The 57,671-nt window shown below is 38.6% G+C and carries 56 protein-coding genes, 2 tRNA genes and 1 pseudogene (2 of these 59 cut by a window edge); 13 read left to right on the plus strand and 46 right to left on the minus strand.

The genetic code is table 11. From position 1 onward, the window contains the following. On the minus strand, positions 1–177 hold the 5' end (the start) of the coding sequence (locus tag NZ900_00635; GenBank protein ID MCS7232602.1) for a S41 family peptidase. 1,014 nt of this gene lie to the left of the window's left edge; only the first 177 of its 1,191 coding nucleotides appear in the window; the start codon lies at positions 175–177; its stop codon lies off the left edge, out of view. After that, positions 174–1,907, minus strand: a complete 1,734-nt coding sequence (locus tag NZ900_00640) for a WecB/TagA/CpsF family glycosyltransferase (protein MCS7232603.1) — start codon at positions 1,905–1,907, stop codon at positions 174–176. The genes NZ900_00635 and NZ900_00640 overlap by 4 nt, the downstream gene beginning before the upstream one ends. Before the next feature lie 82 nt (positions 1,908–1,989). On the opposite strand from NZ900_00640, the gene NZ900_00645 reads away from it, so the two are divergent. Then, positions 1,990–2,754, plus strand: coding sequence for a DUF2993 domain-containing protein (locus NZ900_00645; protein MCS7232604.1), 765 nt, complete (start codon positions 1,990–1,992; stop codon positions 2,752–2,754). Here the strand turns inward: NZ900_00645 and serS are convergent. The 5 genes from serS to ribD are packed head-to-tail and all read right to left on the minus strand — an operon-like array spanning position 2,704 to position 7,436. Further along, positions 2,704–3,987: a serine--tRNA ligase gene (gene serS / locus NZ900_00650; GenBank protein MCS7232605.1), complete on the minus strand. Its 1,284-nt coding sequence runs from the start codon at positions 3,985–3,987 to the stop codon at positions 2,704–2,706. The two genes, NZ900_00645 and serS, sit on opposite strands and share 51 nt — an antisense overlap. Then, positions 3,980–4,453, minus strand: coding sequence for a 6,7-dimethyl-8-ribityllumazine synthase (ribE, locus tag NZ900_00655; GenBank protein MCS7232606.1), 474 nt, complete (start codon positions 4,451–4,453; stop codon positions 3,980–3,982). Before ribE ends, serS begins: the two co-directional genes overlap by 8 nt. A gap of 5 nt (positions 4,454–4,458) precedes the next feature. Continuing rightward, positions 4,459–5,697 carry a bifunctional 3,4-dihydroxy-2-butanone-4-phosphate synthase/GTP cyclohydrolase II gene (locus NZ900_00660; GenBank protein ID MCS7232607.1) on the minus strand — a complete coding sequence of 413 codons (1,239 nt, stop codon included), beginning with the start codon at positions 5,695–5,697 and terminating at the stop codon, positions 4,459–4,461. A gap of 17 nt (positions 5,698–5,714) precedes the next feature. After that, positions 5,715–6,344, minus strand: coding sequence for a riboflavin synthase (locus NZ900_00665; GenBank protein ID MCS7232608.1), 630 nt, complete (start codon positions 6,342–6,344; stop codon positions 5,715–5,717). A gap of 18 nt (positions 6,345–6,362) precedes the next feature. Continuing rightward, the gene (gene ribD / locus NZ900_00670; GenBank protein MCS7232609.1) at positions 6,363–7,436 is read right to left on the minus strand and encodes a bifunctional diaminohydroxyphosphoribosylaminopyrimidine deaminase/5-amino-6-(5-phosphoribosylamino)uracil reductase RibD; all 1,074 of its coding nucleotides are present in this window, start codon (positions 7,434–7,436) and stop codon (positions 6,363–6,365) included. A gap of 96 nt (positions 7,437–7,532) precedes the next feature. Here ribD and NZ900_00675 point away from each other — a divergent pair, with 96 nt between their 5' ends. Genes NZ900_00675 through NZ900_00685 form a run of 3 tightly spaced genes read left to right on the plus strand, consistent with a single transcriptional unit; the run spans position 7,533 to position 10,744 of the window. After that, entirely contained in the window at positions 7,533–8,357 is an 825-nt protein-coding gene (locus NZ900_00675) for an HDOD domain-containing protein (protein MCS7232610.1), read from the plus strand. Between the two features lie 5 nt (positions 8,358–8,362). Beyond that, entirely contained in the window at positions 8,363–9,910 is a 1,548-nt protein-coding gene (locus NZ900_00680; protein ID MCS7232611.1) for an ATP-binding protein, read from the plus strand. Positions 9,911–9,916: 6 nt separating this feature from the next. Next, positions 9,917–10,744, plus strand: a complete 828-nt coding sequence (locus tag NZ900_00685) for a response regulator (protein ID MCS7232612.1) — start codon at positions 9,917–9,919, stop codon at positions 10,742–10,744. On the opposite strand, the gene NZ900_00690 is transcribed toward NZ900_00685, so the two are convergent. From NZ900_00690 to phoU, 3 genes are read right to left on the minus strand one after another with little or no spacing between them, the layout of a single operon-like run. Continuing rightward, positions 10,737–11,372, minus strand: a complete 636-nt coding sequence (locus tag NZ900_00690; GenBank protein MCS7232613.1) for a CBS domain-containing protein — start codon at positions 11,370–11,372, stop codon at positions 10,737–10,739. The genes NZ900_00685 and NZ900_00690 overlap by 8 nt on opposite strands. Positions 11,373–11,378: 6 nt before the next feature. Beyond that, positions 11,379–12,905, minus strand: coding sequence for a DUF4139 domain-containing protein (locus NZ900_00695; GenBank protein ID MCS7232614.1), 1,527 nt, complete (start codon positions 12,903–12,905; stop codon positions 11,379–11,381). Next, positions 12,902–13,576, minus strand: coding sequence for a phosphate signaling complex protein PhoU (phoU, locus tag NZ900_00700; GenBank protein MCS7232615.1), 675 nt, complete (start codon positions 13,574–13,576; stop codon positions 12,902–12,904). Before phoU ends, NZ900_00695 begins: the two co-directional genes overlap by 4 nt. Positions 13,577–13,655: 79 nt before the next feature. On the opposite strand from phoU, the gene NZ900_00705 reads away from it, so the two are divergent. Further along, positions 13,656–13,745 (plus strand) — tRNA-Leu (locus tag NZ900_00705). A gap of 8 nt (positions 13,746–13,753) precedes the next feature. Here NZ900_00705 and NZ900_00710 read toward each other — a convergent pair. From NZ900_00710 to NZ900_00820, 23 genes and pseudogenes are all read right to left on the minus strand, one after another. Further along, positions 13,754–14,986: a phenylacetate--CoA ligase gene (locus NZ900_00710; GenBank protein MCS7232616.1), complete on the minus strand. Its 1,233-nt coding sequence runs from the start codon at positions 14,984–14,986 to the stop codon at positions 13,754–13,756. A 222-nt stretch (positions 14,987–15,208) separates the two neighbouring features. Continuing rightward, the gene (gene panC / locus NZ900_00715) at positions 15,209–16,081 is read right to left on the minus strand and encodes a pantoate--beta-alanine ligase (protein ID MCS7232617.1); all 873 of its coding nucleotides are present in this window, start codon (positions 16,079–16,081) and stop codon (positions 15,209–15,211) included. Positions 16,082–16,159: 78 nt separating this feature from the next. Continuing rightward, the gene (locus NZ900_00720) at positions 16,160–16,576 is read right to left on the minus strand and encodes a HEPN domain-containing protein (protein ID MCS7232618.1); all 417 of its coding nucleotides are present in this window, start codon (positions 16,574–16,576) and stop codon (positions 16,160–16,162) included. A 295-nt stretch (positions 16,577–16,871) separates the two neighbouring features. Beyond that, positions 16,872–17,219 carry a hypothetical protein gene (locus NZ900_00725; GenBank protein MCS7232619.1) on the minus strand — a complete coding sequence of 116 codons (348 nt, stop codon included), beginning with the start codon at positions 17,217–17,219 and terminating at the stop codon, positions 16,872–16,874. A gap of 60 nt (positions 17,220–17,279) precedes the next feature. Next, positions 17,280–18,395 (minus strand): annotated as a pseudogene (locus NZ900_00730) (FAD-binding protein). Next, complete coding sequence (locus NZ900_00735) at positions 18,392–19,585, minus strand: HD-GYP domain-containing protein (GenBank protein MCS7232620.1); 1,194 nt, start codon at positions 19,583–19,585, stop codon at positions 18,392–18,394. The pseudogene NZ900_00730 and the gene NZ900_00735 overlap by 4 nt, the downstream one beginning before the upstream one ends. A gap of 39 nt (positions 19,586–19,624) precedes the next feature. Continuing rightward, positions 19,625–20,614: an HD domain-containing protein gene (locus NZ900_00740; GenBank protein ID MCS7232621.1), complete on the minus strand. Its 990-nt coding sequence runs from the start codon at positions 20,612–20,614 to the stop codon at positions 19,625–19,627. Further along, positions 20,595–21,464, minus strand: coding sequence for a hypothetical protein (locus tag NZ900_00745; protein MCS7232622.1), 870 nt, complete (start codon positions 21,462–21,464; stop codon positions 20,595–20,597). The genes NZ900_00740 and NZ900_00745 overlap by 20 nt, the downstream gene beginning before the upstream one ends. Next, complete coding sequence (dcd, locus tag NZ900_00750; GenBank protein ID MCS7232623.1) at positions 21,465–22,055, minus strand: dCTP deaminase; 591 nt, start codon at positions 22,053–22,055, stop codon at positions 21,465–21,467. Further along, positions 22,033–22,779 carry a hypothetical protein gene (locus tag NZ900_00755; GenBank protein MCS7232624.1) on the minus strand — a complete coding sequence of 249 codons (747 nt, stop codon included), beginning with the start codon at positions 22,777–22,779 and terminating at the stop codon, positions 22,033–22,035. The genes dcd and NZ900_00755 overlap by 23 nt, the downstream gene beginning before the upstream one ends. An 82-nt stretch (positions 22,780–22,861) precedes the next feature. After that, a tRNA-Ala gene (locus tag NZ900_00760) sits at positions 22,862–22,936 on the minus strand. Between the two features lie 222 nt (positions 22,937–23,158). Further along, the gene (locus tag NZ900_00765) at positions 23,159–23,797 is read right to left on the minus strand and encodes an endonuclease III (GenBank protein ID MCS7232625.1); all 639 of its coding nucleotides are present in this window, start codon (positions 23,795–23,797) and stop codon (positions 23,159–23,161) included. Continuing rightward, the gene (locus tag NZ900_00770; GenBank protein ID MCS7232626.1) at positions 23,794–25,044 is read right to left on the minus strand and encodes a hypothetical protein; all 1,251 of its coding nucleotides are present in this window, start codon (positions 25,042–25,044) and stop codon (positions 23,794–23,796) included. The genes NZ900_00765 and NZ900_00770 overlap by 4 nt, the downstream gene beginning before the upstream one ends. Positions 25,045–25,390: 346 nt before the next feature. Beyond that, positions 25,391–25,939, minus strand: a complete 549-nt coding sequence (locus tag NZ900_00775; protein ID MCS7232627.1) for a 2-oxoacid:acceptor oxidoreductase family protein — start codon at positions 25,937–25,939, stop codon at positions 25,391–25,393. Continuing rightward, on the minus strand, positions 25,936–26,766 hold the full coding sequence (locus tag NZ900_00780; protein MCS7232628.1) for a 2-oxoacid:ferredoxin oxidoreductase subunit beta: 831 nt from the start codon (positions 26,764–26,766) through the stop codon (positions 25,936–25,938). The genes NZ900_00775 and NZ900_00780 overlap by 4 nt, the downstream gene beginning before the upstream one ends. A gap of 1 nt (position 26,767) precedes the next feature. Further along, a complete protein-coding gene (locus NZ900_00785) occupies positions 26,768–27,901 on the minus strand; it encodes a 2-oxoacid:acceptor oxidoreductase subunit alpha (GenBank protein ID MCS7232629.1) in 1,134 nt (377 codons plus the stop codon). Further along, positions 27,894–28,103 (minus strand): 4Fe-4S binding protein, encoded by a 210-nt coding sequence (locus NZ900_00790; GenBank protein MCS7232630.1) that lies wholly within the window; start codon positions 28,101–28,103, stop codon positions 27,894–27,896. The genes NZ900_00785 and NZ900_00790 overlap by 8 nt, the downstream gene beginning before the upstream one ends. Before the next feature lie 155 nt (positions 28,104–28,258). Further along, a complete protein-coding gene (locus NZ900_00795) occupies positions 28,259–29,542 on the minus strand; it encodes a DUF4340 domain-containing protein (protein ID MCS7232631.1) in 1,284 nt (427 codons plus the stop codon). Then, positions 29,542–30,852, minus strand: a complete 1,311-nt coding sequence (locus tag NZ900_00800) for a Gldg family protein (protein MCS7232632.1) — start codon at positions 30,850–30,852, stop codon at positions 29,542–29,544. Before NZ900_00800 ends, NZ900_00795 begins: the two co-directional genes overlap by 1 nt. Continuing rightward, entirely contained in the window at positions 30,852–31,613 is a 762-nt protein-coding gene (locus NZ900_00805; protein MCS7232633.1) for an ABC transporter permease, read from the minus strand. Before NZ900_00805 ends, NZ900_00800 begins: the two co-directional genes overlap by 1 nt. Beyond that, positions 31,610–32,542 (minus strand): ABC transporter ATP-binding protein, encoded by a 933-nt coding sequence (locus tag NZ900_00810; protein ID MCS7232634.1) that lies wholly within the window; start codon positions 32,540–32,542, stop codon positions 31,610–31,612. The genes NZ900_00805 and NZ900_00810 overlap by 4 nt, the downstream gene beginning before the upstream one ends. An 11-nt stretch (positions 32,543–32,553) precedes the next feature. Next, a complete protein-coding gene (locus tag NZ900_00815; GenBank protein ID MCS7232635.1) occupies positions 32,554–33,021 on the minus strand; it encodes an adenosine-specific kinase in 468 nt (155 codons plus the stop codon). A 42-nt stretch (positions 33,022–33,063) separates the two neighbouring features. Then, positions 33,064–34,161 carry an isocitrate/isopropylmalate dehydrogenase family protein gene (locus NZ900_00820; GenBank protein MCS7232636.1) on the minus strand — a complete coding sequence of 366 codons (1,098 nt, stop codon included), beginning with the start codon at positions 34,159–34,161 and terminating at the stop codon, positions 33,064–33,066. Between the two features lie 86 nt (positions 34,162–34,247). On the opposite strand from NZ900_00820, the gene rpmB reads away from it, so the two are divergent. Then, complete coding sequence (rpmB, locus tag NZ900_00825) at positions 34,248–34,439, plus strand: 50S ribosomal protein L28 (GenBank protein ID MCS7232637.1); 192 nt, start codon at positions 34,248–34,250, stop codon at positions 34,437–34,439. Here rpmB and NZ900_00830 read toward each other — a convergent pair. The 11 genes from NZ900_00830 to raiA are packed head-to-tail and all read right to left on the minus strand — an operon-like array spanning position 34,432 to position 48,422. After that, positions 34,432–35,634: a DUF401 family protein gene (locus NZ900_00830; GenBank protein MCS7232638.1), complete on the minus strand. Its 1,203-nt coding sequence runs from the start codon at positions 35,632–35,634 to the stop codon at positions 34,432–34,434. The two genes, rpmB and NZ900_00830, sit on opposite strands and share 8 nt — an antisense overlap. A gap of 19 nt (positions 35,635–35,653) precedes the next feature. Continuing rightward, on the minus strand, positions 35,654–37,237 hold the full coding sequence (gene topA, locus NZ900_00835; protein MCS7232639.1) for a type I DNA topoisomerase: 1,584 nt from the start codon (positions 37,235–37,237) through the stop codon (positions 35,654–35,656). Next, positions 37,188–38,393 (minus strand): nickel-dependent lactate racemase, encoded by a 1,206-nt coding sequence (gene larA / locus NZ900_00840; protein MCS7232640.1) that lies wholly within the window; start codon positions 38,391–38,393, stop codon positions 37,188–37,190. The genes topA and larA overlap by 50 nt, the downstream gene beginning before the upstream one ends. Next, on the minus strand, positions 38,362–38,670 hold the full coding sequence (locus NZ900_00845; GenBank protein ID MCS7232641.1) for a septum formation initiator family protein: 309 nt from the start codon (positions 38,668–38,670) through the stop codon (positions 38,362–38,364). The genes larA and NZ900_00845 overlap by 32 nt, the downstream gene beginning before the upstream one ends. Positions 38,671–38,678: 8 nt before the next feature. Next, the gene (gene argS, locus NZ900_00850) at positions 38,679–40,361 is read right to left on the minus strand and encodes an arginine--tRNA ligase (protein MCS7232642.1); all 1,683 of its coding nucleotides are present in this window, start codon (positions 40,359–40,361) and stop codon (positions 38,679–38,681) included. 4 nt (positions 40,362–40,365) lie between these two features. Next, positions 40,366–42,021: a DUF3857 domain-containing protein gene (locus NZ900_00855; protein MCS7232643.1), complete on the minus strand. Its 1,656-nt coding sequence runs from the start codon at positions 42,019–42,021 to the stop codon at positions 40,366–40,368. A 5-nt stretch (positions 42,022–42,026) separates the two neighbouring features. Further along, the gene (gene secA, locus NZ900_00860; protein MCS7232644.1) at positions 42,027–44,585 is read right to left on the minus strand and encodes a preprotein translocase subunit SecA; all 2,559 of its coding nucleotides are present in this window, start codon (positions 44,583–44,585) and stop codon (positions 42,027–42,029) included. Further along, entirely contained in the window at positions 44,586–45,224 is a 639-nt protein-coding gene (gene cobC, locus NZ900_00865; protein ID MCS7232645.1) for an alpha-ribazole phosphatase, read from the minus strand. Then, positions 45,221–46,804 (minus strand): phosphoglycerate dehydrogenase, encoded by a 1,584-nt coding sequence (gene serA, locus NZ900_00870; protein ID MCS7232646.1) that lies wholly within the window; start codon positions 46,802–46,804, stop codon positions 45,221–45,223. The genes cobC and serA overlap by 4 nt, the downstream gene beginning before the upstream one ends. Then, positions 46,797–47,882: an alanine--glyoxylate aminotransferase family protein gene (locus NZ900_00875; protein ID MCS7232647.1), complete on the minus strand. Its 1,086-nt coding sequence runs from the start codon at positions 47,880–47,882 to the stop codon at positions 46,797–46,799. The genes serA and NZ900_00875 overlap by 8 nt, the downstream gene beginning before the upstream one ends. Positions 47,883–47,894: 12 nt before the next feature. After that, on the minus strand, positions 47,895–48,422 hold the full coding sequence (gene raiA, locus NZ900_00880) for a ribosome-associated translation inhibitor RaiA (GenBank protein MCS7232648.1): 528 nt from the start codon (positions 48,420–48,422) through the stop codon (positions 47,895–47,897). A gap of 148 nt (positions 48,423–48,570) precedes the next feature. Here raiA and NZ900_00885 point away from each other — a divergent pair, with 148 nt between their 5' ends. The 7 genes from NZ900_00885 to NZ900_00915 all read left to right on the plus strand — a co-directional run bounded on the left by NZ900_00885 (position 48,571) and on the right by NZ900_00915 (position 56,097). Continuing rightward, the gene (locus tag NZ900_00885; GenBank protein ID MCS7232649.1) at positions 48,571–48,852 is read left to right on the plus strand and encodes a lysine exporter LysO family protein; all 282 of its coding nucleotides are present in this window, start codon (positions 48,571–48,573) and stop codon (positions 48,850–48,852) included. Next, positions 48,842–49,459 (plus strand): lysine exporter LysO family protein, encoded by a 618-nt coding sequence (locus NZ900_00890; protein MCS7232650.1) that lies wholly within the window; start codon positions 48,842–48,844, stop codon positions 49,457–49,459. Before NZ900_00885 ends, NZ900_00890 begins: the two co-directional genes overlap by 11 nt. A gap of 102 nt (positions 49,460–49,561) precedes the next feature. Continuing rightward, positions 49,562–50,221, plus strand: coding sequence for a TetR/AcrR family transcriptional regulator (locus NZ900_00895; protein MCS7232651.1), 660 nt, complete (start codon positions 49,562–49,564; stop codon positions 50,219–50,221). Then, the gene (locus tag NZ900_00900; GenBank protein ID MCS7232652.1) at positions 50,202–51,542 is read left to right on the plus strand and encodes a TolC family protein; all 1,341 of its coding nucleotides are present in this window, start codon (positions 50,202–50,204) and stop codon (positions 51,540–51,542) included. The genes NZ900_00895 and NZ900_00900 overlap by 20 nt, the downstream gene beginning before the upstream one ends. Next, entirely contained in the window at positions 51,532–52,698 is a 1,167-nt protein-coding gene (locus tag NZ900_00905; GenBank protein MCS7232653.1) for an efflux RND transporter periplasmic adaptor subunit, read from the plus strand. Before NZ900_00900 ends, NZ900_00905 begins: the two co-directional genes overlap by 11 nt. Beyond that, the gene (locus NZ900_00910; protein ID MCS7232654.1) at positions 52,695–55,826 is read left to right on the plus strand and encodes an efflux RND transporter permease subunit; all 3,132 of its coding nucleotides are present in this window, start codon (positions 52,695–52,697) and stop codon (positions 55,824–55,826) included. The genes NZ900_00905 and NZ900_00910 overlap by 4 nt, the downstream gene beginning before the upstream one ends. Then, the gene (locus tag NZ900_00915; protein MCS7232655.1) at positions 55,798–56,097 is read left to right on the plus strand and encodes a hypothetical protein; all 300 of its coding nucleotides are present in this window, start codon (positions 55,798–55,800) and stop codon (positions 56,095–56,097) included. The genes NZ900_00910 and NZ900_00915 overlap by 29 nt, the downstream gene beginning before the upstream one ends. Before the next feature lie 5 nt (positions 56,098–56,102). Here NZ900_00915 and NZ900_00920 read toward each other — a convergent pair whose 3' ends face one another. Together NZ900_00920 and NZ900_00925 are read right to left on the minus strand one after the other, a co-directional pair. Next, positions 56,103–56,864, minus strand: a complete 762-nt coding sequence (locus tag NZ900_00920) for an IclR family transcriptional regulator (GenBank protein ID MCS7232656.1) — start codon at positions 56,862–56,864, stop codon at positions 56,103–56,105. Further along, on the minus strand, positions 56,845–57,671 hold the 3' portion of the coding sequence (locus NZ900_00925) for a tripartite tricarboxylate transporter permease (protein ID MCS7232657.1). Its footprint extends 697 nt past the window's final position; 827 of the gene's 1,524 nt are visible here — the last part of the coding sequence; its start codon lies beyond the right edge, outside the window — the gene reads right to left on this strand; it ends in the stop codon at positions 56,845–56,847. The genes NZ900_00920 and NZ900_00925 overlap by 20 nt, the downstream gene beginning before the upstream one ends.

Raw genomic sequence — 57,671 nt, forward strand, 5'->3', positions numbered from 1 at the left:
TCTTATTATATTCCAGAGCTGAATCAAATTCCCCATAAGATCAGTAGGTATAGCATTCTGAGGAAGGGGAACAGAAGGCGTAACAGAACTTGAAGGACTCTCCTGCCCAAAAGCAAAAGAGCTAGACAAAATAGAAAGAAATACTAAAAAGAAAACTACTTTAACCCTAAATTTCACCTTTTTTCACTCCCTTTCAAAAAATTTAATATTAAAAACCAAGCAAGCTTATAGAGCTTTATTATCTTCTTCCACCTCCAAGGTTCCTTAAAAGCCCTATAAAGCCATTCCAATCCCATCTTCCTAAACAGATACGGAGCCCTCTTAATATCACCAGCCCAAACATCAAAGCTTCCACCAACCCCCATCATTACTGGAACTCCAAGCTCATCCCTATTTCTGTGCATCCACTTTTCTTGTTTAGGAACACCCATTGCAACGAAAAGATAATCTGGCTTAGCCTCTTTTATCTTAGCTATTACCTCCTTTTCCTCATGCTCATTGAAGTAACCGTGATAAACACCCACTATGTTTATACCAGGAAAAGCAAGTTCTATATTCTTAGCAGCCCTCTCAGCCACCCCCTCCTTAGCTCCCAAGAGAAAAACCCTTCTTCCATAAAAAGCCGCTCTCTCAAGCATAGCATTCATAAGCTCTATACCAGGTAGTCTTCTTTTCACAGGCTGTCCGATTAGCCTGGATAGAATAACTATACCAACCCCATCAGGAACTACTACATCCGCTTGATCAAGAACCTTTTTATAATCGCTATCTTCAAGAGCTGTAACAATAGCCGGACTATCAGGAGTAACTATTATATGACTAAGACCATCTCTTAAGAAAGCCTCTATCCTACCTAAGGCATAGTCAAGGGATATATCATCAACCCTAACCCCTAATATATTTCTTTTCATCCCCATCTCAAAAGAAGAGGTACCTACCAACATCATCAATCTTATATATACCTTAACAAACAAAAACGCTCCTAGAAGAACAGCTAAAACTATATAGGTTTTCGGATATTTAAATACAAGAACAGCTCCTATAGCAAAATAAAGGCTTAAAAGATTTATCAAAGCAGCGATTTCTCTCTCCCCAAGACCAAAAGATAGAAGGTAACTATACAAACCACTATTCTTAGAGAAGTTTGAGGAAAGCGGATGAACATAACCTGATATAACAGCATAGGAAATATTTATAATGGGAACACCTAAAACAAACATAGGAACAAGTAAGGTTAAAAGAGCAGTTCTTTTCAAGACACCAAGAATAGCCACAGATGCTAAAAGGAAACCTATCATTGTGGAAAGCTCTTCACCAAGTTGATCGTCTCCTTTAATCCAAAATAAAGCAAGACAAAATAAAAATACAAATACTGATAAAGCAACAGCATCCCACAACTCTTGATCTTGAATATACGCTACAACACTAAAAACAAAGGAAGCTATAGAAGAAACCCCTAAAGCAGCACCCTTTACCTCATCAAGCACTACCAAGGAGTTTGAAACCACAATAAACCATAATATCGTTAGAGGGAGAGATAGAAAGCTTAAGTAACGATAACCTCCGCTTGGAGAACTTAAAAAGTGAATACAAACCCCGCTATTTGCTAAATATAAAGCTATCCCACAAAGCAAAAGAAGCCTTAATCCCCTCAAAGCAGGATATGCCTTTAAGGAAAACTCTACCAAAAAAACAAGAATAGAAGAAAGCAAAACTACAGAAAGATCAGGAAATTGCATGACAAAAAGCAGAGAAGAAGAAGCAAAAAGAAGTATAGAAAAAAGAATTCTTAAAAAGTCAATTTTTTTTCTTTCACTTAAAGCTAAGGGATTTCTCCCGAATTTTGGTAGAACGACAAAAAGAAAAGATAAACTTGCAATGAAAAGAGCAACAAAAGTATATTTCATTCTTACCCCCCCTTGCATTAATTCAAACCTTATTATAAGCTAATTATACTCACAGAGTCAAACCCTTAAGAGGTGATACAAAATGACATTAAAGAAATTTTTTCTTTTGTGTTCTGTAGCTTATATGCTTGTGATCTCGAATCCTACTTTCTCTCAAGAAAATCCAAGTGAAGCATTCAAATGTGCTTTAGAAAAACTATTCTCCCCTAAAAAAATAGAATTTTGTGCAGAAAATTGTTCTCAAAATTTTTTCAAAAAGATATATATAAAAGCTGAGGAAGCAATAACATCTGAGTTACCTTTAGAAATGGTAGAAATCGAAGCGGAAGATGTAGAGTTTAACTCCCCTGAGGAATGGAAGGAAGGAAATATAAAAATTTTAAGCGTGAAAAACATCAAGCTAATCATGTTAGTAACGGAAGAAAATCTAAACAAATTCCTTAGCGAAAAAATTAGGAAAAACAATATAGATGGACTTAGAAAGGCTAATGTAAAAATTAAACGGGACTTCCTTTATCTTGCTGCTTCATATCAAATAGATGGGCTACCCTTAAGAATCCTAGTCGAGCTGAAAAGCAAATTAGGTATAGAAGAAAGTAAAATTGTATTAAAGGATTATAAACTTTATTTAAGTGGGCTAGCTGCAGGTGATGATTTCACCTACCACCTTTTAAGCAAAATCAATCCTGTATTCGACTTAAAAAAACTTCCATTTCCAGTTGAACATGCTCAAATAGAACAATCTGATGGGAAAATAATTATCAGAACAACAGAACTACCGCATAAACCAACTTCCTTAAGCTTTACTTGGAGAGATAACTCTAATCCCACCCATATAAGGAACTAAAGCTTCGGGTATTATAACACTACCATCCTCTTGCTGGTAGTTTTCTAATATAGCAGCCAAGGTTCGTCCCACAGCTACACCGGAACCATTAAGTGTATGGACATAACGTGGCTTTTCTCGAGCGGAAGGTTTATATCTTATATTAGCCCTTCTTGCTTGAAAATCCTCACAGTTACTACAAGATGAAATCTCTCTATACTTACCCTGCCCAGGCATCCAAACCTCTATATCATAAGTTTTAGCGGAAGTAAAACCCATATCTCCTGTACAAAGTAAGACCACTCTATAGGGCAAACCTAATCTCTTTAGTACCTCTTCAGCATCATTAACCATCTTTTCAAGCTCATCATAAGATTTTTCCGGCTCAGAAAATTTAACAAGCTCCACTTTATTAAACTGATGCTGTCTAATAATACCCCTTATATCTTTACCATAAGATCCTGCCTCTCTTCTAAAGCAGGCAGTATATGCCGTAACATATATCGGTAAGCTTCCGGGAGGAAGAATCTCATCCATAAATAAATTAGTTAAAGGAACTTCCGCTGTAGGAATGAGGTAAAGGTCGTCATCCTTACACTTATAAAGCTCTTGTTCAAATTTAGGAAGCTGACCAGTCCCAAACATAGCTTTAGGATTAACCAAAAAGGGAGGAAATATTTCTATATACCCATGTTCTAAAGTATGAAGATCAAGCATAAAGTTTATTAACGCTCTTTCAAGCCTAGCACCAAGCCCTTTAAGAACTGTAAATCTTGATTCTGCAAGCTTTGTTCCTCTTTCAAAATCAAGAATATCTAGCTTTTCCCCTATTTCCCAGTGAGGTTTAGGCTCAAAATGGAAATTCCGTGGCTCTCCCCATCTTCTAACCTCAATATTTCCTTCCTCTCCCGAACCAACAGGAACGCTCTCATGAGGTATATTAGGAATAAGAACAAGCATATTTTTTATTTCTTCTTCAAGGGATAAAGCCTTTTTCTCAAGCTCTTTTATCTTGTCCGCCACTTCTTTCATCTGAGAAATAAGAGATGTTGGATCCTCACCCCTTGCTTTCATAACCGCTACCTCTTTAGAAACTTCGTTTCTCTTTTCTTTCAAAACCTGCGTTTCAGACAGAACAGCTCTCCACTCCTCATCCTTTTTTAAAAGCTCATCAATTGGGAAGGAGTACCCTCTATTCTTTAATGCAAGCCTTACCCTATCAGGATCCTTTCTAATCAACCTAAGATCAAGCATTTCCCTTCATCCCCTTTAAAAGGTTAACCATCTCTATAAGAGAAAGAGCTGCTTCCCACCCTTTATTGCCGGCCTTAGTACCAGCCCTCTCTATGGCCTGTTCTATATTATCAGTAGTCAATACTCCAAAAGACACAGGCACTTCACAACTTAGCATTACTTGAGCTATGCCCTTGGCACACTCCGAAGCCACATAGTTAAAATGTGGGGTATCCCCTCTTATTATGGCTCCCAAGCAAATCACTCCATCATATTTTCTACTTTTTGCCATTTTCAGCGCAGCAAGAGGAATCTCAAAAGAGCCAGGAACCCAAGCTATTTCAATATTATCCTCTGAAACACCATGCCTTAGTAGAGCATCTAATGCTCCTTCAAGAAGCCTTCTTGTAATAAAATCATTAAATCTTGAAACAACAATTCCTATCTTTATACCTTCCCCTAAAAGTTGCCCTTCGTACACTTTCAAAGGCATCACCCCTTATATCTAAGACATATTAAGTGACCTAATTTCTCTGCTTTAGCCTTAAGATAACCTTCATTATAAGCATTCGGCTCAATCTCTATAGGAACCCTCTCCACTACTTTCAACCCATACCCTTCTAGACCAACTATCTTCCTTGGGTTGTTCGTTATAAGCCTTATAGTAGAAAGTCCAAGATCCGCAAGTATTTGGGCTCCTATACCGTAATCCCTTAAGTCAGGGGAAAAGCCCAAAGCTATATTAGCATCAACAGTATCAAGTCCTCTCTCTTCCTGAAGCTTATATGCCTTAAGTTTATTTATTAATCCTATTCCTCTACCCTCTTGTCGCATGTAAAGCAAAACTCCTCTCCCCTCTTGCTCTATTATCTGCATAGCCCTATGAAGCTGATCCCCACAATCACATCTCAATGAGTTAAAGACATCACCAGTTAAACACTCAGAGTGAACCCTAACTAAAACATTTTCTCTACCAGCAACATCTCCTTTAACCAAAACCAAGTGAATAAGATGATCATCATCCTTATCCAAAATAGACCTATAAGCCAAAGCCTTAAAGTGTCCCCATCTAGTAGGAAGATCAACCCCATCCACAATTCTCTTAACCAACTTTTCCCTTTTAAAGCGATAAGCTATCAAGTCTTTTATAGTTATTATCTTTAAACCATGTTCCTTAGCAAATCTAAAAAGCTCAGGCAAGCGAGCCATCGTTCCATCATCGTTCATTATTTCACATATAACTCCAGCAGGATATAGTCCAGCTAATCTCGCTAGATCAACAGAGGCTTCAGTATGTCCAGCTCGCTTTAAAACTCCTCCTTCACGAGCCATGAGAAGAAACAGATGCCCTGGTCTCCTTAAGTCCTCAGGTTTAGTTTTAGGGTCAAGAATCGTCTTAACAGTTACAGCTCTATCGTAAGCTGAAATTCCAGTAGTAGTACCATATTTTGCATCCACAGTGACGGTAAAAGCAGTTTCATGGGGATCTGTATTTTCAGAAACCATAAGGGGTATTTTCAGCTCTTCAAGGCGTTCCTTTATTATAGGCATACATATCAATCCTCTCCCATATTTTGCCATAAAGTTTATAGCTTCTGGGGTAACCTTTTCAGCAGCTATCACCAAATCTCCCTCATTTTCCCTGTCCTCATCATCAACAACTATTATCATTTTTCCTTGTTTTATATCTTCTATAGCTTCTTCTATAGTGTTAAACTTGAACTCCTCCATCCTAAACACCTCTCGCTTTAAAGGAATCCGTACTTTTTCAAAAGATCCAAAGTAACTCCCTTTTCTTCTTCACCCTTCAACATCTTACGAATATATTTTCCAATAATATCAAATTCTATATTGAGAAGATCTCCCACCTTCCGTAAACTAAGAGTGGTAACCTTAAGAGTATGAGGTATTAACACAACTGAAAAAGAAGATCCCTTAACCCCAGCTATAGTTAAACTCACTCCATCAATAGCAATAGAGCCTTTAGAAACCACATACTCTGTATACTCTTCCGGGATAGATATCCACATCCTTCGGGAACCGCTCTCGGGAATAACCTCAATAACTTTACCCATACAGTCCACATGCCCTAACACAAAATGCCCCTCTAATCTATCTCCTATCCTTAAGGGCCTTTCTAAGTTAACCTCATCCCCGATCCTTAAGAGGGATAAGTTACTTCTTTCCAAAGTTTCTCTCATAACCTCAACGTTAAAAAGGTTCTTTCTTGAAAAAACAACAGTCAAACATACACCATTAACAGCAATACTTGAACCTACTTCCATTTGAGGAAGCTCAGAAGCTATAGCAAGCCTCCAAACGCCCTTTTTTTCTATTTCAACTACTTTTCCAGTAGCTTCTATAAGCCCAGTAAACATTTCTTTCCAGAGATTTTATTATATCATATATCCCTCAAGGAGAATATCTTCCCCAACCTTTCTTAAGGTAAACTCGTTAATTTTTATTGAGGAATCTAAGGAACTAACTTCAAGCTCATCAAAAGGACCTATACCTTTACCAATTATTTTGGGAGCGATAAAATAAAGAAGCTTATCCACCAATCCCTCTCTTAAGAAAGAAGAAAAGATTTTCCTGCCCCCTTCAACCATAACGCTCGCTATACCAAGTTCTCCAAGCTTCTTTAAGACATCCCTTAATTCGATAATTCCGTTTTCTGAAGAAACTTTATAAAGCTCTACACCAACAGCCTCAAGCTCTTTAACTTTCTCTCTTGAAGCAACCTCTGAGTAGAATATGATTTTCCTCCCAGGAGAAGTCAGAATTTTTGCGTGAGATGGAACTCTCAAATAAGTATCCAGGACCACTCTCACCGGGTTTCTCCCCTTAACCAACCTTACAGTAAGCTCAGGATCGTCTCTTAAAACCGTTTCCACCCCTACCAAAACAGCATCATATAGGGATCTAAATTTATGAACTAACCTCCTTGAACTTAAGGAGGTTATCCATTTCGATTCCCCTAAGGCATTAGCTATCTTACCATCAAGGCTCACTGCAATCTTCAAAATCACAAAAGGGATTCCCTTGGTTATCCATTTAAAAAAGGCTTCGTTAAGCCTCCTTGCTTCTCTTTCAAGTACCCCAGTTACTACTTCTATGCCTGCCTTTTTAAGAAGATCCACCCCTTTCCCTGAAACGAGAGGATTAGGGTCAAGAGTGGCAATAACAACTCTTCTTATCCCCGCTTCTATTATTCTCGGAGCACAAGGAGGAGTTTTACCAAAGTGAACACATGGCTCTAGATTAACATATAATGTAGCCCCTTTAGCTTCTCCTTTAGCGTTATCTAAAGCAACCACTTCAGCGTGAGGTCCACCATAATACTCGTGATAACCTGTAGCTACTACCTTTCCATCTTTAACCAAAACTGCTCCTACCATAGGATTAGGGCTAACTCTTCCAGCACCCTTCAAAGCCAGCTTCAGAGCTTTTTTCATAAAATATTCATCCAACTTTCTACACCCCCAACTAATAAGTATACTATCATTATGTTATAATTATATGTTAAGATGAAGGGGTTAGAATTAAAAGATAGGATTTTATCAAAATTGAGAGACCTTCCAACCTTGCCTGAGGTAGCAGCTAAAGTTATGGAAATAGCTAATAATCCTCGATCCTCAGCAGCAGATATGGCAAAGGTCATCTCTCAAGATCAAGCTCTTACTGCTAAAATTCTTAAGCTCGTTAACTCAGCGTACTATGGCTTCCCGAGAAAGATATCTACCATAACACAAGCCATAGTTATACTAGGTTTTAGAACCGTAAGGGATCTTGTATTAAACATTTCTATATCTGATATGTTCAACTCGAAAAACGTTGGAGGACTTAATGCAGAAAGCTTATGGCTACATAATTTAGGGGTAGCCATAACAGCTAAGATCTTAGCTAAAAGGATAGGTTACGATCCTCCAGAAGAGGCCTTTACATGCGGTCTTCTTCATGATTTAGGAAAGCTTGTCTTTATAAAGCTCTTCCCTCAAGAATATGAAAAGGTTGCTACCATAGCAAGAGATGGAGATAAATGGATAAGGGACGTAGAGGAAGCCATCTTTGAGATAGACCACTCTGTTGTTGGCAAATGGGTAGCAGATTACTGGAAATTTCCCCACCAACTCGTTCAAGCTATACAGATGCACCACCAACCTAACCTTGACAACGAATACCCTGAGCTAACCTCTATAATTCACGGTGCGGACATATTAACAAGAATTAAAAAGATAGGAAGCGGAGGAGATAATCAGATTCCATCCTTTAGAAAGGAGGCTTGGATGATTCTAAAACTTAAACCACAAGATCTAAATGACATATATAATGAAATAGAAAAAGATATTGAAGGAGCCCTAGCCTTCTTACATGTCTTAAGAGGAAAATAATGAGCATGGAAGATTTTGAGAGAAAGATTAAAGATCTGAGAGAAGCTTATGAAGAAGTAATAAGGCTCTACAGGATTACCGAAGAAGTAGGGCTTGCTCCATCTATAGAAGCTATAAAGAATCTGTTCTTAAACTACGTGACCAAACTCGCACCTTCCATAAACGAAAAGTATCTAATCTTAGGTAGTGAAATACCAGAAAAAATTTCAGAAAAGTGGAAAATCTGGGAAGAAGAAGGATTAATAGAATGGGTCAAAAATCGAGGAAAAACAACAATAATACCTGAGGATAATTTAACTTACGTATTAACCCCTCTTGTCGTTAGAAATAAGATCATAGGAATGTCATTAGTATCTACATCAGTATGTCCCGAAGGTTTTAACCAGCAGGTTTTAAACCTACTTGACACCATAGCACATCAGTGTGCCGTAGGAATAGAGAATATTCGACTTCATAAAGAGATTGACGACATTAGAAAGTTTCTCCAAGAGCTATTTGATCAACTTCCCCATGGAATTTTAGTGCTCGAAATAAACGGGAAGATTAAAAGCGCAAATAGAAAGCTACTTGAACTAATCGAGCTAAAAGACAAAGAACCTCGTGATGTATTAGGAAAGCGAGTGGAAGAAGTCCTGCCAGACATATTATCTTTAAAGATAAGAGAAGTGCTTACGGAAACCGTGATCAAGGTTAGGGTATCAGAAGAGGAAGTTAGCTATATAGAAAACGACAGAGAGATCACGCTGGGTATAAGCTCCACATTATTTAGACAAAATGAAGATCAAGGAATCATTCTTATAGTAAGAGACCTTTCAGAAAGCAAAGAGCTAGAAAAATTAAGGAGATTAGATAAGCTTAAAAGTGAATTTATCTCTTCGGTTAGTCATGAACTTAAAACGCCCCTTACAGCTATCAAAGGTTTTATCGAATTACTACTTGACAACCCTGAAAGCATTCCCTCAGAAACAGCTAAGGCATATCTATCTTTTATGAATGAGGAGGTTAACAACCTAACACGATTGATAAATGACCTTCTCGACTTTTCGAGACTTGAAACTAGCAAGTTATATCTTGAACTTGAAGAATTTGATATAAACGAACTAATAGAAAGAGCAGTCTCCATGTTTGAAAGAGATCTAAAGGAAAAGGAGCTGTTTATTTATAAGGAGCTAAACGGGGATCTCCCCTTAGTAAAAGGAGACAAAGGGAAGCTTCTTCAAGTACTCATAAATTTGATAGACAACGCTATAAAATATATAGGAAATGGGAAAAGAATATGGATAAGAGCAAACGCTGATGATGGAAAAGGCATAACTATATGTGTGGAAGATGAAGGAATAGGCATTCCTCCGGAAAGTCTGCCCTATATCTTCGATAAATTCTATAGAGTAGAAAGCGACTATACTCACAAAATAAGAGGACTTGGATTAGGCCTTTCTATAGCCAAACAAATTATAGAGGCCCATAAAGGTAAGATATGGGCTGAAAGCAAACCTGATAAGGGATCCAAGTTTTTCTTCTATCTACCAATTATAGAGAAGGAGGAAAGCTAATTTGCTATGGGGACAGCAAAAGAAAAAATAATAGTTGCTGAAGATGATAGCAAAATTCAGATGGTTATTAAGGGAGCTCTTGAGAAGGAAGGATATGAAATACTTCTTGCCAAGGACGGACTTGAAGCCATAAAGCTACTTCAGGAGAATCCAGATGTTGTAAGCATTGTAACTGATATAGCCATGCCACGAATGACAGGCTTAGAATTGGTAGAGGAAATAAGGAAAAACGGTCCTAACCCGGATATCCCGATACTTATGCTCAGCGCACATCATACTAAGGAAAACATACTAAAGGCAACAGAATTAGGAATAAATGACTTTTTAATAAAACCCTTCTCTATTAAAGATCTTGTAATAAGACTAAATAGAATGTTAGGGAAGGAAACCCCTACGCTTCCTCCCAAAAGGGAGGAAACCGCACCTCCCCCAGAGAAAACCTCCAATAATAATTTCAAGAAGAAGATTCTTGTAGTTGATGACTCTACAATAATTCTAAAAATTATAGAAAGCACTTTAACAAATGCTGGTTTCCACGTAATAACGAGTGATAATGGGAAGCAAGCTCTTCTTAAAGCAAAAACGGAAAAACCTGATCTTATTCTTACAGACATAATGATGCCTGAAATGGATGGTCTAACACTATGCGAAGAAATAAGAAAAGACCCTTACACCCAAAGAATACCTATAATTATAGTATCTGCTAAAGGACAAAAGAAAGACGTACTCGAAGCCTTAAAAAGAGGAGCTAACGGATACATAGTAAAACCTTTCAGTTCGAAAGACCTCATTCTTCGCGTAAAAAACATCCTTGGATTGAGCCAGACTACTTAAAGTCGCAGATAGATATTTCAACACCCTTAAGAGCATCTAAAAATCTGGTTTCATCAATTTCATCAACTCTTACCATGACTCTTGCTTTTCCCTCATGAGGTGATGGATAAGTTGCAAGCGCTATTATGTTCCCCCCATATCTTGCTATAAGCTGAGTTAGCTGGGCTAATGTGCCTTTCTTATCAGGAACTTCGAAAACGAATCTACGCCCATCCCTTCCCGCACCAAGAAGCTTAAGAAGCACCTTGAAGATATCTGTTTCTGTAACTATCCCTACGAGCTCACCGTTGCGCATAACAGGTAGAGCTCCTACTTTCTTATCTACCATTATCTTAGCAGCTTCCTCAATAGGAACATCCTCAGATACAGTTATAACGTTACGAGACATTATATCCCTAACTGCAAGCTTACTTAAAAGATAATTCAACTCCCAAATATCAAGACTCGTAGCCTTAGAGGGAGACGCATAAAGAAGATCCTTCTCTGTGACTATACCTATAAGCTTACCCCCATCGACCACAGGAAGCCTCCTTATCCCCTTATCTCTCATCAACTTAAGCGCATCCTGAAAGGATACATCCGGGCTTACAATTATAGGATTAGGAGTCATAACATCCTTAACAAGCAACTTTATTCACCTCCACGATAACTCTATGTCCTCCTCCTGGGGATAAATTATCCTGTAAGAAAAGATAATCTTCCTTTCTTCTCCAGCATCAAGCTTGAGCCTCCATTTAAGGTGTCCGGTTTCAGTCTTCTCTTTCTCTTTAGGTTCTACTTTCAAAAGTTCAACCTTTATCCTAGAATCCATAGAAATGGGGAAAACCTCCTCTAAAAGAAGATCGATTCCCTCTTTAGTTAGGTTTTTGATCTTTAGCTCATAGGCATACTCCCTAACACTCGATTTGTCAATTATCCCCTTTGCAGTTTCTCCAAGCTTTGTTGTCTTTCTTTCAACTTCCACTCTCTCATCACTACCAAAACAAATTTCATATACTCCATCACGACTCATACCTTCTATTTCACTTCCACCTATAAAAGTCTCCCCCACGAAAAGTTCCGTTTGTCCAGGTAAAAAATCAAATGGAGAAGAAAGCTTAAGAGAAATCATTCTATATACAGAGGTATCTAAATAAGATCTACAAAGGTAAAAGCTCTCACGAATGGGTATACTACCTCTCCAAATCAAAACTCTCTTTCTTTCCCCCGTGGATGGAACAGAGATAACCTGATTTATGCTAACTTTTACACCCAGCTCCTCTTCTTTAAAGGCAACTTTTTCCTCCTGCGGTAAAGCTGCCGTAGGAGCCATCATTTTCATCATTGCGGGCTTTTTCACAGATTCTTTTTTAACTATATCAACAATAAGATTTTGCTCTTTCGGTGGAACCAGAGAAAGCCCCTCTCTAATCGAAGATAAGGTTACTTCAGATTCTGTCCAATCTTTCCCAGTTCTCTGCCAAATATTAGCATAAACCTCAATATCAACTTTTTTATCAGCAGGCTTTAAAGCAAACCTATAGGATGGAGCCCATCCAGCTTGAGAAGAATAATAGGAATAAGTTAATTTACCCCCTCTATCATTACCGCTTAATTTCAAAAAAGCGACAATTCTTCTTCTTGAATCAGGGGTATCTATATCCTTCAGTTTCTCCTTAAGAAGATTTATCTTAAGATCGATCTCTTTAACCTTTTTATCTATTCCCTCTACTTCATTTAAATACCGCGTAGTTCTGTCTTCAATCAAGCTCATCCAAGCGTGAGCGTCACTTGGACTATCCATCTGTACTTTGCTCAACATAATCTTAAGAAGTTCAAAAGATAACTCAGCACCTTTTCTTTTACTTAAGGCTTTCCCCTTCTCTTCCTCGAGCTCTCTTATCTTATCCTTTATCTCTTTTATAGCAGGAACCTCATCATCAGAAAGATATATATTTGTGAAGGAAAGAGAATCCACTGAAAAACCCTCTGGAATCACCTTAAAGCTTTCGAGAGAAACGTTATAAGGGATTTCAATTTTAAGCTCTGAGACCTTAGGTGGCACATTCATCTCTTCCTTTATAATCGCTCCTTGAGGGTAGATCTCTATCTTCATAGAAGCAAGAGAGATATTGGTAAAAACCCACAAAGACAGGACTAGAACTAGAAGCGCCCTAATCACCTTATATCACTGCTCCTCACAAGCTCACCAGTTATCATATATATGACCTTCTCTGCAAGATTAGTAGTATGATCACCTACCCTCTCAAGATGCCTTGCCACAAACATTAACTGAACACCTTGCTTCAGAGTCCTGCCAGGATTTTCAAGCATCAAGAAAAACAACTCACTTACTATCTGCCTTTCCAAATCGTCAAGAAAGTTATCCATCTTGCAAACCTCATAAGCCTTTCCCATGTCTCTCTTTAAGAAAGCATCTATAGCCATATCAAGCATCTTTTGTGCATGCTCTGCCATTCTTGGAAGATCAATAAGAGGCTTTATAAAAGGCTCCTTACCTATAGCTAAGACTATGCGTGCTATGTTAACCGCTAAATCTCCAACCCTTTCTAAATCCACTATCATCTTCATAATTGTCGTTATAGTCCTAAGATCCCTTGCTAAAGGATGCCTTCTTGCAATAACCTCAACACAAGTCTTATCCAACTCTATCGTAAGATCGTCCAAAAGATCATCCCTATTTATCACTTCTTTTGCTAAATCCAAATCCTGATGAACAAGTGCCCTCATAGCTTGATCTAAAGCCTCCTTAGACAGAGAGGCGAGCCTAAGCATCTTCTCTTCTAGGTCTCTTAAATCTTCCTCTAAGCTTGCTCTTATATTAAAAGCCAACTTTTTCACCTCCCAATACCATTTTATACTACCCCTTTTTCTTTGAAAAGAGCTATGGTATAATTTAAAAACGAAAGGTGCCGAGATGGCGGAATAGGAAGACGCGCCGGACTCAAAATCCGGTGGGGTTTAAAGCCCCATGCGGGTTCAACTCCCGCTCTCGGCACCATTAATTTTTTAAGCACTAACTATCCTCTTTGCCTTCCCAGCCGTCCTCTCAATACTTCCGGGAGGAAGTATAACTAAATCTACACTTATACCAAGTTTATCTTTTAGAGCCTTAGAGACTCTTGCTGTAAGCTCATTTATATCACCTTTAAAGCCGTTAGCAAATTCACATCTTACCTCAAGCCTTTTAAGATGTTTTCTTTCACCAACCACAAGCTGGTAGTTTAAACTAAGCTCACTAAAGCTTCCCAAAACAGACTCTACTTGCTTTGGAAACACATTAACACCACGAATTATAAGCATATCATCGCTTCTTCCCTTTATCCTATCTATCCTATAGCCATGAACACCACAAGGACAATCCCCATTTACAAGCCTAGTTACATCCCTGGTTCTATATCTTATCATCGGTGTTGCTTCCCTGTTCAAAGTGGTCAGAACAAGCTCCCCCTCTTTACCAAACGGTAGAGGCTTTAAAGTTTCGGGGTCTATTATCTCAACAATAAAGTATTCATCATTTATATGAAGACCGTTCTTATAGGGGCACTCCATAGCCACACCAGGTCCCCATATCTCACTCAACCCATATATATCTAAAGCTTTCATTCCCAAGCCCTTTTCTATTTGAGACCTCATCTCCTCACTCCAAGGCTCGGCTCCTAATATTCCTAAGCGAAGTTTAAGCTCACTAGGAGATATCCCCTTTTCGATCAAAACTTCAGCAAGATAAAGAGCATAACTAGGAGTACAAGCCAAAACCGTAGTTCCAAGATCCCTCATTAGTTCTATTTGCCTTTCAGTGTTACCACCAGATACAGGAATTACACAGCAACCAAGCTTCTCAGCTCCATAATGAAGCCCCAAACCACCGGTAAAAAGCCCATAACCATAAGCAACCTGAACTGTGTCATTCTCCGTCACCCCAGCAATTTTAAGACACCAAGCAACAAGATTAGCCCATTTTTCAATGTCCCCTTTAGTATAACTAACCACTGTAGGCTTCCCTGTAGTCCCTGAAGAGCAGTGAACTCTAACTACATCTTTCAAATCCGAAGCGGTAGCACCCCAAGGATATCCCTTTCTAAGATCATCCTTAATCATAAACGGCAAATACTGAATATCCTCAAAGCTTCTCACATCTTCAGGCTTAATACCAATCTCATCCATCCTTTCCCTATACCAAGGATATCTCTCATAAGCTCTTCTCAAGCTCCCCCTTAAAGCTAGTAACCTCTTATCCATCACTACACCTCCCTAAAAATAAGGATAAAAATAAAGGCCGGAGGCTCCATTTTAAAATGGAGCCTCCGGCCTTACTCAGCCAAAACCCTGGCTTTACCCCACAGGGCTCAAACCGGAGACCCTAAACATCTAAAGTAGAAGACAAACAGATAAACAACATAATGTTGCCTCATCTTGATTCTAAAGTATATCATTCCAACAAAACCTAGTCAATAAGTTCATTTAAGATAACAATTCTCCATCCTTACCCAATACAGCATTATCAACTATTCGCGCCAAACCTACATAAGCGGCTAATGCGAGAAGGGTAGGTCCCTTAATTTCCCTGACCTCTTCCAAAGTTTCGGGATCTACAAATTCAACGTAATCAACCCTTGTATAGGGGTGAGATTGTATAAGATTTATAAGGTTCTTTTTAATCTCCAGCGTATCCTTAATCCCAGAAGATATCAACTCCTTAGCCTTAATTATAGCTCTATAAAGAGACAGAGCTGACTCCCTTTCCTCGGGAGAAAGATAAACATTCCGAGAGCTCATGGCCAAACCATCAGGCTCTCTAACAGTTGGATGCCCTACGATCTCGATATCAAGGTTAAGATCCTTAACCATTCTCTTAATCACTGCAAACTGCTGATAATCCTTAAGCCCAAAGATACTAACATGCGGCTTAACTATGTTAAAGAGCTTTAAAACAACCGTAGTTATACCTCGGAAAAGCCAAGGTCTAGAAATGCCACACAGAGGCTTCGATAGTTTTTCAACCTCCACATAAGTTTGAAACCCTTGAGGATACATCTCACCAGAGGAAGGAACAAATAAAACATCGACACCCGCATCCTCTGCCATCTTCCTATCCCTCTCCAAATCACGAGGATACCTATGATAACCCTCTTTCATATCAAACTGAAGAGGATTAACAAATATGCTTACTACTACCCTATCACCCAATCTCCTACCCATTCTCATTAAAGAGAGATGTCCCTCATGGAAATATCCCATCGTGGGAATGAGAATGATTCGCTTCCCATCCCTCCGAAAACTTTCGGAAAGAGAAGACATCTCTTGGACCGATTGAACCAGTCTTAAGCTACCCATCTTCAACCACTTCCCTTTATAAAGTATCTTCTTTTAGCTTTTTCTTAATTTTAAAATAAAGGAAGATGTCCTTCAAGATCATTTTAGAAACTTTCTTGCCTTTTCTATTATTTTTAGGGCTATTTCTTCCGCATCTTTAGAATCACGAGCTGTAAAAGCCTCCTCTGGAGTAAGTTCTGGAAGCCCATTGGGATATCTCGTGGGGATGTAAAACCTATCAAGATATGTAGCTTCTTCTAAAAGATACCTAAACTCAGAATATAAATTCTCATTAATTTCCTTAAGATGCTCAATTAGCTTTCTTACAGAATGTCCCCATGGATCAAGACCATGAAGGTAAAACAAGGATTTTAAGGCTTTTTCCGCAGATTGCTGGAAGAAAAAACAAGCATGAGCATGCTTCCCCTCTCTCCTAAGCAAAGAGGCCGCCTCAAGATCGCTTTCCGCTGTTTTAATCCACCTTAAAGCCTCCTTTTTAGCCTTTTCCTCGCTCATATATTATCTTTCCCTCTTCTAAAATCTTTTTAAAAAACGTTCTCTCCTTAATCTCCTCCCACTCTAAAGGGGTATAAATTAGCAGGTCAAGCTCCTCTTGAAAAATCTCATATAGTTCCAAAAAATCTCGATGCCTTCTAAAAAAGGTTTCTTCCGTTTCACAAACTATTAGAAGATCTATATCGCTTTTCCTGCTCTGGGTACCCCGAGCGTAAGAGCCAAACAAAATAACCTTATAAACGTTACTTTTGGATTCAAAATAACTTCTTAAAATTTCCTCAATACTACTTATATCTTAGCACCCCTCTTTAAATCTAAGCGAAACACCCTCTCTTTCCTTTCTAAAAATTATATGTTTAAACCAGGAATCCGATAAAAAAGGATAATCTATTCTATAGTGAGCTCCTCGAGACTCTTTTCTTTCCAAGGAAGCTTTAAAGAGAAGCTCTGAAAGCTCAAGCATGCCTTTAAGCTTTAACCACTTATCTAATCTAGCCGGTTTCTTACCTCTAATTATCTCCCTAAGATCATGAATTTCATTAACTCCCTTAGACAAAGTCTCCCCACTTCTTATTATACCTCCGTATTCCCATACTATACTACTTAATTTCTTTTCTTCATATGTAAGAGAATCGCTTCCCATTTTAGGAAAATTAAGATAGTCTAATTCTAGCTTGACAAAGTCAACGTCCATAGCATGCAAAGCAGCCTCCCTACCAGCTATAGGACCGAAAACAGCACACTCTGTTAAAGCCATCCCCCCTACACGATTCGCTCCATGAGTACCTCCTGCACACTCTCCACATGCGAATAAACCAGGAACCCCAGTGAAACATTTATCATTTATTTTAACTCCACCCATAGTAAAGTGAGCAACAGGTTTAACTTCAAGTCCCTCCCTGCCATGTTTCTTAAGAATTTTAAAGAGAAGCGGATTTAGATCATCTATAACTTCATCGCTTAAAGCGGAAAGATCTAAAAATACCTTTCCCTGAAGAAATATCTCTCGAGAAAGGATGTCTCTGGTTTCAAGCTCAGCCTTGGGATATTTATTCAAAAAATATTCTCCCCTTTCGTTTTTAAGTTTAGCACCGTGAGCAAAAAGCGAGGCATATATTCCTATCCATGCTGGTTTAACAAGCCAATAAGGATAAAACTGAACAAATTCTAGATCCATAAGATCCGCACCAGCATCTAAAGCATAGATCAGGCTTTCTCCCGTAGTATCAATAGAATTATCACTATAAGCATAAATCTTAGCGAATCCACCGGTAGCCAATATGGTAGCCTTAGCCTTGACCAGAAAAAGCTTTCCATCTTTTAAGAAAAGGCCACCTCCAACCCCTCCATCTCCCCTTACAAAACCTATAAAATAAAAGCCTTCCTTCAAGGAAATATCATTAGATAAAAGATGTCTTCTTAATGGAATGGTTAACTCGCTACTTTTCCATTTCAAGATTTTGTAATACCTAGACCCATTCTCATTGAGTTTTCCTCCAAACAGAGGAACTCCATACTCTTGAAGTCTCTTTATAGCAAAAGAGCTCTCATCAACAACCCTTTCAAGTAAGTTAAGCTCGTTAAGTTTTCCACCAGCTTCCCATATCTCTGACAAAAATGATCTTCTCTCGCTTTCTTTGCCTTCGAAAACAAGAAACATCGTTTGAGATATAGCTGATGAACCAGAAAGCCCAGCCCTACCTTTTGTAAAAAGCGAGACAGAGACCCCTGTCTTTTTAGCTTCAATAGCAGCAAGAACACCAGCTAATCCACCGCCTATAACAAGGACATCACTTTCAAATGTAACCTCAATATTCATCGCCTCACCCCCCTTAAAAGGGAGAGCATTTCTTTATAGTTTTCCTTCAATACCTTAAAAACGCTTTTATCAATAGGCATTTCCCCCATAATTTTAATAGCTTCTTCAGGAGACAAAGCAGAGCGATAGGGCCTTTCACTTATAAGAGCATCAAAAATATCAGCCACAGCTATTATCCTTGATAAAAGAGGTATTTCCTCCCCTTTTAAACCATCAGGATAACCATTACCATCGACTCTCTCATGATGATGCCTTACAACTTTAGCTATTACTTCAGCTCCTTTTATGTCGGAAAGAATAGAGAAAGCTATTTCAGGGTGTTTTTTCACCACTTCAAATTCCTCGGGAGAAAGCTTTCCTCTCTTATTCAGAATCTCATCAGAAATTCCGATTTTACCTATATCATGAAGAAGCGATGCTTCTTCTAAAAGCTCCTTTTCCTTCCTACTTAAACCTAAACGATCAGCTAAATAAAGAGAGATAAAAGCTACATTTTTTGAATGATCCCGAGTATAGGGATCTTTTTCTTCCATGATAAAAGATATCTTCTCAAGCAACTTAATCTTGGTCAACCTCTCACTATGGGAAGCCACCATTAGCATGAATATTAGCGCTATAAGAATACTAAAAGAAAAAGAAAAAAGAATTTGAGACGGTTTTAGAAATGGTATCAAAGATTTAAACTTAACTTCTGAAATTTTCACATCCCCCCTAAGATCAGGAACAAAATACTTATCTATTCCTAAGCTTTGAATCAATTTAGGTAAATCTATTTCAACCTTAACTAGCCAGTCTTCAATAACTCTCTTAACTTTTGAATCCCAAACGTTAAAGTAGATGATGATATTATTATCTATAGCTCTCATATAATAAAGACCTTCCGAAGCTATATCCTTAGGCCTCTTCACAACTTCAGCCCTTTTAACATAAGAGAAATCCTTCTCCACATAACTAAGGTTCTCTCTTATAAACTCCTCATCAGATAAGACAAAGGCATTGTAAAAATCATCCCATTGAAAGTAACCTGTAGAAATGGAACGCATGAAACCATCCAGAAAAACATCTATAACCTGGGAGCTTCTTCTAAGTTCAGAGACAAATTTCAACCTTTGAATATTCTGAAAATAAACTAAATTAACGGAAATGGTTACTATAAAAATTAATATAATCCACCACCTAAGCTCTTTCAAAATAGAGATTTTTATCTTGATCTCCTCCCCTAAAATTCCTCATAGCATTCTCTTTCTAATAACATCGTTTATGAAAACATCCAGAATCTTAGGATCAAATAACTTTTCAGAAAGCTTTTCCAATCTTGAAACAGCTTCCTCTACCGTTGGGAGAAAACCAAGCCTGCCCGAAAGTAAAGCATCAAAATAATTACACAACCCTATTATGCGAGCTTGCCCTATTATCTCTCCCCTCTCTAAACCTTGAGGATAACCACTCCCATCAAAGCTTTCATGATGCTGGTAAACAGCATGAGAAATGCTAATGGCTAAGTTTCTCATATTTCTTAAAAGACCGTAACCCAACAAAGGATGCATAGCTATAGTAAAGTCAATCTCACCCTTACTTAGAAAGGAGTTTAAGAAAAAATCCTCAACACTGAGAAAAAGCTTCCCTATATCGTGAAAAAGAGCAGCTGTTCCTATATCCCATATCCTTTTGACTTTGTAACCTAAGCTAAAGGCTGTAAACATCGATAAAACCGCTACATTAAGCCAATGTTCCCAAAGCATACCTCCATCCTCATAACTAAAACTTCCCAGACTTATAAGCTTTCTTTCTCCTTTAAAGATCTCCCTTAAAAGCGCTAAGGTTATCTTCCTACCTAATTCAATAAAGAAAGCGATCTTAGATCTTTCCCACTGAACAGCCTTATCGAATCTCTTCAATATTAACTCACTATCTTCCCAACTAACAATTCCAAAAGAAGCTTTCCTAAACACGCTTAAGTTTTTTCTTAATCCTGTGTAAATTTCCCTAACCTTATTCAAAAAGGGGTTCTCGAGAAGATCGCCTGACTTTTCGTAAATTTCCCTCTCGTCTTCGCTTTCAAAAACTGCAACATGAGATATACTAAATCTCTTAATACTATCTATATGCTTCTTCTCGAGAGAAACCCCCCTCTTTAAAAGAGAATATCCCTCAGGGGTATATATACTTCTTCCAAGAAGCTCTCCCCCCTTAAGCTCATCAACTCTGACTATTTTCAAGTATCTTTAACACCTCTTTCATTGCATCATCTACAGAATAAGCAAGTTTAACAAAGTTAAAATTATCAAAATAAAACTTTATCCTCCTTTCCTCCATCCCACTTTGAGGAATACCAATGGTGAACCTCTCAAGAAAGACAGAATATGCAAAAGAAAGGCCCCCAGAGGAAATAACTATAGAAGAGCACTCGTATAAAAATGCGAGATCCTTTAAAGACTTATAAAGTTTAATATTAGAAGGAAGAGAGGTCTTCGAAAAAATGGAGTAGTCAGAATTAAGGGGACCAAAGATAATATGAACATTTATGTTTTCCTTAATAGGGTTTTCCTGAATAAGATGAAGAAACTGTCTTGTAAATTTCCTCGGATCTGCCCCACCAAACGTAACGAGAATATCTCTTCCTCTAGGGGGAAGCCCCTTCAAACGTCTTATTTCTAAAGGGGGGTAAACATAATCCCAACCAGTTAAAACCTCTTTAGCTTTAAAGCTCATATAACTAGAGAAGATAAAATCAGGATAAACTAGGACATCAACTTCAAAATTATTCATAGTACCATCGTTATCAAAGAGAACAACGAATTTCCTATCTTTGAGAGAGCCTAAGATTTCCAATACCTCCTCTTTACTAGGAAGATCTATGACAACCCCGGAAGATTCTGCAAGTTTGGTATTAAAGGCCGTTTTTATACCTTCCCTCCATAAATCTCTTGCTATATATATAGACCTATATACGTGACCAAGACCTTTCTCTTTAGACCCCTTACAAAATAAGGTAATCAAAGGACTCCTATAATCTTTAAGCTTTAAAGCTATCAAAGAAACAAGGTTAGTTCTTTCCTCAAACCCCACCTATAATTTATCCTTTCCTTCTTTCATCTTTTTAAGTATCTCCCACTCTGGATCCTTCCACAGAAAACCAATCTCTGGAAGAAGAGAACCTATATATTTACTTGAAGCTTTAGAATAATCCTTAACCTCCCTATCCTTGACCTCGTGGAAAACAAGTTGAGCAATTCTTGTACCAGGATAAAGATAGAGAGGAGCTATCCCAAGGTTAGCAAGCTCAAGGGTTATTACTCCCCTGTAGCCAGGGGAAACAACAGTAGCTGTTGCTACCACAAGGCCAAGCCTTCCCCATGAAGACCTCCCTTCAACATAAGCCATATATTTTTCACTTAAAGCCACATATTCAAGGGTGCTTGATAGAGCAAAATCTCCCGGATGAAGAACAAATGCCTGCCCCGGCTCTAAAAATATTCTTTCTCCAACCATGGGAAGAAAAGGAGCATCCCCACTTAATGGATCGAATGCTCCCATGACTCTCTTCCTGAAGAGAATAAAATCAAGGCCAAGCCTTACATCTAGGCTCCCCTTACCGATCTGAACAGCAGGATCCAAAAGAGGTATGATCTTTATTTCACCACTTTCTATCGCCCTCAATATCTCCTGAGAAGGTATCACTCCCATGCTTAAACTTATACCACTCCTTTCTAAACGCTCTCAGCTTTAAAGCAGTCATAAGAAGTTCACTAATATTTCTCCTATCTGTTCCCTCTTTAATTAAAATCCAACCAGCGTTAAAAAGCTCAGGAAGAGAGCAATCTATAGGAGGAAGAGAGTCTTTGAGCTGATTGATTGCAAAGCTTATATTCTCCATCACAGGGTTATCTATATCTTTATAGAACTTCAATCTAGACTCCCCTTTAGGAAACAAAACCTCTCCTAAAGCAAACTTATAAGCTTCTCCATATCTTTTTATAGCCATCTTATCAGAGGAAGGAATGTCCAATCCAATCCATCTCAAATATAAACCATAAAGATATGGATAAAGAAGAGGCTCCTCCAGGAAAAACTCCGGAAGCAGAAGGAGAAAGAAGTCTTTCATAGGATAATAAGTGGGAAACCAACCATCATAAGTGGAAACTATAGGTTTGATACCGCTTTCCTCTTCCAGGTAGGCCTTTAGAGCCCAGGGTATATCCATCCGAGAACTTCTTAAGAGGTATCTAAAAAGACGTTCAAGAAAAAGTAAATCTTTCTCATTAGGTTTAAGAGAAAGTCTCCCTTTCAGGAATTCCAAAACCTTTAAAACCTGAGGAGATATAGAAGGAAGACTCTCAAAGCTTTCTATTTCAAGCCTGAGGCGCTCTATTCTATAAGACATTATTTCTATCATCTTGTATTTATTATAACATAAAAAAATAAAAGGGAGAAAACTCTTCTTGAGCTTCTCCCTTGCTATCAACTGGTGGAGCTGACGGGAGTCGAACCCGTGACCTCTTCCATGCCAAGGAAGCGCGCTCCCACTGCGCTACAGCCCCAAGCTATGGGATATTATAAAAGCACAACCTGAAATTGTCAAGGAACCAAAAATAGAAAAATACAGGAACACCTTAACCTCATTTATGGCATTTCAAAAGGCTAAAACAGGTATATGCATTCTACCTACCCTCAAGGAAGCAAAAGTCAAACTAAAGGCATAATTACGATTAAAGCAATCTAAATCTTACCACTATGGGGATCCTTTGCTAGTAATAATAAAGTCAAGTTAACTTTTTACATGCGTCTTTAAGAGGACAAGCATGACAATTAGGCTTACTAGGTCTGCAGTAAGTTCTCCCTATGAGTATCAACAGTTTATGAGCTATTAATCTGTCTTCGGGCGGGAAAACCTCCATTAGTTTCAGTCTAATAATTTCATAGCTATCTTTTTGATTTACTAAACCAAATCTTTTTACAACCCTTTCAATATGCCTATCAATCGCAAATGTTTCATTATATCCAATGTGAAGAAGTATAACATCTGCAGTTTTAGGACCTATCCCATAAATGCTCATTAAAGACTTTCTAGGGTCTTCTTCCTCAAGAACCTTTCTTATATCCCCATTCCAAAAATTTATAACTTTATTAGCAAGATTTAAAATATATCTGGACTTGCTCTTCTTTAAACCTGATAAGGATATAACCGACTCTAAAACTTCCGATTCAAGAGAGAGAATACCATGAGGAGTGACCCTGCCACCAAGCTCCTCTTTTAAACAAATAAAAGCTTTAATAGCATTCACATCAGAGGTATTCTGAGAGAGAATTGTAGCAACTGCCACCTCAAAAGGATCAGAGGAAATAGAACTAGAGAAAACCCCTTTAAGATTAAGTCCCTTGAGAATATCTCTCAAATTCATGACTTATCACATAAACCCTTAACTGGAGCCATTATTTTCATACCATTAGATAAGGTCAAAACAATCCTTAAAACGCCCAAGTCCAGAGATTTTGAGTCTTCCCAATGACACCACAAATTGTAAACCTTACGGCCATAGACTTTAAGATAAAGAGAACCATCATACGCGCTTAAAAGCCTTCCATTTTCATCAGTGACTGCTATAACAGGACAACCATCTCCAAGATAAGTATTCCAACTAGCTAAAGAATTGGTAGTGGAATAAAGTTCTATACCAGTTATAATACCGTTTCCCTCAAGTACAAGCTTTAGATGAAGGTCTGGTTTAGAATCTCCCTTTATCTCCTCAGAAACTGAAACATAATCCTCTGATCCAATTCCTGAAATAGCACATTCCCTTACAGTAATTGGATATTTATAAATTTCTTCTTTCTTAACAGGAAAATCTACCTTCCTTCCGTCAGAAAGCCAGAGAAAAACTTTATATGAATATTCTTCGCGCGTCATTACTCCAGAATCACAAACATAAAGATTAAGAGTATCTTCCCCTTTGACTGGAATGTTTATACTTCCTGAAGGAAGGTTCAGAAACTTACCTGACTTATCTAAAACAGCTATAGCTGGTATCCCATCACCAGGGATTGTATTCCAAGAGGTAATGTTGTTTTTACCATACCCTCTTACTTCAATAGCTTTTATAGCAACTCCAACCCCTTCAACCTCTATCAAAAATCTCCCATCTCTAAAACCATCAGGGCCAATCTCTTCAGAAAAATTAACATGATCATAATCAGAAATGCCATAAAATAAAGCATCCTTAATCCTAAAGAAGCTTTTCTCAGGCAAAGCTGGTTTCAGTTCCCAGCTATAAAACTCAGCAGCTGATGAATACTCACCAATCGACTTAGCAAAAAAGCCTATATATTTAAATAGTTCTTCCTTAAGGTTAAGCTTACCAAGAAATTCCCAATCTCCATCTAAATCAGCTTTAAAATAAAAACTGATTTCATTCTTGCTTTTCCTAACTTTCAAAAGACCTTCTTTAGACTTAAACGGAACTTCAAAAGCATATCCTAAGCTACACTTTTTGGGAAGGCTTCCCGCAAGAACAAGTTTATCCCTATCGTGTGGACCAAACAAAAGATGATAAGTTTTAGACTCACCGCCATCCCAAAGAATTAGGCCGAAAGAGGAACCAGGATACCTTTTCTTAGCTTTAAAATGAGAGGTAAATTCCCAATCTCCCAAAGGAACCTCTTTAACTAAAAGTGGGGCTCCCTTTTTTGTCTCTCCTTTTCTATAACAAAGGCTAATATCCTGATAAGGATTCGAATAAAGAAATAAATGATAAGAAGTATAAAAGAAATAAAGGTCATTACCTTCAGGGTCACTCCAGAACCATCCCTGAGCCTGTGAGTGAATACAACTAAGAAAAGTAAAAACTATACAAAAAACAGTTAGAAGAATTTTTATAACACTCATTTTCTTCCGTAATCAAATTATAACATAGAATAAAAAGGGACATCCCCTCCCTTGAGGATGTCCCCTTTAGGCAAAGCCTAACAATGAACATATAAATTAATTATGCTCTTTTCTAAGCTACCATCTTACCTAATTCATATCCTATATTAAAAGCTTTAAGGTTTTTATCCTCTGTACCTTGGGGAACTCTAGCAAGTATAGCCTTTTCAAAGGATTCCTTCTTGACTATATTTTCTATTAAAGCACATAATACTCCTAATGCAATTATATTAGCAAAAAGAGGAGTTCCAAAGCTATCCACGCTCGTTTTCACTATCGGAAGATGCAAAAGCTTTCCCTTAACCTGAGGAAGCTTTCTAACAAAAAAATCGTCCACTATAAGTATACCGCCCTCTTTAAGATCAGTACCATGCTTATCCGCAGACTCTTGAGTCAAAGCTATAACTATATCAGGAGAGGCAACTTTGGGATAATCTATCTCCACATCACTTATTACCACCTCAGATTTACTTGCACCACCTCTTGCTTCCGGACCATAAGACTGAGTCTGAACTGCATTCTTTCCCTCATAAACAGCCACTGCCTCTCCAAGGATTACCCCAGCAAGGACTATACCTTGTCCCCCCGCCCCTGAAAATCTAACCTCAAAGCGCCCTATCATTCTTCAGTCCCCTCCTCCTGAGCCACCTTGCACAGATCCTGATAGAGCTGGGTGTATTCTATCATCTCCTTATCCGCAAACTCCCCGATAACTATTTTGCCTTCAAGCTCTTGAGGAGACATCTCCTTAGCCTTAGATATAGGAAAACTATTATTTTTTAGCCATTCCATCATCTCAACTGGTCCTCTAAGTCTATTCCTTCTCCCAAACTGAGTAGGACAAACCGATACAATTTCAACGAAGGAAAAGCCCTTCTTTTCCAAAGCCCTCTTTATAAACTTTTCTGTCTGAGGAACGTGAAATACCGTAGCCCTGGCTACATAAACCGCTCCAGCTGCAATAGCAAGATTACATAAATCAAACTGGCGTTCAATAAAACCATAAGGCGCTGTGGATCCCTTAGCCCCATGGGGAGTAGTTGGTGAAGCTTGCCCACCTGTCATTCCATATATGTAGTTATTTAAGACTATCGCAGTCATATCTAGATTTCTTCTTGCCGCATGAATAAAGTGATTTCCTCCTATGGCAGCACAATCTCCGTCACCCATGACAGCTACAACCTTTAACTTAGGATTAGCAAGTTTAATTCCAGTAGCAAAAGCCAAAGCTCTTCCGTGAGTAGTATGAAGGGTGTTGGCATTGATATATCCAGGAATCCTTGAAGAACAACCTATTCCTGAAACTACCATGACCTCTTCAGGATTATATCCCATAGAATCGAAAGCCCTGACTAAAGCATGAAGGGCAATACCATGGCCGCAACCAGCACAAAATATATGTGGGAAAAGCCCCAACCTTAAAAACCGAGCGATATTTCCGCGGGGCATCTTAGACAACCTCCTTTATCTTTTCTAATATTTGGCCTGGGGTTATCATCTCGGTATCAAGTCTAAGTAAACTGTATACTTCACATTTGCCACGAATAGCCCTCTCAACCTCCCTAACCATAAGCCCAGGATTCATCTCGGGAACTATAATCGCTTTAACCTTAGAAGCTGCTTCCCTTAAAGGTTCGTCCGGAAAAGGCCAAAGCATGACTGGTCTAAACAAACCTACCTTATATCCTAATTTCCGAGCCTCTCTTATGGCTCCCATGGCAGACCTAGCTACACAACCGAAAGCCACAACAAGAACATCTGCATCATCAGTAGCAAAGGTAGAAAACTTTACAAGAAGATCTTTCCCTTTTTCAAACTTCCTTAACAACCTTAAATTCAAGGCTTCTATTACCTTAGGATCATTAGTGGGAAGCCCATATTCATCATGAACAAGCCCAGTAACATGGAAACAGTATCCTTCCCCATATGCTGCCATAGGAGGAATATCATCTTCAGGATCCGCTCTATAAGGACGATAATCTAAAAAAGAGGTTGACGGTTTTTTCCTATTAACTATTTTTACCTCGTATTCTTCAGGTATCTCCATTTTTTCCCTCATATGCCCCACAATCTCATCGGTTAATAAAATCACAGGACTTCTAAAGCGTTCAGCAAGATTAACAGCTTCAATTGTCAAATCAAAACATTCTTTAACAGTTGAAGGAGAAAGAACTATTAAAGGAAAGCCACCGTGAGATCCCCACCTTGCCTGCATGAAATCTCCCTGGAAAGGTTTCGTAGGGGTACCTGTGGATGGACCTCCTCTTTGAACATCGACTACAACAACAGGCACCTCAGCCATTATTGCAAAACCTATATTCTCCTGCTTGAGAGAAAAACCAGGTCCACTTGTAGCAGTCATGCTTTTCAATCCAGCTAAAGAAGCACCTATAGCAGCAGCCATACTTCCTATCTCGTCTTCCATCTGTATGAAGATTCCACCTACTTTCGGAAGCTCAGCAGAAAGTATTTCCGCGATCTCAGATGAAGGAGTTATAGGGTAACCGGCATAAAACCTAACACCAGCCATTATAGCTCCCATTGCAACTGCACGATTCCCTTGCCAAAATACAATTTTACCCAACCCTCTCCGCCTCCTCAACTATTATAGCCAAATCAGGACAATAATACTCACATCTTCTACAGCCTATACAATTTTCCTGAAACTTTACCTCTGCCTTTAGTCTATCCCCCATAATAAGCACGTTCTTAGGACAAAAAGCTACACACAAACCACATCCCTTACACCACTTCTCATTTATCCTAACCACAAATTGCCCAGCCACTCCCTCTGCCCCCCTCTTGAAGCAATATATGTTGCTTCTGTATTTTAGATTATATACTTTCACTATAAAACAATCAATCCTAATAGGCAAAAATAAAGAGAGGAAACCCAATATATTGGGTTTCCTCTCTTTAAAATTCTCAGATGCAAAAATGTTTACTTCTTAGCAAGATTTGGAAGAAGCTCTTCCAAAAGCTTACCTAGCTTATAAACTATAGGATAATCTAAATCCTTAGCCCAACCACTATCAATACCCTCATAGTATTCCACTTTAACTTCCTTAAGAGCATCTTTCGCAATCACTTTAAGAACCGGCTTTACGTCAGGTGGAAGCTCTCCATTATAAACAATCTTTTCAGCTTCTATATCGCAAAGCTCCCTTGCTATGCTATCTGCATTTTCGGTACCAGTCCACTTTCCACCCTCTTCCTTTATCGAAACTTTATTGCCATTTGGATACTCTATCTCTATAAAGTTAAGAGAATAATAGCTACCCCTCAGAGGTCTTTTATCAAGCAAATCATTTATAGAGGTTACCCTCAAAGTCTTAGGAATATGCTTCCCAAATTTATATACACTTACACCACCCTTAAGCATTCCCCAAAGGGTCCTTTCATCCTTAGACCAGGAGTAAAGGACTTCATATTCTTTACCCTTCTCAGTTTTAAGTTTAACTATAAGTTGGGGAGAGTCTAACCCATATTCTTTCAGATCCTTAGGGTTATCTATTATCTCCTCAGCTTTTCCCTCAACTACATCCCAAAGTACATCAGTAACCTTATCCTGACTTATAGGAACATTTACAGGAGATGTAATATTCCAAAGGCTTTGCTCACCCCTTTTGAAGGAAAACTCTCTAGCAGGCCTAAGATAAGACAAAGAAAATTCCTGAATAGCTATGGTATTCTCAGGAATAAGGTCTTTTTTGCGGAGAGAGTAAAGACTTTGATCAATTTGTTTAAAAACGTAGGAGCCAATAAGATAAATAGCCTTGTCCCCTTCAACCATTAAATACCTTTCAGCAGTGATTGGATTTTCCTTCCCTAATAAAAAGGTCACCTTTTCTCCCTTTTTATTTTCAACCTTAAACACTACCTCAGGTTTATCAAGACCATAATCTTTAGGATCACCAGAATCAGCTACTTTTTCTTTAGTAGCATCCTTAATGGAAGAAAACATCAGACTGATCGTAAAGTCGTCTGCCAATGTATTAACAGGAGAAGTTATCTCCCATGAATCTTTTCCCGTTCTTACCACCCTTGCATTTAGATTCTTTGAGTCAACTTTAAGCTCAAAGGCTACTACCTCCTCCTCAGGCCAGGGAATAAACTTAGACTCTTCCCTTTTTCTCCTTTCTGATGGAACATCTATAACAAATATGTAAAATAAAAGAGAAGCAAGGATTATCGAAAGAATAAAAGTACTCCTTCTCATCTTCATCACAATCTCCTCCTTATGATCCAAGCCATTCCTCCCAGAAGAAACAGAACTCCAGGAACTATGACAAGTGAAAGCCATAAACTAAGGTTACCAAGCCATGAGGGAATCATGAAGGCGGTGTACTTACCCTTCATGATAGGTATGTCAACAAGCTTAATCTCCTTAGCAAGATAAAACGTAAATCTCTGTGCTAGATCTCCATTACCAGATATTCTAAAATTAGCGTTTCTCAAGAAGTCACTATCCCCAATTACTATAGCTTCTCCCTCCCTCTGAGTATCTCTAACTAGATAAGCTAAGGTTAAAGGCCCCTTTATATCTTTCCCCTCATCAAACTCAACAACAGTTGTATCAGGTTTAATATCCATCTCAAGCCAACTTGAAGCGCCGGCCTCGAACAATTTATCCTCGCTAAGCCTGCCTTTTTCCTTACTTAAAGCAGTAGCAAGCGGGAAAAAGGTAGCCAAATTAAAATCTGAAAGAACCTTAGTATAGGGATAATTGACAATTACTGGAGTTAAAGCATTTGCTCCAAAAGCCTTAGCCAAAGGATCAATAATTACTCCATCATGGACAAAAACCTCAAAGTTTTCCAAACACCATGTTTTCCATATCTTTGGAGAATCATACTCTAAAGCTACGAGGATTCTCCCCCCACTTCTAAAGTATTCGGTAAGAGCATTAAGCTCCACCCCCAAAGGTTCCCTTTGAGGGCCAATTAAAATTACACATAAGGCATCAGGAGGAACTTTAGTAGTTGAGAGCAAGTTAAGAGCCTTTGGTGTAAATCCTTTCCCCTTAAGAGCATCCCTTAGAGCAGTTATGCCTTGGTCAGAAGCATCATCAAGAGAAGGCTCTCCATGCCCAGTAACAAAGTAAACAACCCTCTCTCCTATCATCTGAACTTTTATTATGGCATTAGTGATGTTCTCCTCATCAAAATAATCTACCTTAACTTGCCTGTCACCTTGAACCACTACAGCTTGGCCATAGAAATCTATACCGTACTTCTTAGCCTCAAGGGGTTGCTTGCTAGCATCTATTATAGAGTAAACTATTTTAGGGCAATAATACTTATAGGTATCAAGAAGAGTCTTAAATCTATCTACATCATCTCTCGCAGGAAAAGCATAAATTTCTATTTTATCTTTAACTTGACGAAGAACCTCTAAGGTCTTTTCATCTAACGTATTTTCTCTCCACATAGTTAAATCCCATCTATGATAGTGCTTATCAACAATATAATTTATTGCAACTAAAATACAAACCAAAAGTATGAAATTTATTATTAGAGTTCTTTTCTCTGTCATTACTTCCACCTCCTTGAGGCAAGAGAAATAACAGAAAGATAAAGAAAGAGCACTATCAAACTAACAAAGAAAACTATATTCCTCAGATCGATAACTCCCTCCGAGAAAGCTCTTACCCTATTGAATAGAGCAAGCCTCCAAAGTATACCACCTAAAACAGGATAAGTTGTTCCAACATTTGAAGCGGCCCAGTTGATAAACCACAACAAAATAAGAAGTGCAAAAGCAAGCATTGAAGCCGTGGCTTGCCTCCTAGTCAAAGATGCAGCAAATATACCTGCTGAAAAGAAAGCAGCACCTGCAAGAAGCATACCTATATAACCGGAAACTATCAAACCTATATCGAGTTCCCCAGCTCTGCTTAGAGTAAAAGGTATATAAAGGAAGATAACCAAAGCAATACCATAGATGAAGTAAGAGGCAAGGAACTTCCCCATAACTATCTGAAACTCAGTTATAGGAGAAGTCAGAAGTAGCTCAAAGGTCCCAGCGGCTTCCTCCTCTGGAAAGCTCCTCATAGTTAAAACGGGAACAAGAAAAATCAACAGAAACAGTATATTCTGAAAGAGTGGATAAAGAATAAACTTCGTAGAGTTAAGACCATATCCTCCCCACCTACTTACCTGAAGCATATAGTAAGCAAGGACGTTTATATAGAAGTAGCCCACTACAAGAAGAAAAGCCCCCACTACTGTATATGCCAATGGAGAAAGAAGATAAATCTTCAGGTCTTTTCTAAATATAGAAAGTATCATCTTCATGCCCTTCCCGCCTCCTCTTCAGTAACAAGCTGCAAGAACACTTCTTCTAATGTCATGCTGACCGGCTTCAATTCAAGTAAACCGGCACCAAGTCCAACAACAACTCTAGCTATATCCTCTCTAAGGTCAAGGCTTTGAGGATACTCAATAAGAATAGTATCATCTCTAGAAGGAACAACGCTTATTACGCTTGGAAGTTTAGAAAGCTCTTGAGAAACTTTATCCCTATAGCGAGCAACTTTAACCTCAACCTTTTTAGATGGTCTTAGACGAGCTTCCAGCCCTTCAAGAGTGTCCTCAGCAGCGATTCTTCCATTACTTATTATTATCACCCTGTCGCATGTAGCTGTTACCTCAGGCAATATATGAGTAGAAAGTATTACCGTGTGTCTCCCCTTCAAAGACTTAATTAAAGATCTAATCTCAACTATCTGAACAGCATCAAGTCCACTTGTAGGCTCATCAAGTATGAGCAAATCTGGATCTGATATCAGTGCCTGAGCTAACGCAACCCTTTGCCTATATCCGCGAGAAAGGTTTCCTATAAGCCTACCATAAACTTCCTTAAGGCCACAGTATTCTATAACCTCAGAGAGCCTTTCCTTCCTTCTATTTCTTGGAACATCTTTTATCTCCATCACAAACTTAAGATACTCCTTAACAGTAAGCTCCCTATATATAGGTGGGCTTTCAGGTAAATATCCTATTCTTCTTTTAACTTCAAGAGGATTTTCAGTTACATCATAACCAGCCACCTTAACTTTCCCTACGGAAGGAGGAAGATAACCGGTGATTATCCTCATGGTTGTCGTCTTCCCCGCTCCGTTCGGACCAAGAAAACCTAAAATCTCCCCCTCCCTTACAGTGAAATTTACATCGCGTAAAACCCATCTTCCGTGAAATTCCTTACCAAGATCTTGAACATCCACCAAGGCTTAGATCACCCCCTCTTATACTTCGTCACCTCTCTTAAGAATTTCTTCCTTTTCTTTATATCCTCTTCCTCCTCCACGCCCTTGCTTGGGAATCCATCAATAACACCAATTATACCCCTTCCCTGCTCCGTCTGAGCGACTATAATCTCAAGAGGGTTAGCAGTTGCAGTGAATATCCTACAAACTTCCTGGCAATTTTTAATAGCATTAAGCACATTGATAGGATAACCATCCTTAATCATTATAACGAAGGCATGACCTGCACTTAATTTTCTAGCATTCTCCACTGCAACTTTAATAAGCTCCTCATTATTCCCTTCGTATCTTATAAGACATGGCCCAGAAGCCTCACAAAAGGCTATACCAAATTTAAGATAAGGGGAACTAGTTATTAATATCTCATATAAATCTTCAACTGTTTTAATGAAATGACTGTGCCCAACTATTATATTACACCCTTCAGGTATTTCCATTCTAACAACCTCAAAATTAATCAAAAGACCCACCCCCTTTTTTCAAAGCCTATTAGCGATTTCCTCTGCCATCCTTAAGGTGGAAACCGCTTTCTTCTCATCCTCACCCTTATCCCTTAATATATCATAGGTAACATATCTGCCCTCCTCAAGAACAGATATAATCGCCTTCTCAAGCTTTAAAGCATAATCATTAAGATCAAGATACTCAAGCAACATCTTTGCTGTCATAAGCATAGCTGTAGGGTTTATCTTATACTGTCCAGCATACTTAGGCGCAGAACCATGTGTTGGCTCAAATAGAGCATATCTATCCCCGATGTTTCCAGAAGCTACAACTCCCATTCCCCCAACGAGCTGAGCACATTCATCAGAAAGAATATCTCCAAACATGTTAGTTGTAACCATAACATCATAGTTCTGTGGATTTTTTATAAGCCACATAGCAGTAGCATCAACATTTTCTATATTCCACTCTATCTCAGGATAATCCTTAGCTACCGTTTCCGCCACCTCCAAAAACATCCCACCAGTAGCTCTAACAACATTAGGCTTTTCCACTACAGTAACCTTTCTTCTTCCTTTCTCCCTCGCATAGTTGAAAGCTGCCCTTATTATCCTTTCACAACCTTCCCACGAAAAAATCCTTAAACTACCAGCAACATCTTTTTTACCCTTATATTTAGCTAGGTCGGGATGAAGAGAATAAAGCTCCTCAGGCAGAGGACGCCATTCGATTCCAGCGTAAAGATCTTCGGTATTTTCTCTAAAAAGGACTATATCTATGTCAGGCCTATGGGAAGGAACACCAGGAAGAGACTTAAAGGGTCTTAGGTTTATATAAAGATCAAACTTCTGTCTTATCTGAATCACAGCAGATTTAAATCCCTTAATCCCAGGTTTACTCGTTATAGCGCTAAGCAAAGCTGCATCGCTTTCCTGAAGTGCCTTCCAAGTTTGAGGCGGAACAGTATCTCCATATTTCTCCCACATGCACCACCCAGCATCAGCTCTCACCCAATCTATAGGCGGGTTAAGCTTTTCCATAACAAGCATACAAGCCTCCATAACATCATGACCAGAGTCATCTCCAGGTATATAAACCACCTTATATCTTTCCTTTTTCACCGGGACCCTCATAGAATATATCCCTCCATTTCTTTTGATTCCCCTATGGATTATACCATAAGGAATATGATATAATTTTCGCCTTGGGAGGTGGAAAAATGGCAAAGCTTTGTGAGATGTGCGGTAAGAAACCTGTTACTGGCTTTAAGGTAAGCCACTCCAACAGACACTCAAAAAGAAGATGGAACCCCAACCTGCAAGAAGTTAAGGCCATAATCGGAGGAGAAGTAAGAAGAGTAAAAGTCTGCGCTAGGTGTCTTAAAAGCGGCAAAGTAGTAAGAGCTATATAATAGTTATAACTAGCGTTATCAGTAGCACGGCGAAAACTACAGGTATAAGTTCAAGATAAACTTCACTCCATCTCACCTTATAATACTCCTTCGTAGTTATAAGGCACAAGTGAAAGGGAGAAACAAGGTGGCCGCTATACCCGCTCACAAAACTCCAGGCAGCAAGCTTCAAATTTACAGGATCTCCCATTAAGGGAACCAAAAGCGGAAAGGTTAGGGCCACCGCCGCCGTGCTTATTCCTGTCATAAAAGAAATCAAAAAGGGAAAGAAAAACAAAGAAAAAAGAATAGGAACATTAGCCGCCTTAAGTAGATTAGGAACCACATAAACCGCATTGCTCACTTTAAGCATGCTTTGGAAGCAAAAAATCGTGAAAACCATTGCTATAAGGTTGAAGTCTACAGAGGATTTAAATATGCCAATAGCTTGTTTTAAATGGAGATGCTTGCTTAATACTTCGCCTAAAACAGCTACTAAAAGGAGTAAAACTAAATTTATTTTAAATGCTAAAAAGCCTATAAGAACGAATAATACTGTCCAGGTAGTAAAAAGTAAGTCCAAAAGCTTCTTAAAGTTAAACGAAAAGCCGTTTAAATCCTCAGGTCTGCGAAATCTAAACCAGCTTGATATAGCCCCTAAAGCCATCGCTATAAAAACTATGTACCATTGATAAGAAATAACAGCCGCTAAAGAAACGCCCAAGGCAGCAGCTTCAAAAATAACAGAAGGATAAAGAGGAAGAGAGTATTCCCAAATGTGCCTAAACCAGTAGTTTATAAAATGTTTTAAGGAAGGTTTGGCTTTTAACTTATTCCCAATTTCATCAGTCAAAGAAGCAGTAAAAAGAGCCCCAGCAGGCATGGGAAGAAACCCAACTATCATTGGTGGAAAGAATATAACCATTCTCATATCGCCAAGGATGTCCGAGAGCTTATTACTCATCCTTTGAAGGGTTCCTGTATCCTTTAAAAGCCCGTTCAAAAACAATACGAGTATTATAACAGCAAGTACTTCCCAAACATTATAGTCTGTAACGGTCATAAAAAGAGCTTTCCAAAATCCTGAGACCCCTACATTAAACAAAAGCCCTAATAGCAGAAATCCAATTAACATGGTTAGCGATAAATTAACCCTTTTAAAAAGCAAGGCTATCAAGGTCACTAGCACAGCAAAAAGCTTTAATCCATCTAACATTTTTAACACCCCCTAAGCACTATCTTAGCTTTGATAATAAAGTATCATAAAAATCCCTCAACAACCCCTCGGGCTCAAGAAAATTCGACTCTATCTTATCTAAGGAGTCCTCCATGTAAGAGGTAAATTGTGGTGAAAGAAATTCCTCACCAAGGAGCCTCTCAAGGAAAGAACAAGCTTCAACCCCAAGCTTGGTAGGAATAATAAACCCCCCTCTTTTAATAACATACTTTCTCTTTAAAAGAGTAGAAATTATATTAGCGTAAGTTGAGGGTCTCCCCACCCCTTTTTTCTCAAGCTCTCTAACCAAGGTCGCTTCCTTATACCTTGGAGGAGGCTGAGTTTTCCTCTTAAAGATCGATATCTCATTCACCCTGAACAAATTCCCCTCAGCAAGGTAAGGAAGAGGCTTCCTGCTACTTCTTTTCAAGATTTTAGTCCAGCCATCAAAAAGAATCCTTTCACCCAAGGCAAGAAAACACTTATCCTTCCATAAAAACAGAGCCCTTTCCTTAAGAAGTTTTGCATCAGAAGTTTGAGAGGCAATGAAAGTCTTCCATATTAAATCATACAAAGGAGATACGCCTATTAGCTTTACATCTGTTGGCCTTATAGCCTCATGAGTTCCTTCCGTTTCATACCTTCTAACTTTAATGTAAGTTTCACCAAAGTTTTCCCTGATAAAGGAAACAGCCATATCTATAGCCCTATTGCTGAGAAAAAGCGAGTCCGTTCTATGATAAGTTATATAACCCTTCTCAAATAGTTCCTGAGCCTCTTTCATTGTTAAGGAAGAAGAAAGCCCGAGGAAGGAAGAGGCTTTCTGAATCAGAGTAGCTGTCTTAAGAGGAGGTGGAGGAGGTATAAAATGCTCTTCGAATTCAAGAGAACGAAGCTCTAACAGACCTCCCTCTAAAGCCTTTTGTAAGCTCTCAGCTTCCTCCTTACGAAGCCTAAGAGGAACATCCTCCCTTGGATCCCAAAGCTTAGCTTCAAGAGGAAAACCATCGATATCGAGATTCACCCTAAGCTCATACCATTCTTGAGGAGTAAACCTTTCCCTCTCTTTCTCTCTATCAACTATCATTTTAAGAGCACAAGATTGAACTCGCCCTGCAGAAAGCCCCTTTAATTTTAGACCCCTACATAAAACAGGAGAAACCAAATAACCGTAAAGCCTATCAAGAATTCTTCTTGAAACTGCAGATTTAACACGGGAAATATTTACATCTTTTGGATTATTTATGGCTTCCCTTATGGCATCATATGTTATTTCATGAAACTCTATCCTTTTAGCAGACAACCCCTTACTTCTAAGGAAATTCCACACATCAAAAGCTATCCTTTCCCCTTCTCTATCAGGATCAGTAGCTATAAGAAAGAAAGCTTCACGCGAAGATATTTCCTCCAGCAGCTTTTTCTTACCTCTTAAAAATAGCCAGGTGGGATGAAAGGTATCACGATCCACCCCTAAGCTATTCACAGGAAGATCTTTAATATGCCCTAAAGTTGCTTTAACCTCATATTCTTTTCCTAAAAATTTTCTAATGGTTTTAGCTTTGGTTGGAGATTCTACAAGTATCAGGAAGCGTCGACCCTGCATAAGGCATCACTAAAACAGAAGCATTTGATCCTAACTCAGCTAATGCTTTATCTAAAGCAGCTTTAGGATCCCTAAAAAGCTCAAAAAAGGTAGGAGCGAAATCATCAGGTAAAGATTTCGAAACTAAGAATACTCTTGCCTTCTTCCTTATCAGAGCTATTCTCATAACCTTGTGAGGCCCAAGTTGAAAGCCTTCTTTTCTTAACCTTTCTATAGGTTCATCTAACGTTTTGGCAGAAACTAGCCAACTCTCCATTTTTTCGTGCCCAACACCTTCTAAGCAATCCGCCAAAAGAATTATTATCCCTCCATCTTTTACAGCTAAAGCAGCGTTTTCAAGCGCCTTATGTGCCTGATAAAGATTTATATCTTTTGGAAAACCACCGCAAGAAGCCACCACCATATCAGCAAGGCTAGCTTTCACCTTATACATGCTATCAACAAGGTAAGTCCCCTTCCTATGAGCTTCAAAAAGGTCTCCAGAGAAAATCCCAACAATCTCCTTTTTTGTATTCAGCACAACATTAAAAAGATAAGTTTTTTCGCTCAGTAAAGCTCCCGCTTCATCCATATCCTTTCTGACAGCCCCATCCATAGAACCAGGAACACAGGAAGGATCAAGCATTAGACTATGGTTCTGAGCTATAGTCTTAATAGAAGAAACCCCAGGAAGAATTGCCTTAGCACCACCGGTGTAACCAGCAAAATAGTGATATTCAATATTACCCGTAGCTATTATCAAATCAGAATCTAACACTTCTTCTAAAACCTCGACTTCGGTACCATAGCTTGTCCTACCTACAAAGCGACATCTATTCACGTCATGATTAATATACGGGTAATCACCACCTAAAAGCTCTCTTGCCTCATGAGGAGTTTGCTCTCTATGAGTTCCCAGGCCGAATACCGCAAAAGCCTTTTTCTCTCTCAACATTTCCCATATCTCTTTGAAGAAAAGCTTCGTAGGAACAGGCCTAGTAATGTCACTAACAATTATAGAGATCTTTTTAGCATTGCTAAGCCTTTCCTCTAAAGAGTAAAGAGCTTCCTTGACCTTCGATTTCAAATTCTCCAAAGGAGGAAGTTCCTTTGGGAAAATGGTTTCGTAACCATCTAATGGAAGATCAACGCTTCCTTTCCCCAGCTTTAGCTCCATTTTCTTCTCCTCCTTCCCTAAAGAAAAATATCATTTCACCAGGTTTGGCCATCTTAAGTTCCTCTCTCACTATCTTTTCAAGAAGAAATCCACTCTCAGCCAATCGAATTTTTTCTCTCAAATTTTTGTTCTCTGCTTCTAGTTCAGAAATTTTAACTCTTAAAAGATATGCCCTCTGATCAAACAGGATTATCTTTCTTACCTCTCTAATTATAGAAATGGAAGTAACAGAAAGAATAAAAATAAAAAGAGCATATGAAAGCCACTTTCTTATCAATTATTCGTTCACATCCTCTCAGGCGCAGAAACACCTATAAGCGACAGAAAGTTTCTTATCACTATACCAACCGCTTTAGACAAAGCTAATCTTGCGTTTCTTAAATCCTGCGATGCGGAGAGTATAGGATGCCTATTATAGAAAGAGTGAAAGGCAGCTGATAATTTCTGAAGATAATAAGGAATCCTATGGGGAGCAAGTTCCCTGACAGCTATAGATATTTCTCCCTCAGCTTCTGATAAAACCTTCAAAAGCTCGATCTCTTCAGGTTCCACTAAAAGGTCTAAAGGTACCTTGGATAAGTCTGGAATAGGTATTCCCCTTTCTTTTGCCTGTTCGAACAAAGAACATATCCTAGCATGAGCGTATTGAACATAATATACGGGATTCTCTTCAGACTGCCTCTTAGCAAGTTCAAGATCGAACTCAAGATGGCTATCACACTTTCTCGTCAAAAACATATATCTTGCTGCATCTTTACCAACCTCAGCAACTACTTCGGCAAGGGTCACAAATTCTCCAGCCCTTGTAGACATAGAAACAGGTTTTCCATCCCTTAATAGAGTTACAAACTGTATCAGAAGAATTTGAAGAGAATCCGAACTTCTACCAAGAGCTTGAACAGCTGCCTTCATTCTCGGTATGTAGCCGTGGTGATCCGCTCCCCATATATCTATGACTATATCAAATCCTCTTTCATATTTATTTTTATGATAAGCTATATCCGAATAAATATATGTTGGAGCACCTTTATATCTAACAACGACTCTGTCTTTCTCATCTCCAAAAAGGGTAGACTTAAACCACAACGCTCCATCCTTCTCATAAATAAAACCTCTCTCCCTGAGATAAGCAATAGCCGCTTCTACTTCTCCATTCTCATAGAGAGATTTTTCACTAAACCAGACATCATATTTAACACCAAAATCTTCAAGATCTTTTTTAATCCCTTCTAAAATTCTTTCACAGGCATAGTTTCTAAAGTAAGTTAAACTTTCCTTTTCAGGCACATTAAGCCATTTATCACCATCTTTATCGATTATCTCCCTAGCTATATCATAAATATACTCTCCTTTATAACCATCCTCTGGAAAAGGAGCTTCTTGGGACCTACCCAAAAGCTCAAAATATCTTGACCTTACTGAGTTTCCAAGTATCTCCATTTGAAGACCAGCGTCATTTATGTAGTATTCCCTTTCAACCTCATAACCACCAAACTCTAAAATCGAAGCGAGAGAATCTCCAACAGCTGCACCTCTACCATGACCTACATGAAGAGGACCGGTAGGGTTAGCGCTAACAAATTCAACTTGGACCTTCTTCCCTTTACCCAAATCAAGCCTGCCAAAATCCTGATCCTTCCTTAATATCTCTCTGACAAATTCCTTAAACCAATCGAAGTTAAAACGGAAATTAATAAAACCTGGTCCAGCAATTTCGAAACCTTTGAGGATATCCTTCGGAACTTCTAACCTTTGAGAAATCCTTTCTGCAACTTCCCTTGGATTTACCTTAAAAAGGGACCCTATCTTCATAGCAATATTAGTAGCCCAATCACCAAATTCCGGCTTTCTAGGCTTCTCAAGTTCAGGTTCCGGCAAAAGCTTAATATCCCATCCCATCTCACTAGCTAACGATAAGATCGCCTTCTTTAATGCCTCGAGAATAATCCCCTTTATCTTTTCTTCCATTAATTCACCTCCCCTCAAAAAGAAGCTGGCTACCTATATAATCTTCTAACATGGCTAATCCTTTCAACAAGGAGAACCATTCCTCCTTAGAAAGAACTTTTTCCTTTAACTTGAAGGAATAAGTAAGTGTAACTTTATTCCCCCCTTTTTCATAAAACCTAGCTGAGATAGAAAAAGCATTCCCCGTTCTCGAAAAAGGAAGCGGTAGAGACAAAAGCCTCCAGTTTTTAGGATACTTTAATGTAATATTATGCTCAAAGCTTCTTAAGAAACCCAAATCTATAGGGGAATTCCTTTCTAGGGGCAAAGATAAAAAATCCAACGGGAAACCAATCTTAGGTAAACTTACAACCACTCTTTTACCAAAACTATCAACAAAAATATTTCCTTTACCGTTGACCTTGCCTAAGATAGCATTGCCCTTACTTTCAAAGCTAAACTCCTTTACACCTTGAATATTAGAAAACCTTTTCAAGTTATCAACAAGCCATCCCCTTGACACAGCATTGATACTAAAGTCATAATTCCCTGAAGACGAAAGCTCCATGGAAAAATCAACCTCTTCAGACGAAAGAGAATCAGGAAGAACAGGAATAGCTACAAATCTAACTCCCTGGGAAGAAAAAATCACCCCTTTATTTCCCTGAAAACGTGGATGAATATATCCCACTGGAAGGCCCAAAGCGTATGGATCAAGCCAGAAAGTCTTATCATCAACTACAACCTTTATCAAGGGATGACTTAGAAGAGAGGGAACCGGATATTTTTCACTTAAAGGACACTCAGAGACCCATACCATCTCAGGGGAAAGCCCTATATCCTTAAGCATAAAGTAAGCAAGAAATGATAAATCCGAGGGAGTGACTTCCTTTCTTTCCCAAACATCCTTAATAGAAGAAAATTTATACCCCTGATCAGAAAAGCTCCACCCCTCTAAAACCTTCTTCTCAGACAAAATTTTCCAAATAAGCTCAACCTTGGCTCTCTTACCAGACAATCGTGAAAGTCTATCCTCTATTTCTCTTATTACGAAAGCTTCCTCAGACAGGGAAAACAAAGAGGAAACCGTATCCCAAGATGGTAAAGAGGTAACAAATAGAGGCTCTTGCATTGGAGAAGATGGATCCAAAGGGGAGATATTATTCTTCTCAAGGACCCCGCTCGAAAAGCTCTCATTGGAAGAAAAACTTCCTGGGCAGGATACTTCCCACCTAAGTTTATTAACACCTATACCTCGAGGATAAGGATAATACCACCAAAAATATGGAGGAAGAACGGACCCTTTTCTCAAACTAAAAGACACTTCTATTATGTCCCCGCGCCTTAATCCTTCAAGAGTAACTTTTTTCTCAACCAAACTACCATAATCCTTGACCTCCAATGCTAACAACTCAACCCTGCCATCTGCTCTTCTAAGTCTAAGCTTTTCAATCGCTAAATCTGAATCTCCAGAATGATATCTCCAAACCATAACCTTAGGAAAGGTAGAAGGATCTTCAACCTTAATTAAAGCTTTGCTCTCCCAAAGTACGTTTCCTTTAACATCGACTCTGAGGCTGTTCCAGGAAAGAAGATAAGCGTTTTCTGCCAAAGCTGAAGATCCTAACACCATTAAAAGAAAAATCCCGCTTAAAAGAGCTATCCCCCTCTTACCTTTCAATCTTATCAGCCCTTTCTTCTCTTCTTCTTTTTAGGCGAAGAAGCGGGAAGGTGATCCCTGAAAACTCTTTCCTGCCTTTCTCGATGAGGAACTATTTCTACTCTGAAAAGATAAGTTATTATCTCCTCTTTTATTCTTGCAATAAGCTCCTTAAATAGCTCAAAAGCTTCAAACTGATATTCTAAAAGAGGATCTTTCTGCCCGTACGCTCTTAAACCTATACCTTGGCGTAAATGATCTAAGGCTAAAAGATGTTCTTTCCACCTTGTGTCTATAACATGAAGCATTACTAGCTTTTCTAATTGTCTCATAACATCAGGGCCTACTCTTCTTTCCTTGTCCTCATAAAACTCTTTTGCCTTAGAAAGAATCTTTACTTTTATATCCTCCCGCCGCCCCTCGAGAACCTCTTCCTCGGTTATATCTACGCTAAAGGGAAAGAGGCCTTTTAATTTATGAATAAACCCTTTAACATCCCTCTCTTCAGGCCTTATTTCCTCTCCCACATAAGCATCGAGCAAAAGATCTATCACATCCTCAACCATTTTAAACAAATGCTCTTTAAGTTGCAGATTTTCAAGAACATATTTTCGCTCCTTATATATTACCTCTCTTTGCTTATTCATAACGTCATCATAAGCTAAAAGATATTTTCTTGCTTCAAAGTGCATGCTTTCGACCTTCTTTTGGGCCGCCTCTATGGCCTTAGTAAGCCAAGGATGCTCTATTGCCTCTCCTTCTTTCATACCAAGCTTTTCCATCAATGAAGATATTCTATCGGAACCAAAAAGTCTAAGTAGATCATCCTCCAAAGAAAGATAAAATCGAGAGGAACCTGGATCCCCTTGTCTCCCAGCCCTACCCCTAAGCTGATTATCTATCCTTCTTGCCTCATGCCTTTCTGTTCCTATTATGTGAAGCCCGCCAAGTTCGACTACCTTTTTATGCTCCTCATCAGTAACTTTTTTCCACTTTTCGTATAACTTTCTCCACTCTTCTGAAGATACTTCGCTTGGATCCTTGCCCATTCTCTTAAGTTCCTCTTTCGCAAGAAAATCAGGGTTACCACCCAAAAGAATATCCGTTCCTCTTCCTGCCATATTAGTAGCAATAGTAACTGCACCAACTCTACCAGCTTGAGCAACTATTTGAGCTTCTTTCTCGTGATACTTCGCATTGAGTACTTGATGAGGTATGCCACGAGCCCTAAGAAGTTTCGAAAGCTTCTCGGATTTTTCTATCGAGGTAGTTCCCACAAGAACAGGTCTCCCGACTTTATAAAGCTCTTCTATTTCATCAACAACAGCGTTAAACTTTTCCCTTTCAGTTCTATATATAACATCAGGATAATCTATCCTAATCATAGGCTTATGTGTAGGTATAACCACAACGTCAAGCTTGTAAATCTCTTTAAACTCCTCAGCTTCGGTCGCAGCAGTACCAGTCATACCAGCAAGCTTTTCATACATCCTAAAGTAATTCTGTATTGTTATAGTAGCAAGGGTTTGGGTCTCGCTTCTCACTCTTAAACCTTCTTTCGCCTCTATAGCTTGATGAAGACCATCACTATATCTTCTTCCAAACATCAATCTTCCCGTGAACTCATCAACTATTATAACTTCACCATCCTTAACGACATAATCCACATCCCTCTTAAACAGATAATGTGCTCTTAAGGCCTGAATAAGTCTATGAGCTAGCTCACTATTTAAATCCTCATATAAGCTCTTAACTCCAAGGAGTTTCTCGGCTTTTTCTATACCCTTCTCCGTTAAAACCACGTTTCTTTCCTTCTCGTTAACCTCGAAATCATCACCAGGTTTTAAAAACTTGACGATATTATTAACCTTATAGTATATGCTGGGATCATCTTCAGAAGGACCAGATATTATAAGTGGGGTTCTTGCTTCATCTATAAGAATACAGTCAACCTCATCCACTATAGCATAGTAATGCCCTCTCTGAACAGCATCATCTAAAGAATAGACCATGTTATCCCTCAGATAATCAAAGCCAAACTCACTATTAGTCCCGTAAGTAATGTCAGCTTGATACGCCCTTTTTCTTTCATCGAAAGGCATGCCATTATAAAGGTAAGCTACACTTAAACCAAGAAATTTATATATAGGGCCCATCCATTCGGTATCTCTCTTAGCGAGATAGTCATTTACCGTTACAACATGAACTCCTCTACCTAAAAGGGCATTAAGATAAACGGGAAGGGTAGCAACAAGCGTCTTACCCTCCCCGGTTTTCATTTCTGCTATTTTCCCCTCATGAAGAACTATACCACCCATAAGCTGGACATCGAAATGTCTTAAGCCTATAGTTCTCTTTGAAACTTCCCTTACCACAGCGAAAGTTTCTATCAGAAGATCATCGAGCTTGGCTCCTTGCGATAATCTCTCCTTAAACTCCACAGTCTTACGAGCTAGCTCCTCATCAGATAGTTTCTCCATCACTGGTTCAAGCTCATTTATACGCGTAACAATCTTGCCCAACCTTTTTAGTTCTCTTTCATTAGGATCAAGCCCTAAAACCTTTTTAAACACACCTAAAACCATTTAAAGCGCCCCCTCCAAGGCCCTATTAGGGGAGCATAAATGACAAGTATCATTAAACCTTTTTAAGCAGAAACCCCTATTACCATCAAGGCTTTCTAATATTGAAAGGTTAGCGTTGTCCTGCCTAAATTTCCAAAAATAAGACAAAGGAAGATTAAGAAGATAACAGAAAATAACTCTATTAACACCGCCATGTGCCACTATAAGGACAGTTTTTCTATTATACTTTTCAATGATGTGATCTAAAAGAGGCTTTACCCTGTTTAAAACCATAGTTAAGTTTTCCCCCGACGGAATGGTCATTCTCTCAGGATCTTTCCTCCACCTTTCAAAAGCATCAGCGTACTTCTCTCTAACTTCGCTCAAAAGCATGCCCTCCCACTCTCCATGGTGTATTTCGCTAAGCTCATCTCTAACAAAAATAGGAACACTAACTTTTATGCTTATTATCTTAGCTGTATCAAGAGCTCTTCTTAATGGGCTTGAAAATATCACATCAATTCCCTCATCAGAAAGAGCTTCGCCAAGTAAAAAGGCCTGTTTTATTCCGTTCTCATTCAAAGGGGTGTCTATCCTCCCTTGATATCTACACTCCTTATTCCAGTCAGTCTCGCCGTGTCTTGCCACAATCAACCTCATAGAGATATAAAATCTACCCTCTCAAAACCATCTATGGATCTTATCTTATCTAAAACATCTGGAGGAACAGGTTCATCAACACATAAGGTCATAACAGCTTCTCCCCTTATTTCCTTCCTACCCACATACATGTTAGCTATATTTATGTTATTCTCTCCAAGTATGCTACCTATTTTCCCTATCATCCCAGGTCTATCATTATGCCTTGTAAGTATTATATTACCCTTAGGCTCTACATCTACTCTAAAACCATCTATTTCAACTATCTTAGGAATGTTTCTTCCTATCAGAGTACCAGCTATTTCATAATACTCCTTACCAACCCTAACTTCAACTCTAACTAAGTTTGTAAACTCTCCCTCTGCCTTGCCAACTGACTCTGTAACAACTATTCCCCTCTCCTTAGCCATACAAACAGCATTTATATAATTAACAGGTTCGCCTAAAACAGGATCAAGAATCCCTTTGGCAAAAGCAGCAGTTATAAGAGAATAAGGAAGGTCAACCACATCACCTATATAAGTTAGTCTTATTTCATCAACATGCCTTTTTATCCACTGTCCCATAAATTGCCCCATTTTTTCAGAAAGATACAGGTAAGGTTTAAGGTAAGCATAAAGTTCGGGCGGCATAGAAGGCATATTTATAGAAGATCTTACAGGACCTCCCTGTAAAGCCATCCATATCTCTTCAACCACTTCAAGGGCAACCTTATGCTGAGCCTCATGGGTTGCTGAACCTATATGTGGTGTAGCTATAACCTGAGGTAGCTTAACCAAGGACCAATCAGTGGGAGGTTCACACTCATGAACATCTAATGCAGCACCAGCTATATGCCCATCAACTATAGCTTTGTAAAGAGCACTACTTTTGATGACCTTACCCCTAGAACAGTTAATTATGAATGAACCCCTTTTCATCATTCTAAGCTCTCTCTCTGCTATCATATACTTAGTTTCATCAGTAAGCGGGACATGAAGGGTTAGAATATCAACCTGCGGAAGAAGCTCTTCTAAGGAAGAAATAAGCTTAACTCCATATTTTTCCACATCCTCTTGTCTTATATAAGGATCATAACCAAGAATTTTCATGCCAAAGGCATTCGCTCTTAAAGCAACCTGTCTACCTATCCTTCCCACACCTATTATTCCTAAGACTTTTCCATAAAGCTCTACCCCATGAAGCTCTTTCTTCTTCCACTGCTCTTTCTTCATGTAACTATCAGCTAAGGGTATTTTTCTCAAAAGAGCGAGCATAAGACCAATTGTAAGCTCAGCCGTTGAAATCATATAACCATAAGGAGCATTAAGGACCAAAACACCATACCTTGTAGCTGCATCTGTATCTATATTATCAAAACCAACACCAGCTCTACCAACAACCTTAAGTCTTGGAACACCACGAGCTATAACCTCTTCTGTAACGCTAGTGTTAGTCCTGACTATAAGAGCATCAAATTCTCCAATCCTTTGAAGGATCTCCTCATAAGTAGGACGACTGTACTCAACCTCCGCTCCCTTGCTCTTAAGCCACTCTATTCCTATCTCATCAAGGTCTTCTGTTATCCATATCCTATACACCATCTACTACCTCCTTTAGAGCATCTAGAAAAATTATTATGTCATTCTTACTAACATTACCCATATGGGCAACTCTAAAGACCTTATCTTTAATAGGCCCCATACCACCAGCAACTATAACTCCCTTTTTCTCAAGATCCTTCTTTATTTTATGAGGATTCATATCTTGCGGAACTTTAATCGCGCTCACCGTAGGTGAAGCGTAATTTTCTTTAGGAAGAATATCAAATCCTATCTTTCTCAAGCCATCCCGCAAAAATTGAGAAAGTTCCTTGTGCCTTTTCCAAGAGTTTTCGATCCCTTCCTCAATAAGAAGGGTCAATGCTTTATCAAGTGCGTAAAGTAAGCTTAAAGCCGGTGTATAGGGCGTCTGCTTAGGCGACTTATTAAGAAACTCATCAGCAAGTTTTAAATCCCAATAGTAGCTGGATGGCGTCAAGCTTAAAACTTTCTTAAAAGCTCTTTCGCTTACAGCGATTAAAGCCAAACCAGGAGGAGACATCAAGGCTTTCTGCGATGCTGTCAAAACAACATCTATGTCCCATTCATCCATCTTCAAAGGGGCTCCCCCAAGAGAACTTACAGCATCAACACATGTTAAAGTATCCGGTGCTAACCTTTTTATAAGTGAGACAGTCTCCTTAAGAGGATTTAAAACCCCCGTTGAGGTCTCATTATGCGTCATTAATATGCCAGAGTACCTTTTTTCTTTCAGCTTTTTCTCGATCAACTCAAGATCCCAAGCTTCACCATATGGAAACTCAAGAACATCAACTTTAAGCCCTCTTCTTTGAGCTATCTCAGCCCATCTCTCTGCAAAAGAGCCATTCGATAGTGATAAAACTTCCTCACCATGATCAAAGAGATTAGAAACCGCACATTCAAGGGCACCTGTTCCCGTTCCCGGAAATATATAAACAGGCCTCGATGTCATAAAAACCTTTCTAAGCTTAAACTGGAGCCTTCCCATAAGCTCACCAAAAGCATGTCCTCTATGGTCTATCATATCTTCAAACATTGAAGCCCTTACTTCCTCAGGAACAGGGGTAGGGCCAGGTATGAGAAGCACTTCTCTCATCTAAACACCTCCCTAAATAGCAGGCTCTATCAATCCATAATCTCCATCTTTTCTTCTGTAAACCACATTAATTTGATTAGTATTAGCATTAAGAAAAACAAAGAAATCATGCCCCAAAAGATCCATTTGCATTATAGCTTCCTCAGGAAACATGGGTTTAAGCTGAAACCTTTTAACTTTTACTATTTTAGGTTCCTCTTCAGGATGCTTTTCTATAACTGGAGCCACCTCCTCTGGAGGAATATTAAATTTATATTTCTTAGAAAGCTTATCCTTAAACCTCCTTAACTGCTTTTCTATCTTATCAATTGCAAAATCCAAAGCCACTTGAAAATTATCTGCCCTTTCAACACCTCTAAGTATAACTCCATTAGCATCTAAAGTTATTTCTACTTGAGGAGAATTCCCTTCCATTTCGAAAATTACATTAGCATCAAGTATCCTATCAAAGTAACGTGTCATTTTTGATATTTTTTTCTCAGCATAGTCCCTGAGAAAATCTGTGACTTCTACTCCTCTTCCTGTTATCCGAACTTGCATATAAACTCCCTCCTTCCAATTCCCTAAAGCTACCAAAAGGTTATATGATAGTATACCATAAAAGGGTAATCAATTTAAAGCCTTTGCCTAAAATTGTCTCTCATGATAATATAATGTAAGCCCTGTAACAAGCTGGAGGTGAAATTTAATGGATATATTTTTATTCGCTTTAACACTATCTTTAGGAATACTGGTAGGAAGAAAAAGCTTAGCACCAAGTTGGATTATGGATAAATCCGATAAAGCTTTAAGCCTCGTAATTTACATTCTGATATTTCTAATAGGAATGGAGATAGGAAGCTATAGAGAAGTAATTTATAGCCTGGGAAGCATAGGTTTAAAATCTATCACGATAGCTCTATTTTCAACGTTCTTTAGCGCTTATTTAAGCAAATTGTTAAGCGAGAGGAAGATAGAAATTGGACCCTAAACCGCTTTTAGTTTTATCAACTGGTATTATCATTGGATATCTTAATATCCTTCCTATAGGAATAAAGAATTTCAACTCTATCGCTATAAAGGGAGCACTTTTAGCCCTGTTCATAGCAATAGGCATAGATATGGGAAAAGATTCAAAATTATGGGAGAGCATAAAATCATTTAGAAAAGACATATTCACGATAACCTTCACCGGTCTTGCTGGAAGCCTTTTAGGAGGGGTTTTCGCCTCTTTACTATTAAAAATACCCCTTTCTATAGGTGTAGCATCAGCAGTAGGAAGCGGCTATTATAGTCTAACAACATTAATATTGAAAGAAATAGGCGGACCAGAACAAGCCCTCATAGGTTTTTTTTCGAACATCCTAAGAGAATTAATAGTAATAGTAGGAATGCCATTAATCGCCAAGTTTTTTGGAAAATCTGGATCAATCGCAGCCGCAGGAGCAACCGCTATGGATACCGCCCTTCCATTCATAATAAAAAGCGTTGGGAAAGAAATCGGTATATTCTCCTTCACATCTGGAGTTATAATAACCATTTTAGTTCCATTCCTAGTTCCAACGATATATAGAATTTTGTCGAATTTTGGCTGGTAAACTCTCAAAATCTGCGTTATGCTTTTTTATTCTTCTTCTTCCATAATTGACTGACCGGTCAGTTCCATGATACTATTTACACACCATCTTAGAGGAAGGGAGTTGATAAAAATCAGTAAAAAGGGAACACATGAAAGAAAAGCTTTAACCCGAGAAAAAATACTTAATGCCGCTTTAGAATGCTTTGCCCAAAAGGGATTCAAAGAAACCACGGTAGACGAAATAGCTAAAAGAGCAAAAGTAAGCAAAGGAAACATTTACTGGCACTTTAAAAGCAAGTTTGAAATATTTAGAGAACTTATAAAAGAAGAGGTCAAAAAGATCCATCAGCTCATCGAAGAAGAGGGGGATGATTCTCTTTCACTAAAAGAGTTGTGGAGAAGGAAAACAGAGAAAGCTTTCGCACTTATAGGAAAACTAGAAAAACAGCTTAAAGTATTTTATGAGATCTTATTCAGCGCTTGGAAAACAGAAGAAGCCAAAAATTTTTTCCTTGAAATAGAGGAAGAAAACATAAATAAACATAGAAGAATTCTTGAAGGAGAGCTTAAAGTAAGAAACCTACATTTATCAGAAACTGATCTAGAACATATTTCTAAACTGCTAACGCTACTTCATTATGCTATTGTTTTCAGAGTTCTACTTTTTCAAGGAAATGAAAGTTTATGGAAAGAGTTAAAGGAAATGACCTCCTCATTCTTTGATATCCTAGCCTTCTATATTTACAAGAGGGGTGATCAAGATGAAACTACGACAAAATAATGTCTTAATAATAGGTTTTATCTTATCTTTAACTTTATTACACCTTTTAGGACACTTAACCTATGCAAAAGTCATAAAGCTCAATGAAGCTATAAACTTAGCTTTATCAAATAACCCTGCCATAAAGGAAGCCGAAGCTAAGGTAAGACAAGCAGAAGGAGAGCTTCAATCTGCCAGAGCAGGACTTTTCCCTAAACTGAAATTTGAATCTTCATATGTTCGAATAAATGAGGAAAAGGCCATTCCTATATTCACCATCCAGGATGGAAGACCTGTTAAACTTTTCTCAATACCAATAGCTCTTGAGGATACCTTCTCTCTAGCAGTAAAGCTTGAGTGGTTAATATGGGGAGGAGGAAAAGTTCAAGCTTTAGTTAATGCCTTAGAGTATGGGGTTAAGGCCGCACAGGCAAATCTTGAAGCAACTAAAAACAACATAATCCATGAAACAGAAAAAGCTTATTATTCGGTTCTTAAAGCCAAAGCCTACATGGAGCTTATGGAAGATATGGTAAAGCTCCTTGAAGTTCACCAGGATAGGGTGAAAAAGTTATACGAAAAAGGTGTAGTTCCTAAATCGGATCTTCTAAGGGTTGGAGTTGAGCTTTCAAATACTAAACTAGGATACCTCAGAGCGCAAAATTCTTTCAGGATAGCAAAAGCCTCTTTAAAAACCATTTTGGGCATAAAAGAGGAAGTAGAACCAGAAGATGTCACCTCCCAGCCTGAAATAAAGCTAATGGAGTTAAACCAATACTTTGATATAGCTAAAAGCAAAAGAGCAGAACTTTTAGCTATCCAAAGAGCACTAAGTCAAGCTGAAAGTTACATAAGAGCCGCTACAGGTAATCTTAAACCAAGTTACGTGCTTTCTGCAAAATATGGGAAATATGACTCAAGCTTTCCTCCTAAAGAAGAAGAGTGGAACATAGCTTTGGCCATTCAGTGGAATCTATACGATGGAGGAGAAACTAAAGGAAATATAGAAAAGGCTAAGGGAATAAGAGATGAACTTCTAGCCACATATAAAAAAGTAGAAAACAATGTACTTTTAGGGGTCGAAAATGCTTACCTCAATCTTGAATCCGCTCTTGAGAGGTTAGAAGTAGCAAAAAAAGAGGTAGAAAGCGCAAAGGTTGATTATGAAATGATGGTCAAAAGGTACAACGCCCAGGTTGCATCGATAATTGACGTTCTTGATGCCCAAACCGCCTTAAAGGAGGCTAGAACTCATCTTATAGATGCTTTGTACGAAGTCTGGATATCCTGGTCCGATTTAAAATATCATTGTGGATATGAGGTGATGAAAAATGAGAAGTAAAAAACTGTTCGTTTTCCTTATAGTATTGCTATTTATAGCATCTTTTGCAGGTCTTATAGCATTTAGAGCTCATGAAAAAGCCTTAAAACAAAAGGTGTCTGCACAAGAGGAAAAGTCCATTCCAGTTGAAGCCTTTAGAGTATCTCAAACCAAAATGAAGATCATGATTAATCTGACAGGAACTACTTCCGCTTATGAAGATATAGCTGTTTTCCCAAGGGTAAGCGGAGGTAAGGTTATAAAAATCTATAAGGAAGTAGGAGATCTTGTTAAAAATGGAGAAGTTCTAGCTGAACTTGATACAGAAATGATAGATGCTCAACTTAAACAAGCTAATGCCTCTAAAGCATCTGCAAGTGCAGCAATAAGACAGGCAGAAATTCAAGTTTCAACCCTTCGAAAGGATTATGAGAGAATTAAAAAGCTTTATGAAGAGGAAGTCGTACCAAAGCAACAGCTTGACCAAATAGAAGGGCAATATCTTGCAGCTAAAGCTGCTTTAGAGGTAGCCAAAAGGAAGCTCGAGGAGGTAGAAGCTTTGATAAGGCAACTCGAGTTAACGAGAAGCTATCATCAAATATTAGCACCGGCTTCCGGAATTATATCTGAAAGAAAGATAGAAGTAGGAGAAATTGTAAGCGTTTCTCATCCTATATTTAAGATAAATAGCATTTCCAGGGTTAAAGTAAAAGTGTCTGTTCCTGAAAACTACCTTCATGGAATTAAACCGGGAATGGGAGCAGAAATATTAGCTGATGCATACCCTGATAGAAAATTTCTAGGAAAGATAAGGCTTATATCTCCTATTGTAGATCCTAAAACGAGAACAGCTGAAGTAGAAATAGAGGTAGATAACAAGGAGCTTCTATTAAAACCTGGCATGTTTACAAGAGTAAAGATAGACATAGGAGAAAAAGAAGTATTGTTTGTTCCTCAGCAAGCTTTAAAGAGATTTGAGGGAACAGGAACCTATTATGTATTTATAGTGGATGAGAACAGAAGAGCAAGGATAAAGGAAATAACTATAGGTAATAGAAGTGAAGATAAGATAGAGGTAATAAAAGGGCTTTCACCTAACGAGCTCGTCATTTTAACCGTTACAAGCGGAGTTAAAGAAGGAGTTTTACTCGATGTTAAGGAGGTGGCAATTCAATGAACCTTCCGTCGCTTGCCGTCAGAAAACCAATAGCTACATTAATGGTATTCTTAGCTTCTATACTTCTAGGGATGGTCTCCTTATATTTCATGCCAATAGATTTACTCCCAAAATTTGATATTCCATCTATAAGCGTTATAACTCCCTGGCCAGGAGCTTCAGCTGGAGATGTAGAAACAGAGGTTACCAAAAAGCTGGAGGACCAGCTATCCCTAGTAGAAGGTATAGATAACATCTATTCTAAATCCTTTGATAATTTATCAGTAGTAACACTGGCTTTCAAATGGGGAACAGACTTAGATGCAAGGATGAACGATGTAAGGGATCAAATAAACTTTATAAAAAGAGACTTACCCGATGGAGCAGAAGAACCGATAGTACTTAAACTATCAAGCGCTATAGCCCCAGTAGCTGTTATATCCGTCTATTCAGAAAAACACTACGAAAGCTTAAGACACATAGCTGAAAGGGAAATAGGAGATAAACTTAAACAAGTTCCAGGCGTAGGAAGAATAATGGTTTATGGTGGGCTTGAAAGGGAAATAAAGATAAAGCTTGATCCACAAAAGCTCGAAGCTTATGGGATAAGCATCCAAAGATTAAGAAGTACCCTTTCGGCTGAAAACATAAATATCCCCGCAGGCTCACTTAAAGTAGGAAGGACAGAATTCTTTATAAGAGTTCCAGGAAAGTTCAAAGATGCTGACGAAATAGCCAATACTGTATTGGGAAATATTAGCGGCAAAATAGTTAGACTAAGAGACATTGCCGAAGTAGAAGATTCTTACAAGGATAGAGAAATGTTTAGTTACTCTGAGGGGAAGCCTAGCGTGATATTAATAGCTTTGAAAAACATCGATGCTAACACGGTCGAGGTAGCAAGAGGAGTAAGAAAAAAGCTAGAAGAAATATCTAAAACGCTACCATCTTATGTAAAGCTAAACCTAGTACTAGACACCTCTAGATACATATTTCTATCTTTAAGAAACCTAACTTCCTCCCTACTTTATGGGATAGCCTTTGTAATTATAGTAACGTATGCTCTATTAGGTAGTGCAAAACCCTCTTTGATAATAGCCTTTGCTATTCCTTTCTCTCTAATAATAAACTTCCTTATAATGAAAATATCAAATTTTACTATAAACGTTATGACCTTAAGCGCTTTAGCTATAGCTTCTGGAATGGTAGTTGATAACGCTATCGTGGTAACAGATAGCATAATGGAATATAGAATAAAGGGAGCTCGTCCTGAAATAGCTGCTGTCCTCGGAACAGAGGAAGTCGGAAGCGCTATAATGGCCTCAAGCCTAACTACAATAGTCGTATTCGTTCCTCTAATGTTTATATCTGGACTAACAAGTATTCTCTTTAGATCGCTTGGCATCGTAACGATTGGAGCTATAACAGCATCTCTTCTGGTAGCTTTAACCCTAACCCCAGTAGCAACAGTAAAGCTTATAAGGGAAGAAACTCTTCAAAAAAGAGGATTGATAGCAAAAATCGGAGATAGAATCTTATCATCGATAGAAAACAATTATAAAGCATTAATATCTTGGTCATTAAGGCATAAAAAGATGGTTGTCGCTTTAGCCTCTTTGCTCTTTATCATGACCATATATGGCTTTAGATTTGTAGACACAGAATTCGTTCCAGAACCAGATACGGGAGATCTAGAAGTAAACATAACCCTACCAGAGGGAACAAACGTAGATTATACTAACAAGGTTTTAAAGAATCTTATATCTTATATTAACGAAAAGGTACCAGAAGTTGTCCACACTGGAGGATTCTGCGGTGAAACAGAACAGGGTCTCGGAAAAGCCTTAGGCCAAAATGAAGGCCCAAATGCAGCAACTTTATATATTAGGTTAAAAGACCTAAAGGAAAGACAAAGAAGAGCCCGCAATATAGCAGACGAGTTAAGGAAATACCTCTCCTTGTTACCAGGGATAGAAAAGGTAAGCATTAAGGCCTCAAGCGGCATAAGATCTATGTTTATGGGTGGTAAGAGCATCATAATAGAAATATATGGAAGCGATCTCAATGAAATAGCAAAAGTGGCAAGATCAATAGAAAAGGTGGTCAAGGAGATCCCTGGTACTGTAGATGTTGCCTTAGGTAAAAGAGAAGATCGCCCTGAAATTCATATACTAATAGATAGAGAAAAAGCTTCCTTCTTAGACTTAAATATAGCAACTATAGCCGATACTTTGAGAAGCTACCTTTACGGAAGCTCACCAACTGAATTCACAGAAAGCGGAGAAAACTATGATATTACTCTAAAACTTAGCAATGCAAGAAGCTATGAGATATCTAAGCTTGCAGAACTACCTATACAAAGCCTTTCAGGAAAGTTTGTCAAGCTTGGCACGATAGCAGAGATAAAGCAAGATTACGGGACAAGCGAAATTCTAAGAAAAGATAGAGAAAGGTATATAACCGTTGAGTGTAATGTTTCGGGAAGAGCTCTTGGTGCAGTGGTTAAAGATATCGAAAAAGCTCTGTCAAATATTGAAATACCTCAAGGGATAAGAATAAAGTTTGGAGGAGAGGTAGAACAACAAGAAGAGTCCTTCCAACAACTAGGATGGCTATTCCTGATAGGCATCGTGTTGGTTTATATGGTTATGGCCGGTCAATTTGAAGCCTTCGGACATCCCTTTGTGATAATGTTCAGTGTGCCGTTTGCTTTAACCGGAGCAGTTTTTGCTTTTCTCCTTACAGGCGTTCCGCTTTCCATCCAAGGATTCCTGGGCATAGTAATGCTTGTAGGAATCGTAGTAAACAACGCCATAGTGTTAGTAGACTACACAAATCTCCTTAGAGCTAGAGGAGTTAAACTTTACGAGGCTGTTGAAGAAGCAGGAAGAAGAAGGTTAAGACCCGTACTAATGACTACATTAACCACTATCTTTGGCATGCTTCCATTAGCTTTGAATAAAGGAGAAGGAGCTGAAATATGGAAAGCCCTTGCTATTTCCATGATAGGAGGAATGACAGTAAGTACATTAGTAACCTTAGTTTTGATCCCCGTAGTTTACACAATATATGAAGAACACATTATTCCCCTATTTCTTCGTAAAAAGGAGGCGATTTTAAGTGAAGCTTCTTCTGATTCTTTGCGATAAAGCTTATGAGCTGGACGTAATAGAGTTCCTTGAAAAAATTGGTATAGATACATATGAAATGATAGATGGAGCGAGGTTTAGCTCTCCCCACATTAAAAGGCTTTCAACCCCTGTGTGGCCTGGACGTGAGGTAATGTTTCTTGGATTCTTAAAAGAACTAAATGATCATCAAAAAAACTCTTTAAAGGATCTTAAAATCAATATAGAGAAAAAGGGTTTACCAGGAACTCTTCCCATAAGAATATATATACAAGACATAGAAGAGATATAACACTTTTAACCTTTCGGCATGTATCCCATACGCCGAGAGATTTCCCTTGCACTTTCAACTACAGCTTTAGCAAGTTCTTCTCCCACAGGAAGTATTCTAAAAGATGGACCAGCAATAGCAAGACAAGCTACAACCTTCCCCGTAGAATCGAAAATGGGAGAGGCCACCGTGGCCACTCCCTCCTCTCTTTCAGAGTTACTTATATCATAACCTATGGTTCTTATTTTCTCCAATCTCCTGTAAATTTCCTCCTTATCCGTAATTGTGCTAGAAGTAAAGGGTTTTATCATACTTAAAATTCTTTCCACGTCCTCCTTATCCATATAAGCTAAAAAGCATCTCCCCGATGAACCTGCCCATAAAGGAAGCCTGTCTCCAATTCGAGCAGCACGCCTTAAACCTAGAGGACTTTCAACTTGCTCTATACAAACCCTATAATCTCCATCAAGAATATAAAGATTAACAGTCTCCTTATATTTATCCCTAAGTCTCCTCATAAAGGGTAAAGCAACATTTCTAACCTCAAGGTCCTCTCGAGCAATAGCACTTAAATAGTATAGAGCAGGTCCTAACCTATAAACCTTTCTATCATCATCCTTTTGAAGAAAACCAAGCTCACACAAAACAGAAACCATACGTGAAGTGGTAGATAAAGGCAGATTAACCTTATGAGATATTTCTGTTAGATTCTGCTTTCTACAATCTGACGAAAAAGTCAAAAGAATAGAGAAAGCACGCTTCACAGACTTAGCTACTTCCCTTTCCATCGCTATAGACCGCCTCCCTCCCCTTCCTCAGGTTTTTCAAGAGTCCAGTTTGCGAAACTATCATATATATTATAGCAATAGAAAGAACAAGACTAATGGGATAGGAAAAAAGGTCTCCTATAAAGGCTAGAGGATTGTTTTCAGCGAGTTGCATGGACCTACGAAAGTTAGTTTCAATTATAGGCCCTAAGATAATTCCGAGAACCATCGGCCCTACAGCATATCCGTAAAGCCTCATAAAGTACCCCAAGATTCCAAAACCAAGCATCCAATAGACATCCGTAAGACTATTCTGGATAGCATAAGTTCCTATAACAGAAAGCATAACCACCATAGGCATAAGTATGTTCTTAGGAATCTCTATGAGCTTAAGAAAAACCTTCAATGTAGAAAGGACCAAGAGAACCATGGTAATAGCAGATATGGTTAAGCAACTAACGATTACCCAGAAAACTTGAGGAGTCTCGATCATAAGAAGCGGCCCCGGCTTCAACCCATGAATAAAAAGCGCTCCTATTATTATGGCTGTGACAGCATCACCAGGAATACCAAGGGTAAGCATAGGTATGAAAGCCCCACCGATTGCAGCGTTATTTGCAGACTCAGGAGCAATAACTCCCTCATAGGCTCCCTGACCAAATGGCCTTGAAGGGTTCTTAACAGTCCTTCTTGCACTATCATAAGCTATCAAAGCAGCTACATCTCCACCAGTTCCAGGCAAAGCTCCTATCCAAACCCCTATAAGGGAAGATCTTATAACAAGAGGTAAATGCTTCAAAACAGTTTTAAGATCTGGTATGACTTTAT

Source organism: Synergistota bacterium (genome assembly GCA_025060595.1).
In the GTDB taxonomy this organism is placed as follows: domain Bacteria; phylum Synergistota; class GBS-1; order GBS-1; family GBS-1; genus 42-11.

Bases quoted from the DNA above. Each gene is read 5' to 3' on its own strand.
- NZ900_00640 (MCS7232603.1), bottom strand. From the start codon at position 1,907: ATGAAATATACTTTTGTTGCTCTTTTCATTGCAAGTTTATCTTTTCTT.
- NZ900_00645 (MCS7232604.1), top strand. From the start codon at position 1,990: ATGACATTAAAGAAATTTTTTCTTTTGTGTTCTGTAGCTTATATGCTT.
- serS (MCS7232605.1), bottom strand. From the start codon at position 3,987: ATGCTTGATCTTAGGTTGATTAGAAAGGATCCTGATAGGGTAAGGCTT.
- NZ900_00660 (MCS7232607.1), bottom strand. From the start codon at position 5,697: ATGGAGGAGTTCAAGTTTAACACTATAGAAGAAGCTATAGAAGATATA.
- NZ900_00665 (MCS7232608.1), bottom strand. From the start codon at position 6,344: ATGTTTACTGGGCTTATAGAAGCTACTGGAAAAGTAGTTGAAATAGAA.
- NZ900_00680 (MCS7232611.1), top strand. From the start codon at position 8,363: ATGGAAGATTTTGAGAGAAAGATTAAAGATCTGAGAGAAGCTTATGAA.
- NZ900_00685 (MCS7232612.1), top strand. From the start codon at position 9,917: ATGGGGACAGCAAAAGAAAAAATAATAGTTGCTGAAGATGATAGCAAA.
- NZ900_00710 (MCS7232616.1), bottom strand. From the start codon at position 14,986: ATGGATAAGAGGTTACTAGCTTTAAGGGGGAGCTTGAGAAGAGCTTAT.
- panC (MCS7232617.1), bottom strand. From the start codon at position 16,081: ATGGGTAGCTTAAGACTGGTTCAATCGGTCCAAGAGATGTCTTCTCTT.
- NZ900_00720 (MCS7232618.1), bottom strand. From the start codon at position 16,576: ATGAGCGAGGAAAAGGCTAAAAAGGAGGCTTTAAGGTGGATTAAAACA.
- NZ900_00725 (MCS7232619.1), bottom strand. From the start codon at position 17,219: ATGGGAAGCGATTCTCTTACATATGAAGAAAAGAAATTAAGTAGTATA.
- NZ900_00755 (MCS7232624.1), bottom strand. From the start codon at position 22,779: ATGTCTTATAGAATAGAGCGCCTCAGGCTTGAAATAGAAAGCTTTGAG.
- NZ900_00765 (MCS7232625.1), bottom strand. From the start codon at position 23,797: ATGAATTTGAGAGATATTCTCAAGGGACTTAATCTTAAAGGGGTTTTC.
- NZ900_00775 (MCS7232627.1), bottom strand. From the start codon at position 25,939: ATGATAGGGCGCTTTGAGGTTAGATTTTCAGGGGCGGGGGGACAAGGT.
- NZ900_00780 (MCS7232628.1), bottom strand. From the start codon at position 26,766: ATGCCCCGCGGAAATATCGCTCGGTTTTTAAGGTTGGGGCTTTTCCCA.
- NZ900_00795 (MCS7232631.1), bottom strand. From the start codon at position 29,542: ATGAAGATGAGAAGGAGTACTTTTATTCTTTCGATAATCCTTGCTTCT.
- NZ900_00800 (MCS7232632.1), bottom strand. From the start codon at position 30,852: ATGACAGAGAAAAGAACTCTAATAATAAATTTCATACTTTTGGTTTGT.
- NZ900_00805 (MCS7232633.1), bottom strand. From the start codon at position 31,613: ATGAAGATGATACTTTCTATATTTAGAAAAGACCTGAAGATTTATCTT.
- NZ900_00815 (MCS7232635.1), bottom strand. From the start codon at position 33,021: ATGGAAATACCTGAAGGGTGTAATATAATAGTTGGGCACAGTCATTTC.
- NZ900_00820 (MCS7232636.1), bottom strand. From the start codon at position 34,161: ATGAGGGTCCCGGTGAAAAAGGAAAGATATAAGGTGGTTTATATACCT.
- rpmB (MCS7232637.1), top strand. From the start codon at position 34,248: ATGGCAAAGCTTTGTGAGATGTGCGGTAAGAAACCTGTTACTGGCTTT.
- NZ900_00830 (MCS7232638.1), bottom strand. From the start codon at position 35,634: ATGTTAGATGGATTAAAGCTTTTTGCTGTGCTAGTGACCTTGATAGCC.
- topA (MCS7232639.1), bottom strand. From the start codon at position 37,237: ATGCAGGGTCGACGCTTCCTGATACTTGTAGAATCTCCAACCAAAGCT.
- larA (MCS7232640.1), bottom strand. From the start codon at position 38,393: ATGGAGCTAAAGCTGGGGAAAGGAAGCGTTGATCTTCCATTAGATGGT.
- argS (MCS7232642.1), bottom strand. From the start codon at position 40,361: ATGGAAGAAAAGATAAAGGGGATTATTCTCGAGGCATTAAAGAAGGCG.
- secA (MCS7232644.1), bottom strand. From the start codon at position 44,585: ATGGTTTTAGGTGTGTTTAAAAAGGTTTTAGGGCTTGATCCTAATGAA.
- cobC (MCS7232645.1), bottom strand. From the start codon at position 45,224: ATGAGGTTGATTGTGGCAAGACACGGCGAGACTGACTGGAATAAGGAG.
- NZ900_00875 (MCS7232647.1), bottom strand. From the start codon at position 47,882: ATGAGAGAAGTGCTTCTCATACCTGGCCCTACCCCTGTTCCTGAGGAA.
- raiA (MCS7232648.1), bottom strand. From the start codon at position 48,422: ATGCAAGTTCGGATAACAGGAAGAGGAGTAGAAGTCACAGATTTTCTC.
- NZ900_00885 (MCS7232649.1), top strand. From the start codon at position 48,571: ATGGATATATTTTTATTCGCTTTAACACTATCTTTAGGAATACTGGTA.
- NZ900_00900 (MCS7232652.1), top strand. From the start codon at position 50,202: ATGAAACTACGACAAAATAATGTCTTAATAATAGGTTTTATCTTATCT.
- NZ900_00905 (MCS7232653.1), top strand. From the start codon at position 51,532: ATGAGAAGTAAAAAACTGTTCGTTTTCCTTATAGTATTGCTATTTATA.
- NZ900_00910 (MCS7232654.1), top strand. From the start codon at position 52,695: ATGAACCTTCCGTCGCTTGCCGTCAGAAAACCAATAGCTACATTAATG.
- NZ900_00920 (MCS7232656.1), bottom strand. From the start codon at position 56,864: ATGGAAAGGGAAGTAGCTAAGTCTGTGAAGCGTGCTTTCTCTATTCTT.